Source organism: Candidatus Thorarchaeota archaeon (assembly GCA_013388835.1).
Lineage (GTDB): Archaea > Asgardarchaeota > Thorarchaeia > Thorarchaeales > Thorarchaeaceae > JACAEL01.
Map to the genome: position 1 here is coordinate 1 of JACAEL010000012.1, position 57,671 is coordinate 57,671.

60 protein-coding genes and 1 other annotated feature (1 of these 61 running past the window's edge) are annotated in these 57,671 nt (G+C 54.3%); of the genes, 29 read left to right on the forward strand and 31 right to left on the reverse strand.

The features are described 5' to 3' along the window. Positions 1-2: 2 nt before the first annotated feature. Positions 3-70: a sequence feature (possible 23S ribosomal RNA but 16S or 23S rRNA prediction is too short), on the reverse strand. 163 nt (positions 71-233) lie between these two features. Further along, positions 234-428: a hypothetical protein gene (locus tag HXY34_01595; GenBank protein ID NWF94814.1), complete on the forward strand. Its 195-nt coding sequence runs from the start codon at positions 234-236 to the stop codon at positions 426-428. A 566-nt stretch (positions 429-994) separates the two neighbouring features. On the opposite strand, the gene rph is transcribed toward HXY34_01595, so the two are convergent. Continuing rightward, complete coding sequence (rph, locus tag HXY34_01600) at positions 995-1,714, reverse strand: ribonuclease PH (protein NWF94815.1); 720 nt, start codon at positions 1,712-1,714, stop codon at positions 995-997. Between the two features lie 299 nt (positions 1,715-2,013). On the opposite strand from rph, the gene HXY34_01605 reads away from it, so the two are divergent. The 7 genes from HXY34_01605 (at position 2,014) to HXY34_01635 (ending at position 7,597) form a co-directional block, all read left to right on the forward strand. Continuing rightward, positions 2,014-2,367 (forward strand): hypothetical protein, encoded by a 354-nt coding sequence (locus tag HXY34_01605; protein NWF94816.1) that lies wholly within the window; start codon positions 2,014-2,016, stop codon positions 2,365-2,367. Between the two features lie 69 nt (positions 2,368-2,436). Continuing rightward, positions 2,437-2,952: a stage II sporulation protein M gene (locus HXY34_01610; GenBank protein ID NWF94817.1), complete on the forward strand. Its 516-nt coding sequence runs from the start codon at positions 2,437-2,439 to the stop codon at positions 2,950-2,952. Next, the gene (locus tag HXY34_01615; protein ID NWF94818.1) at positions 2,949-3,656 is read left to right on the forward strand and encodes a YIP1 family protein; all 708 of its coding nucleotides are present in this window, start codon (positions 2,949-2,951) and stop codon (positions 3,654-3,656) included. The genes HXY34_01610 and HXY34_01615 overlap by 4 nt, the downstream gene beginning before the upstream one ends. Positions 3,657-3,687: 31 nt before the next feature. Beyond that, complete coding sequence (locus HXY34_01620; GenBank protein NWF94819.1) at positions 3,688-5,166, forward strand: hypothetical protein; 1,479 nt, start codon at positions 3,688-3,690, stop codon at positions 5,164-5,166. Continuing rightward, positions 5,163-5,906 (forward strand): ABC transporter ATP-binding protein, encoded by a 744-nt coding sequence (locus HXY34_01625; GenBank protein ID NWF94820.1) that lies wholly within the window; start codon positions 5,163-5,165, stop codon positions 5,904-5,906. The genes HXY34_01620 and HXY34_01625 overlap by 4 nt, the downstream gene beginning before the upstream one ends. A 6-nt stretch (positions 5,907-5,912) precedes the next feature. Further along, positions 5,913-6,845 (forward strand): ABC transporter ATP-binding protein, encoded by a 933-nt coding sequence (locus tag HXY34_01630; GenBank protein ID NWF94821.1) that lies wholly within the window; start codon positions 5,913-5,915, stop codon positions 6,843-6,845. Next, positions 6,842-7,597 carry a hypothetical protein gene (locus tag HXY34_01635; GenBank protein NWF94822.1) on the forward strand — a complete coding sequence of 252 codons (756 nt, stop codon included), beginning with the start codon at positions 6,842-6,844 and terminating at the stop codon, positions 7,595-7,597. The genes HXY34_01630 and HXY34_01635 overlap by 4 nt, the downstream gene beginning before the upstream one ends. 82 nt (positions 7,598-7,679) lie before the next feature. On the opposite strand, the gene HXY34_01640 is transcribed toward HXY34_01635, so the two are convergent. Then, on the reverse strand, positions 7,680-7,913 hold the full coding sequence (locus HXY34_01640) for a hypothetical protein (protein ID NWF94823.1): 234 nt from the start codon (positions 7,911-7,913) through the stop codon (positions 7,680-7,682). A 406-nt stretch (positions 7,914-8,319) separates the two neighbouring features. On the opposite strand from HXY34_01640, the gene HXY34_01645 reads away from it, so the two are divergent. Both HXY34_01645 and HXY34_01650 read left to right on the forward strand, forming a co-directional pair. Next, positions 8,320-9,345 carry a nucleotidyltransferase domain-containing protein gene (locus HXY34_01645; protein ID NWF94824.1) on the forward strand — a complete coding sequence of 342 codons (1,026 nt, stop codon included), beginning with the start codon at positions 8,320-8,322 and terminating at the stop codon, positions 9,343-9,345. A 73-nt stretch (positions 9,346-9,418) separates the two neighbouring features. Next, a complete protein-coding gene (locus tag HXY34_01650; protein NWF94825.1) occupies positions 9,419-10,003 on the forward strand; it encodes a hypothetical protein in 585 nt (194 codons plus the stop codon). Here HXY34_01650 and HXY34_01655 read toward each other — a convergent pair. The 5 genes from HXY34_01655 to HXY34_01675 form a co-directional block, all read right to left on the reverse strand. Continuing rightward, complete coding sequence (locus HXY34_01655) at positions 9,978-10,889, reverse strand: hypothetical protein (GenBank protein ID NWF94826.1); 912 nt, start codon at positions 10,887-10,889, stop codon at positions 9,978-9,980. The two genes, HXY34_01650 and HXY34_01655, sit on opposite strands and share 26 nt — an antisense overlap. A 58-nt stretch (positions 10,890-10,947) precedes the next feature. Further along, positions 10,948-11,961, reverse strand: a complete 1,014-nt coding sequence (locus HXY34_01660; protein NWF94827.1) for a M28 family peptidase — start codon at positions 11,959-11,961, stop codon at positions 10,948-10,950. After that, entirely contained in the window at positions 11,958-13,196 is a 1,239-nt protein-coding gene (locus HXY34_01665; protein ID NWF94828.1) for an NAD(P)/FAD-dependent oxidoreductase, read from the reverse strand. The genes HXY34_01660 and HXY34_01665 overlap by 4 nt, the downstream gene beginning before the upstream one ends. Positions 13,197-13,318: 122 nt before the next feature. Then, the gene (locus tag HXY34_01670; protein NWF94829.1) at positions 13,319-13,948 is read right to left on the reverse strand and encodes a GNAT family N-acetyltransferase; all 630 of its coding nucleotides are present in this window, start codon (positions 13,946-13,948) and stop codon (positions 13,319-13,321) included. A gap of 43 nt (positions 13,949-13,991) precedes the next feature. Continuing rightward, positions 13,992-14,756, reverse strand: a complete 765-nt coding sequence (locus tag HXY34_01675; GenBank protein NWF94830.1) for a nucleoside phosphorylase — start codon at positions 14,754-14,756, stop codon at positions 13,992-13,994. A 135-nt stretch (positions 14,757-14,891) separates the two neighbouring features. Between HXY34_01675 and HXY34_01680 the strand changes: the two genes are divergently transcribed. Next, positions 14,892-15,266 (forward strand): hypothetical protein, encoded by a 375-nt coding sequence (locus tag HXY34_01680; GenBank protein NWF94831.1) that lies wholly within the window; start codon positions 14,892-14,894, stop codon positions 15,264-15,266. A gap of 17 nt (positions 15,267-15,283) precedes the next feature. Here HXY34_01680 and HXY34_01685 read toward each other — a convergent pair whose 3' ends face one another. Continuing rightward, a complete protein-coding gene (locus tag HXY34_01685) occupies positions 15,284-16,702 on the reverse strand; it encodes an Lrp/AsnC family transcriptional regulator (GenBank protein ID NWF94832.1) in 1,419 nt (472 codons plus the stop codon). A gap of 23 nt (positions 16,703-16,725) precedes the next feature. Next, complete coding sequence (locus tag HXY34_01690) at positions 16,726-17,799, reverse strand: winged helix-turn-helix domain-containing protein (GenBank protein NWF94833.1); 1,074 nt, start codon at positions 17,797-17,799, stop codon at positions 16,726-16,728. Between the two features lie 664 nt (positions 17,800-18,463). On the opposite strand from HXY34_01690, the gene HXY34_01695 reads away from it, so the two are divergent. From HXY34_01695 to serS, 4 genes are all read left to right on the forward strand, one after another. Further along, entirely contained in the window at positions 18,464-18,718 is a 255-nt protein-coding gene (locus tag HXY34_01695) for a hypothetical protein (GenBank protein ID NWF94834.1), read from the forward strand. A 232-nt stretch (positions 18,719-18,950) separates the two neighbouring features. Continuing rightward, on the forward strand, positions 18,951-20,300 hold the full coding sequence (locus tag HXY34_01700; protein ID NWF94835.1) for an MFS transporter: 1,350 nt from the start codon (positions 18,951-18,953) through the stop codon (positions 20,298-20,300). Positions 20,301-20,695: 395 nt separating this feature from the next. Then, a complete protein-coding gene (locus HXY34_01705) occupies positions 20,696-21,784 on the forward strand; it encodes a glycosyltransferase family 4 protein (GenBank protein NWF94836.1) in 1,089 nt (362 codons plus the stop codon). Between the two features lie 58 nt (positions 21,785-21,842). Continuing rightward, complete coding sequence (serS, locus tag HXY34_01710; GenBank protein NWF94837.1) at positions 21,843-23,156, forward strand: serine--tRNA ligase; 1,314 nt, start codon at positions 21,843-21,845, stop codon at positions 23,154-23,156. On the opposite strand, the gene HXY34_01715 is transcribed toward serS, so the two are convergent. From HXY34_01715 to HXY34_01730, 4 genes are all read right to left on the reverse strand, one after another. Next, positions 23,146-23,487, reverse strand: coding sequence for a hypothetical protein (locus tag HXY34_01715; GenBank protein ID NWF94838.1), 342 nt, complete (start codon positions 23,485-23,487; stop codon positions 23,146-23,148). The genes serS and HXY34_01715 overlap by 11 nt on opposite strands. A gap of 113 nt (positions 23,488-23,600) precedes the next feature. After that, entirely contained in the window at positions 23,601-24,830 is a 1,230-nt protein-coding gene (locus HXY34_01720; protein NWF94839.1) for a SufD family Fe-S cluster assembly protein, read from the reverse strand. Positions 24,831-24,850: 20 nt separating this feature from the next. Next, positions 24,851-25,621 carry a Fe-S cluster assembly ATPase SufC gene (sufC, locus tag HXY34_01725; GenBank protein ID NWF94840.1) on the reverse strand — a complete coding sequence of 257 codons (771 nt, stop codon included), beginning with the start codon at positions 25,619-25,621 and terminating at the stop codon, positions 24,851-24,853. Between the two features lie 63 nt (positions 25,622-25,684). Continuing rightward, positions 25,685-26,116, reverse strand: a complete 432-nt coding sequence (locus tag HXY34_01730; GenBank protein NWF94841.1) for a YbhB/YbcL family Raf kinase inhibitor-like protein — start codon at positions 26,114-26,116, stop codon at positions 25,685-25,687. Between the two features lie 69 nt (positions 26,117-26,185). Between HXY34_01730 and HXY34_01735 the strand changes: the two genes are divergently transcribed. After that, positions 26,186-26,695, forward strand: coding sequence for a ferritin family protein (locus HXY34_01735; protein ID NWF94842.1), 510 nt, complete (start codon positions 26,186-26,188; stop codon positions 26,693-26,695). A gap of 41 nt (positions 26,696-26,736) precedes the next feature. Here HXY34_01735 and HXY34_01740 read toward each other — a convergent pair whose 3' ends face one another. Both HXY34_01740 and HXY34_01745 read right to left on the reverse strand, forming a co-directional pair. Next, on the reverse strand, positions 26,737-28,005 hold the full coding sequence (locus HXY34_01740; protein NWF94843.1) for a hypothetical protein: 1,269 nt from the start codon (positions 28,003-28,005) through the stop codon (positions 26,737-26,739). Between the two features lie 129 nt (positions 28,006-28,134). Beyond that, on the reverse strand, positions 28,135-28,701 hold the full coding sequence (locus HXY34_01745) for an ECF transporter S component (GenBank protein NWF94844.1): 567 nt from the start codon (positions 28,699-28,701) through the stop codon (positions 28,135-28,137). A gap of 73 nt (positions 28,702-28,774) precedes the next feature. On the opposite strand from HXY34_01745, the gene HXY34_01750 reads away from it, so the two are divergent. Then, complete coding sequence (locus HXY34_01750; GenBank protein NWF94845.1) at positions 28,775-30,322, forward strand: threonine synthase; 1,548 nt, start codon at positions 28,775-28,777, stop codon at positions 30,320-30,322. Positions 30,323-30,364: 42 nt separating this feature from the next. Continuing rightward, positions 30,365-30,745, forward strand: coding sequence for a superoxide reductase (locus tag HXY34_01755; GenBank protein NWF94846.1), 381 nt, complete (start codon positions 30,365-30,367; stop codon positions 30,743-30,745). 91 nt (positions 30,746-30,836) lie between these two features. On the opposite strand, the gene HXY34_01760 is transcribed toward HXY34_01755, so the two are convergent. From HXY34_01760 to HXY34_01770, 3 genes are all read right to left on the reverse strand, one after another. After that, on the reverse strand, positions 30,837-31,130 hold the full coding sequence (locus HXY34_01760; protein ID NWF94847.1) for a hypothetical protein: 294 nt from the start codon (positions 31,128-31,130) through the stop codon (positions 30,837-30,839). 138 nt (positions 31,131-31,268) lie between these two features. Continuing rightward, complete coding sequence (locus HXY34_01765) at positions 31,269-31,679, reverse strand: hypothetical protein (GenBank protein NWF94848.1); 411 nt, start codon at positions 31,677-31,679, stop codon at positions 31,269-31,271. 346 nt (positions 31,680-32,025) lie between these two features. Beyond that, positions 32,026-32,397, reverse strand: a complete 372-nt coding sequence (locus tag HXY34_01770) for a hypothetical protein (GenBank protein ID NWF94849.1) — start codon at positions 32,395-32,397, stop codon at positions 32,026-32,028. Positions 32,398-32,472: 75 nt separating this feature from the next. On the opposite strand from HXY34_01770, the gene HXY34_01775 reads away from it, so the two are divergent. The 3 genes from HXY34_01775 (at position 32,473) to tkt (ending at position 35,992) form a co-directional block, all read left to right on the forward strand. Continuing rightward, complete coding sequence (locus tag HXY34_01775) at positions 32,473-32,718, forward strand: GNAT family N-acetyltransferase (GenBank protein ID NWF94850.1); 246 nt, start codon at positions 32,473-32,475, stop codon at positions 32,716-32,718. Positions 32,719-32,868: 150 nt separating this feature from the next. Beyond that, positions 32,869-33,816, forward strand: a complete 948-nt coding sequence (locus HXY34_01780; protein NWF94851.1) for a hypothetical protein — start codon at positions 32,869-32,871, stop codon at positions 33,814-33,816. A gap of 163 nt (positions 33,817-33,979) precedes the next feature. Next, positions 33,980-35,992: a transketolase gene (gene tkt / locus HXY34_01785; GenBank protein ID NWF94852.1), complete on the forward strand. Its 2,013-nt coding sequence runs from the start codon at positions 33,980-33,982 to the stop codon at positions 35,990-35,992. Here the strand turns inward: tkt and HXY34_01790 are convergent. Beyond that, positions 35,975-36,514 carry a hypothetical protein gene (locus tag HXY34_01790; GenBank protein NWF94853.1) on the reverse strand — a complete coding sequence of 180 codons (540 nt, stop codon included), beginning with the start codon at positions 36,512-36,514 and terminating at the stop codon, positions 35,975-35,977. The two genes, tkt and HXY34_01790, sit on opposite strands and share 18 nt — an antisense overlap. Positions 36,515-36,662: 148 nt before the next feature. Here HXY34_01790 and HXY34_01795 point away from each other — a divergent pair, with 148 nt between their 5' ends. The 4 genes from HXY34_01795 to HXY34_01810 all read left to right on the forward strand — a co-directional run bounded on the left by HXY34_01795 (position 36,663) and on the right by HXY34_01810 (position 40,805). Then, a complete protein-coding gene (locus tag HXY34_01795) occupies positions 36,663-37,637 on the forward strand; it encodes an EamA family transporter (protein ID NWF94854.1) in 975 nt (324 codons plus the stop codon). Between the two features lie 35 nt (positions 37,638-37,672). Next, positions 37,673-38,089, forward strand: a complete 417-nt coding sequence (locus HXY34_01800) for a ferritin (GenBank protein NWF94855.1) — start codon at positions 37,673-37,675, stop codon at positions 38,087-38,089. Positions 38,090-38,174: 85 nt separating this feature from the next. After that, positions 38,175-39,905 carry a 2-oxoacid:acceptor oxidoreductase subunit alpha gene (locus tag HXY34_01805; protein ID NWF94856.1) on the forward strand — a complete coding sequence of 577 codons (1,731 nt, stop codon included), beginning with the start codon at positions 38,175-38,177 and terminating at the stop codon, positions 39,903-39,905. Positions 39,906-39,917: 12 nt separating this feature from the next. Next, positions 39,918-40,805: a 2-oxoacid ferredoxin oxidoreductase gene (locus HXY34_01810; protein ID NWF94857.1), complete on the forward strand. Its 888-nt coding sequence runs from the start codon at positions 39,918-39,920 to the stop codon at positions 40,803-40,805. A 23-nt stretch (positions 40,806-40,828) separates the two neighbouring features. Here HXY34_01810 and HXY34_01815 read toward each other — a convergent pair whose 3' ends face one another. Beyond that, positions 40,829-41,770 (reverse strand): hypothetical protein, encoded by a 942-nt coding sequence (locus tag HXY34_01815; protein NWF94858.1) that lies wholly within the window; start codon positions 41,768-41,770, stop codon positions 40,829-40,831. A gap of 247 nt (positions 41,771-42,017) precedes the next feature. On the opposite strand from HXY34_01815, the gene HXY34_01820 reads away from it, so the two are divergent. After that, positions 42,018-42,443, forward strand: coding sequence for a 4Fe-4S dicluster domain-containing protein (locus tag HXY34_01820; GenBank protein NWF94859.1), 426 nt, complete (start codon positions 42,018-42,020; stop codon positions 42,441-42,443). Next, on the forward strand, positions 42,440-44,173 hold the full coding sequence (locus tag HXY34_01825) for an aldehyde:ferredoxin oxidoreductase (GenBank protein NWF94860.1): 1,734 nt from the start codon (positions 42,440-42,442) through the stop codon (positions 44,171-44,173). Before HXY34_01820 ends, HXY34_01825 begins: the two co-directional genes overlap by 4 nt. Positions 44,174-44,402: 229 nt before the next feature. On the opposite strand, the gene HXY34_01830 is transcribed toward HXY34_01825, so the two are convergent. The 4 genes from HXY34_01830 to HXY34_01845 all read right to left on the reverse strand — a co-directional run bounded on the left by HXY34_01830 (position 44,403) and on the right by HXY34_01845 (position 46,868). Continuing rightward, positions 44,403-45,347 carry an FTR1 family protein gene (locus tag HXY34_01830; GenBank protein NWF94861.1) on the reverse strand — a complete coding sequence of 315 codons (945 nt, stop codon included), beginning with the start codon at positions 45,345-45,347 and terminating at the stop codon, positions 44,403-44,405. Between the two features lie 281 nt (positions 45,348-45,628). Beyond that, on the reverse strand, positions 45,629-46,024 hold the full coding sequence (locus HXY34_01835; protein NWF94862.1) for a hydrogenase iron-sulfur subunit: 396 nt from the start codon (positions 46,022-46,024) through the stop codon (positions 45,629-45,631). A 47-nt stretch (positions 46,025-46,071) separates the two neighbouring features. Next, positions 46,072-46,248, reverse strand: coding sequence for a hypothetical protein (locus HXY34_01840; GenBank protein NWF94863.1), 177 nt, complete (start codon positions 46,246-46,248; stop codon positions 46,072-46,074). 362 nt (positions 46,249-46,610) lie between these two features. Beyond that, positions 46,611-46,868, reverse strand: coding sequence for a hypothetical protein (locus HXY34_01845; protein ID NWF94864.1), 258 nt, complete (start codon positions 46,866-46,868; stop codon positions 46,611-46,613). On the opposite strand from HXY34_01845, the gene HXY34_01850 reads away from it, so the two are divergent. After that, positions 46,843-47,694: an LLM class flavin-dependent oxidoreductase gene (locus HXY34_01850; GenBank protein NWF94865.1), complete on the forward strand. Its 852-nt coding sequence runs from the start codon at positions 46,843-46,845 to the stop codon at positions 47,692-47,694. The two genes, HXY34_01845 and HXY34_01850, sit on opposite strands and share 26 nt — an antisense overlap. Before the next feature lie 350 nt (positions 47,695-48,044). After that, a complete protein-coding gene (locus tag HXY34_01855; GenBank protein ID NWF94866.1) occupies positions 48,045-48,509 on the forward strand; it encodes a DUF3795 domain-containing protein in 465 nt (154 codons plus the stop codon). A 38-nt stretch (positions 48,510-48,547) separates the two neighbouring features. Here HXY34_01855 and HXY34_01860 read toward each other — a convergent pair whose 3' ends face one another. From HXY34_01860 to HXY34_01890, 7 genes are all read right to left on the reverse strand, one after another. After that, the gene (locus tag HXY34_01860) at positions 48,548-49,750 is read right to left on the reverse strand and encodes a DUF438 domain-containing protein (GenBank protein ID NWF94867.1); all 1,203 of its coding nucleotides are present in this window, start codon (positions 49,748-49,750) and stop codon (positions 48,548-48,550) included. A gap of 97 nt (positions 49,751-49,847) precedes the next feature. Continuing rightward, the gene (locus tag HXY34_01865; protein NWF94868.1) at positions 49,848-50,216 is read right to left on the reverse strand and encodes a cupin domain-containing protein; all 369 of its coding nucleotides are present in this window, start codon (positions 50,214-50,216) and stop codon (positions 49,848-49,850) included. Positions 50,217-50,277: 61 nt separating this feature from the next. Beyond that, positions 50,278-51,093 carry a bifunctional DNA-formamidopyrimidine glycosylase/DNA-(apurinic or apyrimidinic site) lyase gene (gene mutM, locus HXY34_01870; GenBank protein ID NWF94869.1) on the reverse strand — a complete coding sequence of 272 codons (816 nt, stop codon included), beginning with the start codon at positions 51,091-51,093 and terminating at the stop codon, positions 50,278-50,280. Between the two features lie 49 nt (positions 51,094-51,142). Further along, entirely contained in the window at positions 51,143-52,156 is a 1,014-nt protein-coding gene (locus HXY34_01875) for a hypothetical protein (protein NWF94870.1), read from the reverse strand. Positions 52,157-52,239: 83 nt separating this feature from the next. After that, positions 52,240-53,445, reverse strand: coding sequence for an acyl-CoA dehydrogenase family protein (locus HXY34_01880; protein ID NWF94871.1), 1,206 nt, complete (start codon positions 53,443-53,445; stop codon positions 52,240-52,242). A 79-nt stretch (positions 53,446-53,524) separates the two neighbouring features. Continuing rightward, complete coding sequence (locus tag HXY34_01885; GenBank protein NWF94872.1) at positions 53,525-55,795, reverse strand: 4Fe-4S dicluster domain-containing protein; 2,271 nt, start codon at positions 55,793-55,795, stop codon at positions 53,525-53,527. Then, positions 55,792-57,671: the 3' portion of a hydrogenase iron-sulfur subunit gene (locus HXY34_01890; protein ID NWF94873.1), read on the reverse strand. 286 nt of this gene lie beyond the right edge of the window; the window shows 1,880 of its 2,166 coding nt (coding positions 287-2,166); the start codon falls outside the window, past its right edge; it ends in the stop codon at positions 55,792-55,794. Before HXY34_01890 ends, HXY34_01885 begins: the two co-directional genes overlap by 4 nt.

Genomic DNA, 57,671 nt, shown 5'->3' on the forward strand with positions numbered 1-57,671 from the left:
CATGCGCCTACCCGGGGCCATATCGCTGCTTGTCGCGTCCTTCATCGGCTAGTCAACCGAGTCATCCTCCAACAGTCGTACAGCGAAACGCAGATCTACTCATGTGACCGGCACAGTATTACCTGCTGCGGTCAAATATGATACACCAAGGAAAGTGTGTACGTATGTTGGTCTCCATCCTCTGCAGTCGCAGCACGGACTCCTTCAAAGGTGCACAGCACCGGAGTCATGCATTGACCTGTCCTCCAATCGGGACACGCACGCATGCACGCGCAGCCCGTCCGGGCTATTCCCGATGGATTCCATCACTGGGAGTCACACTGAGCCCGGCAACGGATGGGCCGGGACAGAGCGTATACACATCGAACGACGAGGCGCTGGATGCGCCGTGGGGTTCGGTGGTCGACTCCCTCTGCGAAGCCCCCTGAAGGGGGTCTTGTGGACAATGTGCGCACTCCTACATGGAGAGCGTTTCGGCAGCCACTCGGGCTGCTGATTTAAAGCTTTTCCTGTGTCGAGGTTCACCAGAACAGCAACAACGACCTGACGGAGCCACATGACCGGAGCCAGGGGGCCGCTCACAGCCGTTGTAGAACGCCTTCTCTACTCGACAGGCAAAGCGCAAAACAATCGTATGTTGTGGGACCAAGATAAAGCTTGCGTAAAGACGAGGGGGTTCGTGGGACGACCTGCAGGCGCCCTGCTAGGCCCTGTGACACGCACCTGTGAGGATGGGCCCCCGAGTGATTGCAGAGTCTGGTCCGGGGCATCGGCAAGGTCACAGGCAAGGTCACATTCAGTTCGTGTATGGATTGGCGCCGAACAGTCGACATCAGAAAGTGACACTGTGACGGATCAGACGCTGCGGGCCAGACTGCTAATTGTTCAGATGAGACCGTGAATGCTTGAGTGTGGACGTGAGAGGCTGGACGCTGGTGGCAGGTGGTCTCACCATGAGCGCCAGTCGCAGACACGAACAGAGGGCGCCGATCTATCAGTGTCTGGACGGACGGCTTGACAGTGCATCATTCTGATGTCTCATCAGCTCGGTGATGCCCTTTGAGGCGAGGTCCAACAGCAGGTCAAGACCTCGTCTGTCGTAGGTGGAACCCTCACCAGTGCCCTGGACTTCCACAAAGTCACTTCCGCGCATCACCACGTTCATATCGACCTGGGCTGATGAGTCTTCCATGTAGCACAGGTCAAGAAGGTACTCGCCCGCGACAATTCCGACGCTGACGGCAGCGACCTGACCCACCAGGGGCGACTCGCTGATCATGTCCATGTCGGTCATGTACTTCAGAGCGTCGCAGAGTGCCACGTATGCACCGGTTATCGATGCAGTCCGTGTTCCACCGTCCGCCTGAATGACATCGCAGTCGATGGTGATGGTATGCTCTCCAATCTTGGTCAGGTCGACCGCGGACCTGAGCGAACGCCCAATCAGTCTCTGGATCTCCTGCTCGCGTCCCCCGGTACGTCCCCTTAAGGTTCGTTGAGCCGTGGCCCGGGGAAGCATGCTGTACTCGGCAGTGACCCACCCCTTCTCTGCTCCCTCAAGCCAGCTGGGCACGACTTTCTCGACCGTTGCAGTGCAGATGACCTTTGTGTCACCTGTGCGAATCAACACAGAGCCCTCGGGGTACTTCAGAAAGCCACGAGTTATCTCCACGGGGCGCAGTTCGTCATTGGCGCGGCCATCGACTCGTACCATCATGTCACCCGGATTGGCACCGCCCACCCGCTATTTAACCTCTGTCGCTAGAGGGACTCTGTTGCATACGGAGTCCTAGTCTGTCACCACGGGGCTGAAACTAAAAGAGATGAGCTTTCAGGATTTACTCGTGCGAATCGGGCAACACGGTTCCCTCTGCCGACTCCAGACATGACTTCTGCCACAGAGTCCAAGCGATAGAATAGTATATATATCCCATCTGTAATCCCTCGCTTAGGGATGGTCTAAAGGGAGGCCACCTAGGGATGGTCTAAAGGGAGGCCACCCAGGGATGCAATATGAAGAAAGACACAATTCGTGCTCTGGTCGCATTGATGCCTTTGTTTGCCACAATAGTTTCCGGATATCTTGTCCCACTTGTGGCACATGGCAGTTTCATCAATGTACTTGTGCAATTCGGCTATATAACACTCAATAGTCAGCCCCCGCTGGCGGTCTTGATTATCATCTTCGGGCCCATTGCGGGACCTTTGATGTATTATGCGGGCTGGACATGGGGACAGATACAAGCTGTCTATGGATTCTTCGGAGCCGGGGGCGGTTTAATCGCGGCTGTGCTGCTGATGTTAGGCATTCCGGGCGGGGCTCCAGTTGCAATTGCTGCAGCGGGATGTGTGACTTTAGCAGAGTGACACTGTAAGGCACGGGGAAGACCTGCGTTGTTACACGGACAGATGCAAACTGAATCAAGAGTGGCGCTCTTGTTGCTTGCAGGTGGGTTCGTCCATGGTCTGATTTCCGGTGACAAGATACTTGAATCGCCGCCACAGACCTATCCCAATGCAGCGTCTTCTCCCTGCTTCTCTTTCTCGATAGAACTACTCCTCTCAAACCTTGTCGTAATTGTAGTTCTTGTCATTGGTGGTTTTCTATTCGCGATGCCGACTATTCTGACTCTCTACACTAATGGGTACGTATGCGGCGTGCTCATGGGTGACGGTATTGCATCTGGCCGCATGTTCGCAGTCGTTATGGGGGTCTTACCTCATGGCATACTTGAGTTCACCGGAATGTTGGTTGCTGGGGCTGTAGGTCTATCACTGTGTCATGAGATGCTCCGCACCATCATACACGACCAGCAACCGAGTACAGAATCAGGGCCAATTGCAGTGCGACGTATAGTTAGACTGGTCTTGGTTTCGGTGCTGCTCATACTCATCGCCGCTGCGATAGAATGTAATATTACGCCGATGCTCCTTATGGGGGTGCCGACATGACAGAGCTCGACAACACTCAAGAAACACAGGTCAAGAACAGCACCAGACAGACTCTCAGGGGACAGTTACTCCAAGGAGTCAGAACAGTTCCAAAGGCGTCATTTCGTCCGTTTTCTGCATTCAGTGACTCCTCATGTGACGAGCTGCGCAGAGGCGTGGCACTCCCGCCTTTGGTCCTTGCTCTCTTGGCTTACTGCTTGATTACGATGTCCATATTCAATTGCGTGCTTGTTCCCCAAGTCAACTCAGGAGAGATTGAGCTGCCGCAGGGACTTACGTGGGAGTTGTATCTCGCCATCTATTCATGGATACTTCCAATGATGAGTCTGTTCTCTGTGATGTTGACATGGTTATCCACGGCTGCAGTCACCTATTTTCTCTGCAGACTATTCGGGCATGAGATTCCTTTCCCGCCTCTATTGACTCTCACTGCTTTTGTACTACTGCCGGACTTCTGGATTGTTATGCCAATTGCTGGACTGCTGTGGTATGATGCTGGTTTGGTACTGACAGTAGCGGCAAATCTCAGTCTTCCAATCTCAATTGCAGTGATTCTGTGGCGTACAACCATTCAGTCCAACGTTATTGGATGCTTCTCAGACATAGGCTTCCGGAGATCCTTCCTGATTTCCTTGTTGGGTCAGATTGCTATCCTCATGGTACTAGGGTTGCCGTTGTCCTCTCCCGGAGCCACTGGAATCTGATGGATGGAATGAGGGCTGGTGTCACATGTCATTGACACTTACAATCATGTTCGGTCGAGCACCCGATTTGAAGACGGTCGTCGTGGTCGCATGCGTCCTCTCGTTGTTAGGTACGACAGTCTTACTTTTATTCTCCACACTCATGCCACCCCTAGTGCTCAGACCACCAAGTGAGGCGCGTACAGCGCTGCTGGAGAGTGTCAATGCGTCATTCTCCTTCGCATCATCTTGGCCCGTTATACTTGGACTGGGAATTGTGTCTTACATGTTTCCTCGCAAGGAATCAGTTTTTCTCTATGCGAATCATCCGGTAAACGGAAGGAGTCTGTTTCTATCTGCTATTTACACAGTTCTCTTGTTGACCCTGCCTGCACCTATACTATATCTCGCTGCTGCAGCGGGGAATGCACATCCCCTCTTGCCAGTCGAACAGAGAGTCGTCTTTGTCTCCTTCCTTTCGCTCGAACTACTCGCGCTGACCTTGCTGATGGCATCATTGATAGTTGTCCTAATGATAGAGGTTACAAACTCAGAACAACACAGCAACCTGTGGCGGTCATTGGTGGGGTTTTCTATCCTATTTGTCGCACTGGAAGTGATGGAGCATGTGCTGTCATACGTAGGTACGCCCACTGTTTTAGCATACGGCTACACTATTGACACACTAGTGCTGGGTTCTGTGGAGGTCATGCTGGCATCATTGATGCTCGGGCGTTTCATTCCAATTCAGGCGATAGTTGGACTCATTCTACTGGTTGCGTCAACAGTCATGGTCATGATGATGGGTGCGGCCCGCGCAGATGCGGTCTTAGAGTCCGCACGAAGAAGTGATGCACCAGCAGCAGGCAAGATGAAACAAGGTAGCGCCATCCTGACAAGACGAACCCGCCTCGGTCAACCTGGTGCGGTGCTGAAGCTAATGCTACAGAACTACAGAACGTTTGGAGGACCAGTGGTAGCAGTCGTCATGCTCTGCATCCTTGTTCTATTGGGAGTCCGCTACTTGCCCAGCGGTCCCGCTGAAACCGTTGCTCTGACGCTTGGACTTGTCACTTTGACCATGGTCATTCCTCAGCATCTGGCATTCATTACAACCATGGCCGGACGGAACACGCGTCGTCTGTTCTATGAGGCTCCAAACGGCACAAGATACTACTTCTTCTTGCAGCTCGTCTGCACTGGTCTCATTTCGCTGTTGGTTGTACTCATAGGCTCATTCTTAGGCCATCTGCTCTTGAGTACAACTCTGTCTCTTGAAATGGCAGCTAGACTAGTCAATGTTTTGGTATTCACGGTGGTGCCTCTTGTAGCCATTGGAGTGATTGCAGCCACGCGCTGGCCACCTGTGTCCATGGAGGATCCACGTATACTAGTCATCACTGGATTCCTCCTGCTGCTAGGACTTCCTGTTGGAGTCTGGCTCTTTCAGACAGAACTCCTGACAAGGATAGCGGCGACATTCCTAATCTGCGCATTCTCATTTGTCATTATGGAGGTTCGAACCGAATGACGACAGAACCGGAAGTAGTAGCTGTCAGAGCGACAGGCCTGACGAAGTCGTTCTCGAATCGTGTGGTTCTCGATATTGACAGACTGCAAGTAACGCGTGGTCAAGTGGTCGGACTGCTCGGTCCAAATGGTGCAGGGAAAACGACACTGATGCGCATTCTCAAGGGTGGTCTATATCCCACCACTGGCGATGTGGTCATAATGGGGACTAGTCTGAAGAGACGAGCCGACCAGGTGCGCCAGATGACTGGATTGTCTCCTGAAGAGCCCCAATTGATAGACGCGATGACCGGCGCTGGGTTCCTGCAGCTCATTGTGCACCTCTATCATGTGAAACGCAGAGATGCAGATGAGCGCGTGAGTATGTGGGCCAGGTCACTTGGAATGGAAGACCGTCTCAGTCAGACCATCGAGACATATTCGCACGGAATGAGGAAGCGCCTTGCTCACATGGCGGCATTGGTGCACAATCCGCCTGTGTTACTGCTTGATGAACCAGCCGAGGGTCTAGATCCTGACACTGTTCACGGTGTGATCAAGTCACTTACTGCAGGTGCCAGTGAGTGGGGGCAGACAATCATCATGAGCTCGCATCGACTCGACATCGTTGAGAGACACTGTGAACGTGTAATAGTGCTTAGAGGGGGGCGCATCATAGCAGATGACTCACCAGCTGGGCTCAAGAAGGCTTACAGTACAGAGGCACTTGAGACTGCATACCTCCGAACTGGAGAGAAGTGAAGAGATATGACTGGCATTAGCATTAGTGTGGACGCGCTCTCATTCTCATATGGTCGAACAAGAGCGCTGGACAATGTTTCGTTCTCCATTGAGCCCGGGGTCACAGGAATTGTCGGTGTCAACGGCGCAGGAAAGACAACACTGCTGAAGTTGATTCTCGGACTGCTACAACCTCAGAAGGGTCGCGTTCTTCTTGATGGTTTGCCTGTACATCCTATGAGTAGCGATGTGAGGTCGAGAATTGGTTTTGTCCCTGAGGTTCCCCCTGTTGACAGAGAACTATCTGTCACCGAGTATACCCGGTTCTTCAAAGGGCTGATGGACGCGTATGGGTTTCCGACACACGACGTGATTGAAACCCTTCGAGTGGTAGGTTTTGCGTCTGTGGAGCACAGAAACACGGATAGGCTATCAAGAGGAATGATGCAGCGTCTAAGCCTTGCGCAGGCACTCCTTGCGCCGCGGGACCTCCTTGTTCTCGACGAGCCCATGGCACATCTTGATCCACTCGGGCGAATTGACTTCAGACGCCTCATGCAGACTCGAGCTGCCGAGGGCGCGACGATAGTCATCTCAACACACATACTCGCAGACTTGGAGGCATGCGACAGCATAATGGTCCTCAATCATGGACGTTTGTTATACTCGGGCCCTGTCATGGACCTACGGAGAAAGTACGCGGTATCCGAGGGGTGCTGGACAATTGAAACGGACCAGCCTGAGGAATTGGCCGCTCAACTGAAGTCTTCATTAGGTGGAGTAAGAGTGGAGCATGTATCAGACTCTGTCTTGACAGTCAGAGGAGGCAATGCAGAGATGAAGAGGACCCTCTTCCAGATTCTCTCTCAAGACCATACCATTGAGATTCACCGATTCATTGATGGACTCCCGACACTTGAAGACCTGCTGTTACGAATCCTGGAGGCGAAACGAGAGTGAACGCAAGAGCCATCAGACTGGTCATCTGGAGAGAGATCTTGATTGCCACCAGAACGATGCGGTCTGCTCTGAGCGCGTTGCTGACAGTGTTCATGGCGGCCTCAATACTGGCGAGTGTTGCCTATCTCGCGAGCCTTTTCTCCCCAAACGTGCCGTCTATCTCATTCCTGTACACGTTCATTGCAGGGTTAGCACTGTCACTTGCGCTAGTCTTCATAGCAGTGCTTCAAGTGTCAAGTGTATTCTCTCGGGAATATGAGCGCCGCGTTCACGAGCTGCTCTACATATCCCCCATTGACACACTCAGCCTCGTAGTAGGAAAGTCCATTGCCGCTTTGATTCAAGTCATGTTCTTGTATATGCCTCTCATAGGGGTCTTTGCAGTTGCACTATGGTTATACCTTGGACTGTCCATCGATGCCGTTTCAATGGTCTTACTTGTGATGGCACATCTAGCCACACTGACTTCGATAACTGTGACTGTAGTACTCTGTTCGCTGCTGTGTCGCCGTGATCTGACCTCTGTTGTATGTTCAACGGTAGCACTCTACATACTGATGGGCCTCGGCAACGTGGAGTCCGTAGGTTATCTCTCCCCATTCACATTCGTCAATCGTTTCTCTCGAGCAGTACTTGATGGCAGTATCAGCCTAGTTGATGTTGGTGCCTTCGTCTTCGTGTGTTTCTATATCATACTCCTCGTAGCTGCAATGGTGATACTCCTTGACAGAAGACGAGCATATATCCTCTGATACGCCACAGCTACGACTTGTCAAAGCGCGGCTGAGAACTGCAAGAATATGACAATCGCTCAGTGAATTGGTCGAAGTTTCTCTATGAGTGTAGGAGTGAACTAAGGGGCAGTGTGGAGTGCTCTGTGTCAAAAAGTCGCTCTATCAGCCGTCTGGACTCCTCGACTCCGTACTCACTGCTTAGCTGCTCCAGCCGTTTCACCTCGCTGTGAAGTCGCTTCCTTGTTCTCTCTATCACCTCTCGGTCATGCATGTTTCTGAGAGGCGCGCCATCCTTCAGCATCCGCCTCATAATCACTATCATCCTTCTTGCCAACGATATCGTGCCATATGATATCCCCTCCTCACTCGAACATGCCTGTGAAACTCAGTCCTTCAGAGCCTGATGACGAGCTCAGGTCGTGACGTACACACTGTAGTAGTTCATAGATAGACGACGCGGCCCGGCCGTACTATACCTCAGAGTGTTACAGTCATGGCGTTCTCAATAAGGCCATCGACTCTGATTCAGTTACATGAGTGTTCATGACCAGTTACGCATGGCTTGGGCTGACGCAGAGGGTGGCGTTCAGTGTCCGCACTCGGTGCAGATCAGACAACGCAGGCTCCTCTGACGACTCCGGACTTGAGTTCAGCAACAGAGTCAGTCACCACAGATAGTTTTAATGTACAATGCGACCCTATTCTGACTACTCATCACACGAATGACGAGGCGACCCCAGTTGATAGACGTACGGAAGAAGTTCCGCGAGGCACTTCAGGACACAGTTGACATCTGGAAGGCCAGACCACAGGTGAAGGGAGTGTTCGTGCACGGGTCTTACGCCGGAGGGACCGCTACCTTCGAGTCAGACTTGGATGTGGGTGTGATCTGGGATTCGGATGATGCACCAGTGGAACTCCTCAGTGAACACAAGGGGGTCCGCATTGATATGACCTTCCTCACACCCAAGCAGATAGACAGCGTCCTGAAGGGAGAGCAGTCGGATCCGCTTCGAGTAGCAGAGGTGATGGGGAGGCTCAAGAACGCGCAGATTGCACTGGACACGGACGGGACGCTGAGCAAGTGGAAGGAGAAGGCCGCCCAGTTCAAGTGGTCGCCCGAACACATCGCGACTGTGAAGAAGAGAGCGATGGACGCGCTTGAGCGAGCGAGCAAGTACGCCAACCGGGAAGACACGGTCAACTCGGTCCATGAGATTCGACTTGCGCTCTTTGACCTGGGCAGGGTCATCGTGATGAAGAACAACGAGCTCGGCATCATCAAGCCGTCCGAGGTGCTCAGTGGGGTGAGAATGCTGGACCCAATAGCATACCAGCTGTTCCTGCGGACATTCAAACTCAAGGGCCTGGAGGAGGAGGACCTGACTGGCATACTCGAAGACGTCAAGCACTGGTTGGGCATTGCAGAAGAGCGATGCAAGGCAATGAAGCCAGCCCCTCGAGAAGCCGTCGAGTCCCTCGCTCAGGCACAGAGAGAGTACTATGGCGCGATGATGTTGACTGTCAATGGCGACTACGAGTTGGCGGTCCTAGAGATGCGACACTCCATTCACTCTATCGGCGTGGCACTCCTTGCCATGGATGGAGTCAATGACTTGGCAGGAAGCGCCCTTGTCGACGAACTCAGGGAACGCGAGACGGAGTTCTACGACCAGATACTTGTAGAATATGGTGCCTTTGACTTCCAGCCCAAGGGAATAGAGAGGAGCATAGGTGAAGCCAAGTTCATCGCTCAGAGGCTCTGAGCTCAGACTTCGACGGCCTCATCTAGGCCAAGATTGATTAGTGGCATGGGTCTCGTGGCCGGCAGTGAACTGGATGCCGGCCAAGGATGTCCGAGTGGTCACGCTGCGGAGCGTCGTACTCACAAGAGAGAAGCGTGCTCTGGTTGCGGCAGAACTTGACAAGTATGCCACAGCCACAAACCACGTCATAAGGACCATAGTGAAACAGAGGGACATCATATCCAGTGTGAAGGCAATCAAGGCCAGTGAGGAGAAGATAATCGAGTCGCTGAAGACGTCATTCTTCAGTGAGATAGACCCCAGAGAGCATTACCTGAGGGATGTGGTCCGGACTGCAATCAGAACAATAGCTGAACACAGACGGAAGACAAGAGGTGTTGCGGGTGCGAGGAATAGACCACCGTTGTTCAACCACGGAAGGCTCGTGTTCTCGCCGCCCCTCGTGAGGGTGACTCGAATGGCCCTCGTGCTCTATCTCGGCCATGAGAATGAGCTGAGCATACCCTTCGAGAAGACGAGCAGGAGTCGGGAGAGTGCGCTCCTTGAGAGCATCGCGACAGAGACCAGGTCAGGGCCTCGCATGGGACGTGTGCGTCTCACATGGGCAAAGGAGGGTCGTTTCAGGATTGACATTAGGCTTGCTGCTCCTGCAGACTAGAACTAGCAAAGCTGATACGGCTTATGGATCCAGAGGTGTCCGCCACGTATCCAGAGTCACCAGCTGGAGACCATGTCACCGAGGACACCGCGCCGGTCGTTCTTGCTGATGTCAACTCAACCATGCCATCAAGCGACCAGATCTTGACAGCCCTGTCCAGTCCCCCAGACAGGAGGTATTTGCCGGTTGGGTCCACTGCAAGCGATGACACAGCATCGTGGTGTGCCATTGTCTCTGCGGGTCGCTCTCTGGACTCCAGGAATACCTTGAGTATAGTGCCCCCATGCAGGCCAAGGAGCGCAGTCTTGGTGTCAGGGCTGAGGGACATCGAGCGGATTCTCTCACCTGTCTCAGCGGCAATCCGGACGAGTGTATATCCACTGGTCTCCCAGACCTTGCACTGACCATCCCAAGACGCAGTCACCAGGCGAGCACCTTCGCAATCCATTCCAATAGCAGACACGTCAAGGTCATGAGCCGAGATGTTTCGAAGACACTTGAGCGAACTGAGAGAGAACACCTTTAGCTCACCATCTCGCGAGCCGGAGACACCTCTGCCAGCGGTCTTGCTTACTGCCAGTGCTTTGACCTCTGAGTGGTGACTTAAGGACGCACTGCACTTGGTTGCCTTTCTGCGCTCCCATAACCGAGTGGTTGCGTCCCAGCTGGTCGAGAGAAACGAGTTGTCGCTCCCCAAGAAGCACAGCGAGGACACCACATCTTCATGCCCAGTCACATCCTCTTCAATCCTACCGGTCATCACCTCAATGAGGAGAATCTGACCCTCCTTTGTGCCGCAGGCGAGTCTCAGCCCCTTCTGGTCCAGAGAGAGTCCCGTTGGTACCACTTCTAGACGACAGACCGGGTTTAGCTTAAGGGGACTCACGCCGAAACACGCTCATCACTCCGTATCATCTCCGATGATTAAGAGTTTGTATGATGTTTCACTTCTGCCTGCTGCGGAGGAAGAAGACAACCAAGACAAGAAGAGGGACCACTAGCAGTACGACAGGGAATAGGTCAGGGGGATTGCCACTGAATGTTGGACTCGAGGTGTGTGCATCCACAAGGAAGCTCTCGAGGACCGTCCCGACGGCCTCAAGGCTCTGCGAACTGCACTTGTCAGGCGTGTCCTCGAGTGTGTGCCAGTACCATGGGAACGGAGCATGCTGGATTATGTCAAGGGCCGGTATTCCTGCGTCCAGGAAGGGGCGATGGTCGTCGTGTATCCCACCTCCGCGCGAGTCTATGAAGACTGAGGCATAGCCCAGGTCTCTCGCAGTTGCCCACACAGCGTCTTGCAGGCTCCTTGTGGAAGACGTCTCTCTGAGAAGCCGAAGGCTTGCGTCGCCCACCATGTCGACAAGCAACATTGCGGTGGTATTGGCAATTCTCGAAGGACTGAGCATTGATACATAGTGAGTAGAACCCACGATCCAAGACCACCCGTTGATGTAGCCGCTGTCTTCTGCATCGAAGAACACGAACTCTACTGCAGGACGGACCAACTCTGGGAGCGAGGATGCCAGCTCAAGCAGGACCGCCGTACCACTCGCGCCGTCGTTTGCACCGAGGACCGGCTTGGTTCGGTTCTGTGCTCCGGGGTCACTGTCAGCGTGGGGTCGTGTGTCGTAGTGTGCACCAAGTATGTAGTTGGGCACTGTGTCGTCAGACCATCTGGCAATCACATTCGAGCAGTTGACTCCAAGGTATGTGAAGTTCTGAAGACTCACTGACCACCCCTCTTGAAGCAGGCTGTTCTTGATGTAGTCTCTGCAGACCGAGAGATTGGTCGAACCGGGGGGTCTCGGTCCAATAGCGCACTGAGCCAACAGATGGTCATACGCCTCTGTGCCGTCGAAGACGGGTGTATACGCCATGGCAGAGGCGCATCGGGGTGGATGTGGGAACACCACCACAGCCATTATGACCAACAACGCGACGAGTGAACGATTCATTTGACTGCCTGAGAAACGCTTGTGCTATGAACTTTCCCGATGTGAGCGAGCTGGTTCAGTATGGCAGGTAGCTCACGAGGCAACTGCCTTACGATGACGGCAGGAATGTCAGAGTAGCCCATCTCACCGCGAGCAAGTCCGGAGAGAATCCGACTCGAGAAACTCAGCTTTGATGCATTTGTCAGGAGAGACACAGCAAACCGACCGCTGTGAAGTCCTGCCCAAGATGCCATTGAGAAGTTGGCGCCAAAGTCGTTGACACACAGCCGCTGGTACGCGGAGAGATGCTCTCGGTCTAGATGGTCGGTTTCAAGCGCCTCGATGAGGACGGTTGCTGCGTGTTGACCGGACCTCATCGCATATGCGATGCCTTCGCCCATCAGAGGATCAACAAACCCTGCGGCATCGCCCACCAGAATCACCCTGTCGTCCACGTTCTGTCCCTTGATTCCATCAGCACCCAGGAGTCCGGTGCGTCTGAACTGGACGGACATGCTGACGCCGAACCGCTTCTCTAGCGACCTTACGAACGCATCAAAGACTGGGCGAAGTGGATGCATCATGACACCAGGACCAGCTATACCTACTGCGAGGTGGTCCCGTTTGGGGAAGACCCAACCATAGCTCATACGTCCCTCTGTGGGCAGTATGTGTAGGACATCAGGACGACCGTTGCAGACCTCGACCACACGGTCCTCACCCAAGTAGATGTCAGACTCCATGCCTAGACCATGGCGGTGAAGGTCCTTTCGCTGAGGCCTTAGACCCAAGGATCTGCTTACCACCGAGTTGACCCCATCGGCACCCACAAGGACCCGACCCTGGAAGGTCGCATCGCCGGACACCATCACCTCTGCGAACTCGTTGGTACGTCTTGCGCTGGTCACACGAGCAGCTTCTACGAGTTCGGCTCCTGCATCAGCAGCTCTATGCGCGAGAAACTCGTCGAAGACGGAGCGGTCAACAGTCACGCCCAGAAGCTTTTCGGAAACGAAAGTCGCAGTCCCACCTTGGGAGAAGCAGAAGCTCATGCCTCGGATTGGTCGTTGCACAATCCGCATGGGCAGGTGGCCACCCAGCGTGCGGATGCCACGGTACATCACAGCACCACCACAGGGCTTGTCACGGGGCAGTCTGGCCTTCTCCAACAGGAGTGTCTTCAGGCCTCTTCTTGAGAGCTCGTAAGCGGTCACGGCCCCAGCAGGGCCTGCACCCGCAATGATCACGTCATACAAGACTCTGTGGCACCTCCTTATGCCATCACTTAGGCGCGGCTGACTCTCCTCTAGACAGCGGCATCATCCCAGACTATGCCTTTCCATATAGGCTTGACGGATAGTCGAAGGACACGACCAGACTATATGTCTCTGCACTCCTCACATCCAACACGAGGACGTAGGCCAAGACGCCTCATGATCTTCCCACCAGGAAGGTCACTGTCTTGTTGAAGTCGCTCTTTCGAGTCCGATGGTATCTCTCTGCGGCCCACCTGCTCAAAACCATAAGAAGCGATTAGAAGCCGTGAAGGCATGTTCTCCTCATAGACCTCGCAATACACCTCCTTCACACCCGAAGCGAGAAAGAACTCGACTGCTCGCTGGATGAGTGCAGTGGCGACGCCCTTCCTACGTCGAGACGGGAGCACACCAAGGCCGGTGATCTCTCCGTACATGGAGTCCTCTGCCTTCTGAACAAAGCATGCAATGAAGCCCGCAAGCTCTCCCCATAGTTCTGCCACGAATATCCCATCGAGGTCAAGTTGCTTGGCCTCATCTAATGACAGGGGACAGAAGGGGTCAGGAGAGGCGAGGAAGCATCTGTTGTAGAGCGTGACGAACTCCTCCAGCTCATCCCGTTTCAGCCCGTGTACTTTGACATACTTGGGGACGCTCTTGTTGCTCCACCACGCTCTTGCAAGTTCCAACGCGACCTTGGTGTTGGCCTTCATTACCAGATACGCCCTAGTTCGTCCAACCGTGTCCGACATCGTTCGTGGACCTCCACCGCTGTCTTCAAAGTGTGGAGACGCCTCACAGGTGGTCCTCGCTGTCAATGGCGCGTATTGTTGCAGTCACTGACTTGGCTATGGCCTCATCAAAGAGGGGGTCCTGCTCCCCAGACTTCTCAGACTCATCACTCTGTTCAGCCTTCTGCCCGGTGTGCAAGTTGCCATCGCACGTCAGTATGGAGGCTGCCTCCAGACCCTTGGTACTTGCGAAAACGAAGAGAAGGGAACTCTCCATCTCAACGCACTTGACACGAGCTCGTGTCCAGAGGTCCAACTGACGGTTCTCCGGACCAACATAGTACACATCGCTCGTCCAGCACAGCCCAGTATGGACTCGAGCTGGGGGGAGGAGCTGCCGCGTCTCTCTGTGAAGAGCGGTCTGCCACCTAATCGAGGCGACTGCCGGGTATTGTGAGGGGGCATAGTTCAGACTGGCTCGTTCGTCACGTACACAGCCAGTAGGAATCACAACGTCTCCAGTCTTTACAGATGGGTCGATGCCACCGCAGGACCCTACTCTGATGAAGACCTGTGCGCCCAGTCTGGCCAGCTCCTCCACACAGATGTGCGTGGAGGCCGCGCCCATGCCGGTCCCTGAGACTGTCACGGGCACACCCTTGGGAGTAAAGGCATGATGTGTCACCAGACCCCTATATCGGGCGACCTCTTCCACGTCCCTCATCTGAGAGGTGATGAGCGGCACTCGGTCAGGGTTGCCTGTGATTAGTGTGATGCGTTCGACATCACCCTCGCCGACGCGTAGATGTGGCTGTACTCTGCGCTTCATCTTGGGTCCCAGACATTGGGGGCTGAATTCCCTTTTGTCTGTTGCTCAACGACCGCTCACTGTTGAACACGCATACTGCACGAGACCTTTTCTTGTCACATGTTCCGTGACTTGGAGGAACAGGAGCCATATGCAATGCCGAATGTCGAGTTCGAATACTACTGCTACAGGTGCGGCTCAAAGAATGCTCTGACGCTACAATGTCCAAGTGCGCCACAGTATCAGATTCAGGACCTGAGGTGCAGAGGCTGCGGTGATGCGACGAAGGTGTTATTGAGTCACTGCCCGAACTGCTCGAGGTATGTATACTGGATAACAGACTTTGACCTGCCAGCCATTGTCGGAGGTTTTGCCAGATACATGGTACAGAATATGCAGGCAATGATTGACCGCGCCGCTCAGCAGGGCGCAACCATCGGAGTCGACACTCCGGACAGATATCCCATAAGGTCCAGCTGCGCATGCGGTGCCAAGTTCGCTGTGGAGATACGGATACCTGACCTTGACTGAACCAATACTGCGACGGTTCAGAGGAGATACTTGGTCAGGTCGAGGGCATCTGGTTCAACGTACCACCCTCTGGGGCCACTGGACCAGCTCTTCGTCGAGTCAAGTATGCTTCTGGAACTGGCGGGATACATGGACAACAGGGCGCTGACAGAGTCGACATGATCCATGTCCTCTAGACTTCGGAGCGCCTGATAGTAGTCCTTCTGATGTGCGCTCGGTATGTGTATCCAGAGAAGTATCCCCTTCTCCGAGACATGATAGTACGACTGAGGAATGAACCTTGTGGCCGCAAGTATGTGGTTAACCCAGTCCCTGTTGCACACTATCTCAAAGCAGAAGCTTGCGTCGAGCCCCATGCCATTGAGAGCCACGAAGGGAATGACAATCCTACGCTTCTTGAGCCTCCGAATGGTCTGCGACACATGTTCGGTGTCCACGCGTATGCCTCTGGAACGAAGCCTCTGCACCACTGATGCAGGGCTTATTCGGGCATCCATTACGAACTGAGAAGCTATGATGAAGTCCATCTTGGTCAGTCTTCTCTGGGGCCCGCTTGGTTCCATGAGCAGCAGCGACTCAAGGACGTCCGAATCGACAGCACCGACGAGCTGATCTCTGAAGGCGACTGGTCGGACCCATGTGCCATTGTCATACAGGTCCATGGAGACTTGCATTCCATTGGCAATTCGGGAGTGCAGGCACGCACTCTTGAAGACGGGCCCTGTCAGACTGCGGATGCTTCTCCGCAGGATGCTTGTGCCCTCCGCTGTCATGGGGTAGAGAAGACTCACGTAGCCAAGCTCAGAGGTCGCGGTGATTGCCATACTCCGTGTGAAGGGAAACTCGGCGAAACCAGACTCTATCACGGGGGACGGAATATCACTCCGGCGTTGGAAGAAGAGGACAGTCGACTCAAGACCGAATGCGGAGTTGTCGAGAAGGGAACTGAAACGAATACCATTCCTTGTCTGTAGTCGCTGTATTGCTCGATGAACTGTCTTTGGTCCGAGACCCAAGTCCCTTGATGCAGTGACAAGTGGGGCTGTTGGATGGTGCACCAGATACCGTAGGACTTGTAGGTCGAGAGGCGAGGGAGACGCAGGGCTATCTACAAAGGCAAGCCTATAGGCGGACCGTAGCGAGTCAGCGTTGTAAGTGTTGTACTTTGATAGAGTCTTGAGATGTTCTATGAGCTGTTCCTTTACAGTCTCATTGACGGGCAAGACTGTCGGATCGGTCGGGTGTTTCACGAACTCAGGGTTCTCCTTCAGAGACTCCACAATCCTAATTGCCTCTTCAAGACCAAGTGTACCGGAACAGAGGCCCAGGTACACTCGGATGGTGTCTACATAGAACCTTGCAGACGGTTCGTCGACACAAGGAATGAGGTCGTCATATGGAGTCGCGATATCGATGGACGTATTCGGGTCAGACACCAACGTAGATGACCTCCCATGGCTCAGGACTGTCTGGTGTGCGCATAAGGGGACTGTGATGAAGAGGGGTGTTGTAGGACGTGATGAAGCACGGGCTCTAATCCTTTTCTTTTCACACAGGGGTCAGCAAGAAACGCAAATAACTGAATCGATGATGTAGACAGACTTGTCAAGAAGGAGAGAATATGAATCCAAGGTACACCAACAGGCAGACGTATGTCGAATACTGCCAGACGTGCACCATCCGTGATGTGCACTCTGGGGAAGGTGGTTGACTGAGCGCGCAGTGTCCGCAACAGATCCTGTTCTTCCGAGACACCTTTCATGCATACAATGAGACGCTGGTCAAGCCCTATTCCTTCTACTTCTACATACGGTACTGACACCTGTGGTCGAATACGAGCCAACCGCCGTCGAACCACTCCTTCTACCGGGCACGGAAGACCGAGATGTTCAAGTCGCGAGAGAGCATACTTTGCAGAGCAATGGTGATACTCCTCCAGACAGGAGGCCAGAGCAAGGTCTTCGATGGGGACAGACCCATGGAACTCCTGATTCACGGCAGTCCCTGTTGGAAGCACATCCGCGTAGTGTCGCACTGCATGAAGCGAGGCGCCGAGTCTGAACGTGTCCTGAAAACTCCAGTCCTGTCCATCGAATGAGCCCAAGTTCATCTGGTCCGACGTTCTGGTGGCAATGTCGTACTCCACCTCCAAGTCATAGGGGGGCTTTGCGAAGAGACCCATGTTATTGCACAGTTGCCTTAGTGGGGCGCCCGGGGGCGACAGAGTTTCAAAGTAGAGGCTGTGATTCCCCCTCGAGCATATGATGGAACGGAGCTGAATCTGGACGCGGGGGTTCGCCGACAGCCAAGACGAGAACTTGTCCAGCGAAGACGGTGAGGAGGATACAGCCCACCCGAAGACAAGCTGATGACCCAGCTGCCCGTATCTCAGCAACCCAGAGACCCGCAGACCGTTGAACTGTTCAAGCTTCCGCCAGAGCTGGTTGACGGCAGACCGGGACACCCCGGTCTCAACCGCAATCTCATTCTGCCTCAAGAAGGGGTTCAGGGTCAGACTAGTCAGCAGTCTCATTTCGGCGGGCCACAACTTGCGGGGCATCATCTATCGCCTATGAAGCCACGACCGAATGTTAAGATGTTTGTGGGTGCTTCTGCACGCTTTTGTGGACCGGAGCGAGTACCCAAGACCGCCGACATGAAGGCTGGCCGTACGAGGCCTTCTGAGGCCGTCTTGAGGCTTGGAAACACTGTCCCTCGTTTATTTTCTCCCAAGTTCACATCTTCACTCATGGCAGCCTTTCACTGGCCTGATTCCTAGTCCATGAAGACAGGGCCTGTCAGAATGGCAGACGAAGAATGTCTCTGTCGTTCCGACCAGGCGCGGCTGCACAGATGTTGACGGAGGCCGATAGCAGACAGAAATCACCTGCGGATGCACGGAACCCGATGAGCGTGTGCCAGGCCCGTTCTCAGGAGAGACCAGCAGTCCCGAGGCATACTGCGAACCCTGCGACAACTGCCACACATCACAGTGGGTCGGCAATGACCAACTGATTCCTGTCAGAGAATCTGGGCCCCGCGGCAGTACATGCCAGCAACTGATGAACAGACCCAATGACACAACAACGGAGGTGAAACAACAGTGACAGTACATCCACCTACTGACCCAGAACCCGAACCATGGTAGAGAATGTGAAATGATGATCTCTGATATGCAAGAACAGAGGAGGTATTGAATGATAGGAACACAACGAACAGACATGACTCAAGACATAGAGAACATACTTGAGGAAGGAAGAGCCATTGATGTGTATAATGACCCAGATTCGGTGCGGCTCACTGCAGCAAACATGGAGATGATGATGAGGAATCTGCTCAACTCCAAGTGTATGCAGGAGTGCATCACCCTCATGGCGGACATTTGCACACATAGGCTTGTCGCGCTGCACACAGCCGACGGATCCATCAAGGTCATCGTCACCGAGACCTGATGACATGACGTGGGAAGAGCTGACCGCGGATGGACAGCACGATGCTGTATCTCTGAAGCGGTCAGTTGTCCCAGTAACGAAGTGCTTCATCTGCCTCCGCAGAGAGTCAGAACAGAGGCGGTCTGTGGATGGTGTTCCTGCCAACAGCCCACTTCCGAGGACCATGCGCACACCTGGACAACGGAGTGAGCGGAATGGTCAAGAATGAGGGTGGGTCATACGAGGGGATAATGTGACTCCAGACTCGAGATATCACGAGCTCGGTACAGATAGAGGGCTGAGAGAGTCCATAAAGGCCATCTTCGCGTGGCGAAACTACTCGGTCTATCTGGCCACATCATGGGCCTTCAGTGCCTTTGGTGTTCTGTTATGGTTGTTGAACCTTTATCTTTACCACATCGGCTGGAGCTACATGACGATTGGAGCAGTTCTCACTATCATGTCAGTTGTGTCCGCGCTCGCACGGCTTGTGGGGGGATACTTGGGCGACATAGCGGACAGAAAGAAACTGTCTGTACTAGCGATGCTTTTGGCGAGCGCATACATGGTCACTCTCGGTGTCTCAGTTGAGCTCAACATGATTGTTATAGGGCTCATGATGCTCTCACTGATGGATGTGGTCAAGGGGGGCTCGTCAGCGTACATCCTTGACAATGTGCCAAAAGACGACAGTGGCCTTGCCCTTGCGCTCTTCACTGCAGGCAGTGCACTGGGTGTCTTGACACTCTCGGCGCTCTGGTACGCAGTACCGATCATGGGCTTCGCCACTGCAATGCGCTTGCTGTTTCTTGTCGGCGGTGTTGTGCTTCTGTTCTGCACAGTCATTCGGGCCAGATTCCTGACCTCAAGCAAGTCCTCTAGGGACACTGACACGCCACATGACCTTCGCGACTTCATTGTGGCTAATGTGAGAGCTGCTCAATCAGTCCTTGCTATCATCCCCGGGGCCTTTCTGGTGGCATTCCTAGACAGCTTTAGTGACAGCCTCTTCCACTTTGGAGCATACATATACACCAATGAGGTGCTGGGGGTCTCAGTCCTAGGCATCATCATCATGGTGGCAACCATGTTACTGGTGTCAGTACCACTGATGCTCAAGGTTGGTCGAATATCGGACAGACACAACACAAGAAGAGCCGGACTGATTGTATACTCGCTCATGCCGTTCTCTGCAGTCGTACTCATCATGGCGCCATACGTGCCGTTGTGGGCAACACCTGAGATGCAGGCTGCTACAGATGCAATGCTACCAGGCCTAGGAGCAGTCTTCACAACACCGTTCGTTGCAATAACGCTGAAGCACGTCAGTGATCTGCTCTGGAGCTTGGTCCTGGTCACAATGATACAGAAGAGTCTTCCAAGCCACGACACCTCAAAGGTGCTGGCAGTATTCTGGTCTGTGGTCTACCTGTCTTCATCCTTTGCCCCCGCAATCGCCGGAGTGGTCTTCTCGCTACAGCCCTCACTAGTCTTTGCTATGGTGCTCGTTCTCAACATGACCATCATCATGCTTGTGTACAGATATGGTCTCACAGGTCTTGAACGGAACGGCAAGAGACTCCAACTAGATGGCCAGTCCTAGTGCGCCTCACAAGCAGACCTGAATAGTGGGTCCGGGAGCAGTTGCCCAGAAGTTGGACATTCTTGTACTGGTCGTGTACCAGTTGGCTGAGCCGAGCTTGATAGGTCCCGACGTCCTTGCCCACGCTCATGTTCACAGTGTCTCATGCTGTCACTGTGCTCGGTGTCTGTACCACGACGACTTGACGCTGGGAGGCCGCCGGGCTCCTGACGTGTCTGCGGACGCCGGGAGGCCACAGACGGGTCCCACTCGAAGAGGTCGCGCGACTGTCTGCCGTCCGGTGCTCTACCGGGCCTCTAGATCCGCTTCATCCTCATCCTCCCGACGGACCACAGGAAGAACATAAAAGTGGTACAAGGTCGGGACATCTAGAGTCCCACGGACGGTGATTCGAGATGATAATAGGCATGGTGAGCAAGTTCCATGCAGCGGATGGGCTGTGTGTCCGTGCCAACGCGGAACTTCGGGGACTTGTAAGAAGGAACCACGAGGTACATGTCTTCACGCGTTCGAACACCGTGCATTCACTCCCACCGGACAGAGTCCACAGGTTCAAAGCTCTGCCACTGAACCCCCATCTGTCTCTCGACCCACCAACTGTGATTGGAATGATTGCTCGCGAGTCAAGAAGATTGGGCGTGGAAGTGTTGAATGTCCAGATGAACTCGGGAACCACGGAGTTCGTGCTGCCGCACTTCAAGTCCAGTCTGCCCCCGTTGGTGGCCACATTCCATCTTGCCTACACCCGTGGCGTCGCGCTCCTCATGGCCAGCTACGCGATGGCGTGGGAAGCCAGCATTCGGGCTTGCCGACACTACGACCATGTGATTCTTGTCGACCCGGCGCAGAAGCCCTATTTTCTTAGAGGAGGTGTTCCAGAGGACTCGATATCGGTCATCAAGAATGGGGTCGATACTGACTTGTTCTCACCAGCGGCGAAGAAGAAAGAGGATGAAATCGTTGACTTCGCCTTTGTCGGACGACTCAATCACGACAAGGGCGCAGGCACTCTGCTGGATGCCTTTGCTGAGTATCACTCTGAGAACCCGCGTACCCGACTGACACTGGTAGGGGATGGCATACTCAAGACGCGCGTGGCGACCTGTGCTCGGGACGGGGCGGTCCGGTGGCTCGGTGTCGTTCCTCATGAGGAGATACCGAGACTGCTTCGGAAGGCGGACGTGTTCGTCATGCCTCAGCTGAACGGCGGCCTCAGCCTCAGCGTGATGGAGGCGATGAGCTGTGGGCTCCCGGTGATAACCACCGCAATCGGGGAGACCAAGAGACTCCTTAACGAGAGGGAGGGGGTCTTGATTGAACCGAACAACCGCAGTGAACTGATAGACGCGATGCGTATGCTGGCAGAGGACGAGAAACGTCGGTCATCGATGGGACGCGAGTGTAGAGAGAAGGTGCTCAGAGAGTACTCGTGGTACTCACAGGTCGAACGTATAGAGCGCGTCTATCAACAGGTGGTGTCCTAAGCGTGATGCTCAAGAGGAGAAACAGACAGTCAACGGCGCCAGAAGAAAGGTGAGCGAAGTGCTTGACCTGAAGTTCATTAGAGAAAACGTGGAGCTAGTCCGCGAAAACCTGCTCAGAAGGAGAGACGAAGCAAAGCTCAGGGAGTTTGAGCAGTTGTTGATACTCGACCAGCAGCTCAGAGACATCAACAAGAGAATACAGGACCTCAGGACTGATCGCAATCGACTGTCCAAGGAGGTGGGACAGAGAAAACAGAGAGGCGAGGATGCGTCAGAGATAGTCGAACAGGTCGGCAGGATAAATGACGACATTGCATCGTGCGAAGCAGAGGCCGACCGGATGGCCACTGAGATGCGTAGAATACAGATGAGCATCCCAAACATACTTCACGAGTCTGTCCCCTACGGGGCCAGCGAGGAGGACAACCTGGTCGTGAGCGAGTGGGGAGGCAAGCCAACACTGGACTTTGAATTCAAGAGCCATGTTGACCTGTTGGAGACGCTTCAGCTGGGGGACATCCCTAGGGCCGCCAAGATAGCGGGTGCACGGTTCTTCTTCCTCAAGAATGAGCTGGTACTTCTAGACTTGGCAATGCAGCTGCTGGCGCTTGAGATGCTCGCAAAGAAGGGGTTCACGCCAACATACCCACCGTTCATGATGCGACGTGAGGCCTACGAGGGCGTCACAGACCTGAGTGACTTTGAGAGTGTCATGTACAAGATTGAAGGAGAGGACCTGTATCTCATCGCCACATCAGAGCATCCAATGGCTTCAATGTATATGGGGGAGATCTTCGAGCCCACAGACCTACCAATCAGACTTGCAGGAGTGAGCACCAACTTCAGGAGGGAGGCAGGAGCTCATGGGAAGGACACCAAGGGCATCTTCAGAGTGCATCAGTTCACCAAGGTCGAGCAGTTCGTATTTAGTCACCCAGACGAGTCGTGGCAGATTCATGAGGAACTCAGGAAGAACATTGAGGAGTACTTCAGAAGACTGAGGCTGCCGTATCGGGTCGTAAATGTGTGTACTGGTGACATAGGTACGGTTGCAGCAAAGAAGTACGACCTTGAGGTCTGGATGCCGGGCCAGGGCAAGTACAGAGAGGCCGGCTCGTGCAGCAACTGTACTGCGTATCAGGCGACCAGACTGGGAATCAAGTACCGTATCAAGAAGGGCGGGACAGAGAAAGCGTACTTACATACGCTCAACAGTACAATGGTGGCCAATCCCAGGGCCATTGTGGCCATAATGGAGAACTTCCAGAGAGAAGATGGAAGCATAGAGGTACCTCAACCACTGCACAGATACTTGCCACGCTCCATGAGAGAGATTGTGCCGCGGAAGGGAGATGTGCAAGTCACGAGTTGACAGCGGTCTCGGTGGGGGAGCCTTCTTCAGACGCCTCCATGAGCCCTGGAAGGTAGTCCTCGGAGCCTTCGTGAACACGAATCATCGAAATCCATCCGAGCGGGATCATTGACGAGTAGACCGGTCTTCCAGGACCAACAGCTATGTAGTCCTCTCCAACAGAGATCACACGTACACCATGAGTCTCCTTGACCATTGCGCTGCGGTCCTCGGGATTACCATAGGCATTTGAACACAGAAAGATGTCAACCAGCACTTCTGAGTTGGCAACAGAACGCAGCAAATCTCTCCAAGTTCCGTTGAAGTCTAGTCCGGCCACGACCCGGTCCATTTCGAGACACCTCGAGCCTATTCTCAACAATCTATAGGTCGGAGACTTATAAAGGGGACTCTATGCAGGCCGCATCTTGCCTTCATCTGCGACAGAGTGGCAAGAGACGCCGGTCAAAGCCCGCTCTCAAGAGCCATGCGGACCGCATCATCAATGGTCCTCTGCAGCGCCTGCGGGAGGTCCGGTGTCTTGAGGTGCATGAAACCCCGCACAATCAGGGATGTGGCTTCATCCTCAGTGAGTCCACGAGACATCAGATAGTTCAGCTGGTCCGCACCAAGTTTTCCCACAGTGGCTTCATGGCTTAGCTCGACACCCTCGGCAGACGCCTCAAGTTGCGGTATGGCCATTATGCGGGCGGTTCCGCTCAGCAAGAGACCATTGCACTCAAGCCGGGCCTTGACCCCGTTGACGCGACCAACGAGGTCACCCCGTGCGACTATGTCAGAGGAGTCCGTCGCAATCGTTCTGGAGACCACCTTTCCTCTCGTTCCGGGAGCATCTAGGACCAGAGACCCACCAATGTCATACTTTGAGCTCTTGGAACCATAGACGACAGAGTACAGCTCAGCCCTTGCCCCGAGACCTACAAGACGGACCTTTGGGTATGTCTGAATCGAGTGGAGTGGACTCAGTACTGCATAGCTTGAAATGAAGGCGCCGCCCTCTTCAACAAGTGTTGCGGACCGGGGGCGGACATCCACCCGCTCACTCCAACGGTGTACCATGGTGAAGGTGAGCTTTGCATTCCTCTTGACATAGAACTCCGAGATACCCAGATGCAGCGACCGCTCGACCTCCCCAGGCGTCGCACAGCCGGTGATCACATGCAGTTCAGAGCCTTCTTCCGCAATGACGATGTTATGGACGTTCTGTGCAAGTCTGTCTTTCTTGATTATGAGACAACTCTGAACTGGCATCTGAATCTTGGCACCCGGCCCCGCGCGAATGAAGTACCCGTTATACTCGTTCAACCCACTTGCGGCTGTGTACTTGTCCGAGTCGACTGATACTGCCCTCCAGAAATAGTCGGAGAGCCACTCATACTTCTTGACCGCATCTCGGATTGACATTACCTCAATACCGGGCTCAAGCGTCATTACGCTCGCCAAGAAGCTCTCATTGTCGAACTGGGCGAATGCCCCGGCAGCATGAGATGCCTCCGGGTCGAAGCCCACCTGCGACACAAGCGCACGATCAGAGTCTGTCAGCGAGTCAACTTCCAGCGGGTTGCTTCCGGAGCCGCCAAACTCATACTGGTCAAGATCCAAGTCTGTACCATACTGGGCGGGTCGGTCCTTTGCAGCAGCGGCCTTCTTCTTGGATTGCTCATGGTCTCTCAAACTGCCTCATACCCCCTTTGTCAAGATGCCTCCATCAAGAACCGCTCGTAGCCCTTCGCCTCAATCTGTGGAATTATGCTCATGTCGCCAACGAAGGCCAGTCTTCCGTTCTGCAGGATGTACACCGTGTCCACCTCTACGAACTCAAGGATGTATCGGTGGTGGCTGATGATTACCATGGTAGTACCACCCTTCTCACGGATGGCTCTCAGCTCACGACCAACAGTCTTCAGCGAGTCGTAGTCCAGTCCGCTGTCTGGTTCATCGAGGAACATTATCTTCGGACGCATCGACAGCACTTGGAACAGCTCACTCCGCTTCGACTCACCGCCTGAGAAACCGTCGTTCAAGTCACGCCCTGCCAGATTCGCGATTCCAAGCCTGCTGAAGTCTTCAAAGAGTTCGGGCCTGCATCCACATGAGTCGCCCATCAGACCCGCTCGCGGCTCCACACATGCATAGTCCGGACATATCTTGCAGATGAACTCCTGAAGCTGTACGCCTGGGATTACGGGCGGCGTCTGGAATGCATAGGAGACCCCCATCCTCGCTCGCTCAGTTATGCTCTTCCTCAGGATAGACTCCCCATTCATGAGGATGTCTCCGCTCTTCACCTCGTACTCAGGGAGACCCATGACTGCCTTTGCCAGGGTTGACTTTCCAGATGCGTTTGGACCAAGAATCGCGTATACCTTTCCTCTCTCAAACTTCAGGTCCACTCCCCGTAGGATTGGGATGCCAGCTACTTCTACGCGCAGGCCACAGGTCTCCAACAGAGGCTTTTCAGACATCGATCACACTTGGTAGATACTGCTAGGCGTTGCGCACTTATGCGTATTGTCTAGACCATGGACTCACTTCTTTGTGTAAGTCCCCATGATCTTCGCCTTGGAGAGCGCGTTGGCTTCGCAGAGTTCTCTGAAGTTCTTCTTGCTGACAGACTCCAGCTTCGGAACCTTGAGGGCGTACAGCGTAAAGAAGTATCTGTGAGTACCGGAAGGTGGTGCAGGACCGCCCCACTCCGTGATGCCGAAGTCATTCTTGACAAGATGACCGGGGACGGGACCTCCGCTTGGTATGGAAGTCACATCGGGAGGTATACCGTGGACCAGCCAGTGAATCCAGTCACCGACAGGTGCATCTGGGTCGTTGCATAGCAGGGCAAGGCTCTTCGTTCCCTCCGGGACTCCATCCCATGCCAGATGTGGACTACGGTTGTCCCTGCGATAGGCACACTTGTCGGGAATAGGTTGCCCATCCTTGAAGTCGTCGCTCCATATGCGCATGACTAGACCTCCACTGAATAATAGACACGGAGGAGGTACTTATGTCTTCCACCAAGGAGACGAATCACCATGCTTATAGGCCGCGGGCAAGTAGTTCTGAGCGGGATGCCATTGACGACAGTACAGGAATCGTTTGAGAAGCTGATCTCTCTTGCAATAGAGAGAGAAGAAGAGGCATACGAGTTCTACACCGAGGCTGCCAAGAAGGCAGAACTGACCTCATCCGCAAAGCTGCTGAAGGAACTGGCGAAGCAAGAGGTCAAACACAAGGAGAAGCTAATGAAGGCTCTCAAAGGCGATGTGTGCGACACTTTTGGTTGTACAATGGAAGAGCTGGAGAGAAGAGACCTGAACAAGTACCTTCTTGACATTCCGTTGGCGCCCTCGGCCACTCCTCAGGAGCTGCTCATCATAGCCATGAAGCGAGAGGAGGCTTCTTTCAACTTCTATAAGTCGTTGTCAGAGCTCACTGGAAACGCCTCTCACAGGGGAGTCTTTGAGACCCTCGCGAAGGAAGAGAACCAGCACAAGGACCGTCTACAGGAGCTGTACGACAAGCACTTCCAACCCTGGATGTAAGACGAGCACGAGGGAGGGAGTACCCCCGCAAGTGTCTACTGTCAGGTCCTGTGCAATAGGGGCGCCGCAATGAATGTGAGACCGTGCTTGGTGAGCTCTCTAGCGGTCCGGTTAACTGCTGCATGCTTATCGAGGTAGTTCTGCAGTAGCAGAGGCATGTGTCCAGCAGCCTCGATCTCGGACTTCGCTCTGAAGTAGTCCAAGATGTCGCTCCTGTGCTCCCGCGTGACTTCCACATCAGGAGGACCGCCCTCGTGTTTCGCGCTGACGTTTCGGACATGGTCGGCCAGTTTGATTAGTTCCGGCAGTCGGTCGTAGGGCTGCCGTACTATGCTCTTGTATGTCTCAGTTATGTGGTGTTCCAGACGCACAACATCCTCAAAGCCAAACCACTTTCGCACCTGAGCGGCTAGCTCTATTGTCTCATTGTTTACGCTGTTGGACAGATTGAAGCCAATGAGAGGGGTTGTGCCGTCCGGACGACTGAATAGCTTCGCGGTCATGAGAGTCCACAGACAGGCGAAGGGATTGTCATTTCCCATGTAGACAGAGATCTTGAACTCCATGTCGATGCCCAGTTTGTGCATCATGTAACCTATTAGGACGCTCCCTGGGTTGACATTCAGAACCTGCTTGACTCCGTATGTTGTGTAGTAATGCAGGTATTCGTCCGCCCACTTCAGTGGGAAGTCATTTGGCATTCCAACACCACCAAAGTAGCCCGTTATGGTCTCTGGACCACCGAGATGTACGTTGGCCGGTGCACCGTCAGGACCGGGCTTGGTTCCCCTAGTGTCGAGTGTCTCAACATAGGAGGAGCCGACAATCTGCATGCCCGCAGCAAATGCAAGCACATGGTCATCGGCAGTCTGTTCAGCCATGTTGCGTACACGGATGAACCGTCCAGGCATCAAGTCTTGATTCGCTATCGAGGTCTTGGCCTCCTCAATCAACCATGGGAAGTACTGACAGGCGCTAATCTCAAGGGTCACGGCAAACGAGTCATCAGACTTGAAACTCTCAGCACGTTCACCGAGCACCTTGCGTCGGTACTCAGGGACTGATATGAAGGCGTCATTATCTCGCTGCTCCTGAAGCCATGTCAGGTCGCGCACGAACGGCGACTTCTTTGCCTCCAACTTCTTCATCAACACGTCAAGTCGTCGGGCTTCGGTCGCGCGCCTGTTGATCTCTTCAACACCGCCATACTTGTCAATGATTCCAAGCAGGCCATTCACAAGTGGGTTGTCCGCACTAGTCAGGAATGCATTGAGCTCGTCGAGTATGTGACGGTCAATTGTTAAACTCATTCGGTCGGTCATGGCTAGGTCATCCCGTATCTTGTTGGCGTGGAGTACCAGTTGATGAGTAGAGGAGAATGGTAACAAGCCACAGATAAACAATTCTGACCAACCGGACACCAGACACTTCAGAAGGGCTCACTGCGAGCTGTCTGGCATGTCTTCCTCAGGCGGTCCATGTAGAGAATCAGTGACGAGTGAACGAATCCTGGGACCGAAGGCAGCGGTGAAGGTGCCACCTACTGTCACCTGAATACTGTTGACAAGGACGAGTTCCGCCACTGCAGGCTCAATTCCGAGAAGGAACACCTCGGCGACAAAGTACCCTGTGAGCATAGCACACGCTCCAAGAACGATACCTAGCAGATCCCACTTGGTGAGCCGGCTAGGGGTACTAGACTTGAGACTGAAGTAGCCCACGACTAGGCCTTCTGTCCCCTTAGAAACTAGAGTCACTGGTGCAAACATATGGTAGCCCAGAGCAATGTCGGCCATTGCAGACCCCACCCCACCGGCAAACAACCCGCCCACGGGTCCAAGGACCATGCCTGAAAGCATGACCAGCACATCACCAAAGTTCAGGTACCCGCCCCAAGGAAATGGAATGGCAATCACAACAGTCGCAACTGTTGTCAGACCGGTCATGATTGCGACTAGTACAATTCCGGTGGTGTAACTCAGCGGACCAAGTGCCCTTAGGCTCATCCATATCACTCTTCCATGTGCGGCGACTGGGCCCTTGTATATATAAGTTCGAGCCTATATATAGGCTGCACAAATGTCGCTTGCAGAAGGGCTCCAGTGTAGCACTTGTGGGCGATTCCCGAGTTCCCCAAGAGCACGCCGCTGCGACAGATGCGGCAGCAGTCTCAATGTGAGATATGACCTTGAAACAGCCAAGGAGTATCTGACTCGAGATGTTCTGGAACGAAGGAGACCCGGACTGTGGAAGTACGAAGAGATTCTACCTCTCAGAAACCCGGAGATGAGAGTTTCTCTGGGAGAGGGAGGGACATTTCTTCACAGGTGCATACGACTCGCAGACGAGTTCGGTTTGAGTCAGCTTAGCCTCAAGGACGAGACCATGAATCCGACGGGGGCGTTTCTCGACAGGGGGATGTCTGTCGAGGTCTCTGTGGCTCGGGAGAACGGAGTGGGCGGACTGAGCTGTGGTTCGACAGGTAACTTGGCGGTCTCACTGGTTGCGTACGCAGCAAGAGCCGGCATCAGGACCAAGGTGTTCTTCGCTCATGGCGACAGCGTTGATGTGGGAAAGTTCTACCAGATACTGGCATACGGTCCGGAACTCGAGATTGTGGGAGAACGTGAGGATGGCGAGAAGAGAGCCGAGAGCCTTGGGGACGGATGGCATCCGGTTCTCCCTGTCAATCCCAACTTCCTTGAGGGAGTACGCACAACCGCGTTCGAGATCTCTGAACAGTGCGGCTGGGAATTACCCGACTGGCTTGTCGTCCCGATGGGCAGCGGGGGACACATCTCCAGAATCTGGAAGGCTCTGCGTGAACTCACCGAACTGGGTCTGATTGGCGGCCATCTACCAAGGCTTGTTGGCGTCCAGACGAAGGGCTGTCAGCCGATAGTACAGTCGTTTGTGGCTGGCTCGAGAGAGGTGATGACGTGCGATGCTGGCTCCACGATAGCCCTAGACATTGCCGTTGGAGAACCTCTGTGTGGCACTGATGCACTCAAGGCAATAAGAGAGTCAGGTGGGCTCGCCCTGAGCGTGTCGGACAGAGACACTCTTGCTTCAATCGGGCTGCTTGCGAAGCGTGAGGGCGTCTTTGTCGAGCCTGCATCCGCAACCACTATCGCGGCACTCAGTGATATGCTGGCCAGCGGCCAGATAGACCGGTCTGACAGTGTGGTTTGCGTGGTCACCGGGATGGGGCTGAAGTACCCGGAGATTGCACGAAGCCTCGTCAAGGGCAGGCCACAGCTTGAAGACCTGCTGGGCAGATACGAGGGACGAAGTTACACAACCGAGATTGGTAGGACCAAGCAGGTCATACTCCAGATCCTGATGGCTGGCGAGTCATATGGCTACGAGCTTTGGAAGAGAATGAGCAGGGAGCGTGGAATCGCTGTGCGAATACCAAGTGTCTACCAGCACCTCTCGGAACTCAGAAGGGGCGGACTGGTACATGTTGTCCGTACTGAGAGAAGCTATGACAAGAGGACTCGGCACTACTACGGGCTTACCGACACGGGATGGTCAGTTGCGAGGCAGTTGTCGGAACTCTCAAGAGAGGGCACTGCAGCCCATAGGCGAAGTGTTTTATCAGACCATGAACAATGTCAGGACTAGGCAGATGATGTCTGCCTAAGAGCGAGAAGAGGCCGAAGATAGATGTCAAAGAACTGGATGCAGACAGACGACTTCAAGAAGGAGAAGCATGTACCGGTCATCAGTGTCGAGAAGAAGGGGCAGGATCTCTATCATATCACTATCACTGTGGGAAAGGAGATTCCACACCCCAACACTACTGCACATCACATCAAGTGGTGCGACCTGTTCTTCTGGGCAGAGGGAGAGAAGTTCCCGGTCGAAGTCGGGTACTGTACATTCGACCACCACGGGGAGTCGGTACAGGGAGCGGACACCAGCAAGATGTATTCGGAGCCCCATACCGTCTTCGCGTTCAAGACTCAGAAGTCAGGTACATTGATGGCCACAGCCTACTGCAACATACATGGGCTATGGAAGAGCGAGATGGAACTCAAGGCATAGACACCTCTCTCACGGGACTGCACGACGTGCTGCAGTCCCCGTATTCAGTTCCGGTGCTCAGAGAACAAGTGTTCGCCAATCACTGCGCAGCTCAGACCGCCTCAAGATGCGCATTCCACAGTGTGCTTCCATCGAGTAGTCGGGAGGCGCGCACTCGTTTCCCCACGAAGACCGCATACTTTCCCGAGTCATGGTCGGGAGAAACTGCAGCGTAGGGCATTATCGCGGACAGTGTGTATTGATGTCTATCATCCGTCCATACGACATACCGATTGATGTGTTTCCGAACAATGCCTGTGACCGTGACTTCCTTCAAGGGGGTGTCAGGCATACTATACGCGATTGGCACAGTTAATCTTTCCGCCAAGTGTGACATTGACGGCAACTGTGAACCACCCATCGCAGAGTCGATTCGTATCAGAACAGAGCAGCCGGTGGATTGGGACTCTCATTGCCATGCATTGCGAGACTGACAGAGGGAATCGCATCTCTCGAAGGACACCTTCGCAGCACAGAACGCAGTCTAGGAGAGGGGGTCTTCGTCTGTGGGGGGTACTCGTTCCGGTCGGACCTTGGCATACAGGAAGCCGCCCTCAACAAGACGACAGACCAGACTTCTGAATCCTGGACACTTGCTCCATCGCATCTTGTAGTCACAGGCCTCGCATTCACGAGTCATCTCTAAGAGACGTTTCCCATTGAGTAGAGTCACCGCGACAAGGTAGAGTGTGAAGATGGCTAGGACCTTTACATCGATGGCGTACCAGATGTCACCACCACGAAGCAGCAACGAGAAGGAAACACCTGCAAATCCCGAACCGAGTAGCAGTTTGGCTCCGACCTTGATTCGATGTCTGTCAGTGAGATGGGTCATACTCAGAACAAAGGACAGAGCGACTGCAGACAGGCCAACCCAGAAGAGAGGGAGAGACATGGCTAGCTTCGGGCATACAAGCCAAGTGAGGAGAATCAACACAGAAGTAGAAACGAAAGAAATGGTGTTGAAAAAGCAACCTGTGCACCAAGTCCTTCCTCTGAATTGGAAGGTGTGTTCAGAAAAGTTCGTGCAAAAAGGATGATGGGCAGTTAGGAATGGACCGACCTGCTTGAGGAAACTCACGGGATGGCGAACGAGCGCCGTGCTATTGAATACGAGGCGACCTCTTGTCGGGTCGTCCAGGACTTCAGCACATGACCGTGCGTCTGCCGCCGCAGAACCGCCTTCCTTCACTGCCACTTGTTGAGTTACTCCGTTCTAACTCGAGTGCTGGAACCAACTATCACGGGAATGTGAACGTAGTTGGCATCAGAGCTCCAAACAGAATTGCAAGGCCACCGGGTATGAGGAGAAGAATAACGAAGAATGCTATCGCTGAGATGATCATACACAGAAGCCATGCGACAATTGCACCGCCCCAACCAACACCATGACGGGTCTTTATCAGGTACCACGATATGACACAGCCAAGTAGTGGAATCCATCCAAGGAGTGCCATCCCAAGCGCCGTGACAAAGGTGGTTCCAAGTTCTCGGTTTGTGCCGTTGACAAAACCGAGTGCGATGCCGAGGAAGATTGCATAGATGATTATGGAGATTATGATGAAAATCGCCACAATCATCAGCAGTCCACCAAGGAGTAGTTCTAGTTGCATATCTCCAGTCTCCTGTCCATTTTCATGGACTTGGGGTTTGGTAGGAGTCACGCTGACATAAAAGCATGACGACTCTTGGTATTCGGTTGCGGAAGTCACGTCCAGAGTCTGAAGAACCTGAACTCCGGGTACCTGTTAACACTGGCAACGAATGCTCGTGCTCAGAAAGCATACGAGAGGGCTGGATTCAAGAGGGCTGGCATCTTCAGGCAGGCAATGTTCACAGAGGGTCGTTTTGTCGACTTTGTCGCGATGGACATTCTCAAGGAGGAGTTCTTGGAGAAGTATCCACCTGGGGCGCGTGTTGGAGAAGCACCATAGTGGTGGATACGGAGCTGCTTAATCTTTTGAAGGGTTCATAAACCGTTTCTGGCGAAAGTGGACAGTCCCGGCACTCGGAATAATCCACTGCGTGGTTCTGTGTCTAAGAGTGGCTATTAAGACTCAGGCAGTGGGTTTGTCGGTGATCACATGGACAACACAACCAGAATCACACTCGCACTCTTCGCGCTGATGATTATCGGGGCTGCTATCCCGATGGTCGCAGCGGATGGGAACAGAATCCAGTACAAGCACACTGCAGGTGTAGTGACGCTTGAGACTGACGACCTGTCAATCCGGATTACCGGTGTAGGAGAGGTCCCGCACTTTCACTGGTGGGACCCCAATGCCACGAACACTGACTACCATGTCATGTTCGTCAAGCTCTTCGAGGCCAACGACACCAATGGGGATGGTGCATTCACCAAGGACACCGATAGGATGATTGGCCCACCGTTCGTGCTTCCCACTGCCGACTGGGAGTTCAGTGGCTTCAAGGTGGACGAGATAGACGGCAATGCAACAGCCGTGCACTTCAACTTCACAAGGACTGAGAACTACATTCCAAGACCGGGTGGAGCTGGCGGCGCGTACGGCAGCCTGCCTCATCTTGACCCCTTTGATGTGACTGTCCAGATACGTGTCCACATCGACTTGACCAAGGCCAATGAGATGAAGTTCGACCTGATCATATCTGGGTGGGACTGGACATACGACACCTCACTGCTCGTCTTCCAGTTCACAGTTACTCAGAGTGACCATGGTCAGAACCAGGGCACTCAGAAACCGGGTGGCTTCTACCAGGAGTCGACCAAGTTCAAGTTCGGCAATGGCTACATGGAATATGAGCCCGTAGCTCTGGCAGCCCAGAACCAGATAGAAGTCAAGGCTTCACATGGAGAGGGAACAGGTGCTGAGGCGGGCGAATCAGTCTACCTTGCCTTCGAGAACTTCGGTAACGAGACACTCGTCTACGACCCGACTCTTGGGATCGAGAGCACGGGGAGTGCACTCCCACTTGACGCAAACACGCTCATGGTTGTGGGCGGCGTTGCAGTAGTGATTGCTGTGATAGCCATTGTAAAGCACAGGAGATAGATCACTAGACGGGAGCAGAGGTGTCTTCACCTCCGCTCCTCCTCTCTTTTTCTGTTTCTTTGAGGCACTGTCCGTCCCACCTCAGGACGAGCGGTCTGGAGAAGCGACGAGTTTAAGCGGGGCAACTGCACCCGCCGGAGTAGCACTCCAGGAGCGCAGACAGATGTCAGGACCCGACGAGCTGCAGGACCGCACTATCAACACAATCAGGTTTCTCTCAGCTGATGCCGTCCAGAAGGCGAACTCAGGCCATCCGGGAATGCCCATGGGGGCAGCTGCTATGGCATACGCGCTGTGGACCAGGCATCTTAGGTTCAATCCCAGAGACCCGCTGTGGCCAGACCGGGATAGGTTCATTCTCTCGGGTGGACACGGTTCTATGCTGTTGTACGCTCTTCTCTACCTCACAGGATACGATATCACTCTCGACGACATAGTCAACTTCCGCCAGTGGAACAGCATCACGCCAGGGCACCCGGAGTTCGGCAAGACTCCCGGAGTAGAGGTGACTACAGGACCACTAGGACAGGGACTGGGCAACGCAGTCGGCATGGCAATTGCGGAAGCCCATCTCGCCGCGGTCTTCAACAGAGAAGGTCATCGAGTGGTAGACCACTGTACATACGCCATGGTCACGGACGGGGACCTCATGGAAGGGATATCTTCAGAGGCCGCATCTTTGGCGGGGCATCTCAGACTGGGAAAGCTGATACTGCTCTATGATGACAACAGGATCTCCATTGACGGCAGTACGGAATTGACCTTTACCGAGTCTGTCGCCACACGCTTCGCTGCATTCGGCTGGCATACGGTCACGGTCCCTGACGGAAATGATGTCGATGCGGTTGACGCGGCAATCACGCAGGCCAAGAACGACCCGCGACCTTCGCTCATACTCTGCAGGACACACATAGGATACGGTCTGCCAACGAAACAGGACACGGCAGCCTGTCACGGCGCACCCGCTGGAGAAGAAGAACTGAAAGGCGCCAAACAGCGTCTTGGTTGGCCTACTGACAGACCATTCCATGTGCCGGAGGAAGTCCTGAAGCACATGAGAGAGGTGGGAAAGAAGGGACAAGAGCTGGAGAGAAGATGGAGGGCAATGCTGGACGCCTATAGACGGGACTATCCAGACCTGGCAAGGGAACTTGAGCGAAGACTCTCCGCGACGCTTCCAGAGGGCTGGCAAGCCGACATCCCGGTGTTTCCGACGGATGCGAAGGGACTGGCCACAAGAACGGCGTCAGGCAAGGTAATCAATGCCCTTGCACAGAGGCTCACAGAGTTGATTGGAGGGTCGGCGGACCTCACCGAGTCGAACCAGACATGGATCAAGACAAGTCGCGCCTTCGGTAGGGACTCGTACGATGGACGAAACATCCACTTTGGAGTACGAGAGCATGCAATGGCAGCGATTGTCAATGGCTTGGCGGTCCATGGCGGACTCAGACCTTATTGCGCGACGTTCCTGGTCTTTTCCGACTACATGAGACCGTCCATTCGATTGTCTGCACTCTCGGGCTATCCGTCCATCTGGATATTCACGCATGACAGCATCGGTCTGGGAGAAGACGGTCCCACACACCAGCCCATTGAACATCTGTCATCCCTCCGTGCGATACCCAACCTAGTGGTGATTCGACCAGCGGATGCAAATGAGGTGGCATGGTCATGGAGGGTAGCAATCGAGAGGCGGGATGGTCCCACGCTCATAGCCCTGACACGTCAGAACGTACCCACGCTTGATAGGTCTCTGTACAACGATGCAAAGGGGCTGGTAAGAGGCGCATACATACTCAGGGACTTCGGAAATGGAGAGCCAAGTCTGATCCTGATTGCGTCTGGCTCAGAAGTCGCATTAGTCGTGAAAGCAGCGGAGCAGCTCTATAAGGAGGGAGTCAACACCAGAGTGGTGTCCATGCCCAGCTGGGAGCTGTTTGAGAGACAGGAAGAGGAATACCAAGACAGCGTTCTGCTTCCTCAGGTCACAGCCCGGCTCGCTGTGGAGGCAGGTGTCTCCCAGGGATGGGAGCGATGGACAGGTGAGCTAGGAGATATCATATCGATAGAGAAGTTCGGCAGCTCGGCACCATTCAATGTGCTGTTTGAGAAGTACGGCTACAGCGTGGACAGCATAGTACAGCGCGCCCGGGTGCTACTGGACCGCACCTGAGGACATTGGATTGGTGTCTCCGGGCTTGTGCCAAGGCCCCATTTCACGAACTCGGAACACAAGATACAGCACAGAGCCGGCGGCTCCGGACCAGAGACATATGGCAGATACAGTCTGCGAACTGATGAGCCCAAGGAACGGATTGCCGAGGATTGGAAAGAGAGGATTCATCTCCGGGTATAGGAGGGAGTCCAAGAACACATGCATATAGGCTCCAAGCAGCACTGAGAAGAACAGTCTATGGAAGGATGACACTGAGTGCGGGAGGAGCGTGGATGTTATTGAACTGAGAGGACGCTGCATGAGATAGAGGACCACCGTGGTGACTGTACCAACTGCAGTTGCACCTAGATATGTGTGAGCGAGTCCGTGAAGTGGAAGTGGCCAGTTGAGAGTTATCACCAGGAGTGGCTCTACATCGAGAATCACACTGCCAATGAGGAGTCCGGTCAGGTCAAGCACTGAGAAGAGACAGAGACCAACAAGGAGTCCAGGGCCGAGGTGATATGGAGTGAATGGCATTCGAGGATTCCTCAGGCAATTGTGATGAGCTGGATCAATCTATGCTATTCGGTCGAAGGATTCTTCAACAGCTCGTCACCATGCACCGCTCAAGCGTGTGGAGCGCAGACCGTAATGAATCGAGGCGACCTATCGGGATGAGAAGACCATGAATACTGAGAGTACTCAGGAGGCAGGAACAGCTGTGAGACATCATTTGCAGGCAGTCCTAATGGCAGTCTTTGTCACAGTCCTCTGGTCCTCCTCTTGGGTGATAATCAAGTTCGGTCTGACTGTGATGCCACCGATGGTCTTCTCTGGTCTACGATATACGATTGCATCCATCATACTGATGCTGTGGATTGTGAACAACGAGAGTCTGCGTGTTCAAGTCACTGCCAGCAAAGGTAGTCGTTTCTGGGCGATGGTGGTTCTATATGGCATCGTGTTCGTCGGAGTCACACAGGGCGCTCAATATGTGGGACTCAGGTATCTTCAGGCAGTGACAGTATCAATGCTTCTCAACATGACACCGGTTGTAGTTCTTGTCATGGGGGCGGTGAAGCTTGGCGAACGGCCATCCGCGCTGCAGATATTGACTGTCCTAATCGCAGTCCTTGGAGTACTAGTCTACTTCTACCCGGTGGAGATAGACTTCACTGAGACACTAGCAATCGTCGTGGTGGTCATGGGGGTGTTGGCCAACGCAATGTCGTCCGTAATGGGGCGGAAGATTAACGAGAAGCGCACCGTATCGCCCACTGTCGTGACAGGAGTCAGCATGCTTGTGGGAGGACCGTTGTTGCTCCTAGTAGGGCTTGCGACTGAAGGAACTATCACGCTGAGTCCGTATTCATGGACTGCCGTGCTCTGGCTGGCGGTTGCCAATACTGCAATTGCATTTAGTATATGGAACCGGGCGATGCAAGCTCTGAGGGCCGTAGACATCGCAATGATAAACAGCATGATGCTCCCACAGATTGCCGTTCTCTCAGTGATATTCCTAGGAGAGTGGCCTGACGTGGCTGAGTGGATAGGGCTTGGCGTCTTGGCAATAAGTGTCCTTGTGCTTCAACTCAGTCAAGCAAGGAAACTCAGTAGTTCACTCACAGATGGCACGATTCATAAGGAGGATATACACTAGGACACACACCACATAGAGGAGAAGTGATACGACACATGGCGTCACAGGAACTCATAGAGATGCTCAACAGAGCGGTGTCCATGGAACTTCAGGTCAGCATTCAGTACATGTGGCAGCATGTCAAGGTGTACGGCTTCAATCACATTCCGATTGCAGAAGAGCTCAGAAAGATTGCAATCGAGGAGATGAAACACGCAGAGAGCATATCCGAGCGCATCGACTACCTTGGAGGAGACCCCACAACCAAGCCCGCCGAGATAACTCTGGGAAAGAAACCCCGTGAGATGATAGAGATTGACATGAAGGCGGAAGAGGGAGCGATTGCATTCTACAAGCAGATCATAGAGAAGGCAATGCATGAGAAGGACTATGTGACTTGGGAGCTGTTCCAAGACATACTGAGCGACGAAGAAGACCACCACTATGTCTTTCGCACGCTTCTTGAAGACTGACACTTCCACCGCCCCACAAGAGATGAAGACGAGACCAGCGAATAGATGACAGACCACTCGCCAATGCTTAAGTGTCACGGGACCGATGCGGCCTGTGGTGCTGGCACGAATGAGACGAGATGTGTCTGTGGTCCTAGCAGGAGCAGCAGGACAGGGTATCGAGACTGTGGGTGGCATGTTGTCCACAGTCCTCAAGGACTCTGGGAACAATGTCTTCACGACCAGAGAGTTCATGTCGCGCATCAGGGGCGGTACAAACACGCTGCAGGTAAGAGTGTCGTCACACAGGGTTGCAGCGTATTGCCTCAGGACAGACATTGCAGTGCCGCTTGACAGGACGGCCATCCCGCATCTGGCAAAGTACTCACGGCTTCAGGAATCAACTGCAATAGTCGGAGAAGCGGAGGCGGTTCCGGAGGAGTACCAGAGGCGTGACAGAGTCCACTTGGTCGAGTTCACACAGATGGCGAGGGAGCTTGGGAGCAAGGTCTACTCCAATACGATAGCTGCAGGAGTCATCCTGACACTGTTCAATGCCGATAGAGATGCGGGAAGAGCATACTTGACGGAGCGGTTTGCAGCCAAGGGCCCAGAGGTGGTTCAGAAGAATCTGGAGGCCTATGAGAGAGGAGTCATGGTTGGAAAGCGACTGACAAGTGAAGGCCTCATTTTTCAGATCGACAGGGAGGAGTCGGTCAAGGAAGAACTGATACTGAGTGGTACCGACGCGGTATCATTGGGCGCGATTGCAGGCGGATGCAACTTTGTGTCCTCATATCCGATGTCACCATCAACTGGTGTGCTGACATTCTTGGCACAACGGTCGCAGGAGTTCGGGATAGTGGTAGACCAAGCTGAGGATGAGATAGCTGCAATCAACAAGGGCATTGGGGCATGGTATGCTGGCGCCAGAGCGATAGTCACAACATCTGGAGGTGGATTTGCCCTGATGAACGAAGGACTCAGTCTCGCAGGTATGACCGAGACGCCCATTGTGATACATCTTGCGCAGCGACCCGGACCCGCGACCGGACTGCCCACTAGGACCGAGCAGGGAGACTTGAAACACTTTCTCAATGCAGGCCATGGGGAGTTTGCCAGAGCCGCCTTTGCACCGGGCACTCTTCATGATGCGTTTCATCTGACGCGTCGCGCCTTTGATCTCGCGGACAGGTATCAAGTCCCAGTGGCCATCCTCACAGACCAGTTCCTGCTTGACTCCTCATGGAATGTGCCGATGATTGACCTCTCCGATATGAGTACGGAGAAGCACTTGGTTGAGACCGATGATGCATATCGGAGGTACAGACTGACCCACGACGGGGTGTCTCCCAGAGGGGTGCCAGGCCACGGGGCTGGGCTGGTCGTCGTTGACAGTGACGAGCACGATGAGGACGGACACATCACAGAAGACCTTCGTGTCAGGTCAGAGATGGTCAGGAAGAGACTGCACAGGAAGATGGAACTCCTACGCCGGGACTCGCTACCGCCGGAGGTCTCTGGAGCGAAGAAACCAGATAGACTGATCATAGCATGGGGATCCAACTATCACGTCATGCGTGAGGCGCTTGAGATCTCAGGGAGGACAGACACGGGACTGCTACACTTCAGACAGGTCTACCCTCTCCACGAGAGCGTGGCGGGGATGCTTGGTGATGCAGACGAAGTGATGATAGCAGAGAACAATGCGACCTCGCAGTTCGCGGCGGTCATACATCTTGAGACCGGCGTCAGAGTTCCTGACAGCAACAGACTACTGAAGTACGACGGCATGCCATTCTCAGTGGAGGAGGTAGTGGGCTTTCTCAACAGATAGGAGTTGACCGGAATGGAGTCGAAGGAATTTGACATAATGGACCGCGTGAACTACGACATTGCTTGGTGTCCGGGCTGTGGTAACTATCAGATACGTACAGTCATGATGCAGGCACTTGCAGAGCTGGGCCTGAGACCGCAGGAAGTCGTACTAGTGTCAGGTATTGGTCAGGCTGCAAAGATGCCCCACTACATCAGAGTCAATGTCTTCAATGGCCTTCACGGGAGGTCGTTGCCACCCGCAGCAGCGATTAAGGCATCCAATCCGCATCTGACCGTGATAGCCGAGAGTGGAGACGGCTGTATGTACGGTGAAGGAGGAAACCATCTGGTTCACACAATACTGCGTAATCCGGACATAACTGCCATCGTCCACGACAACATGGTCTACGGCCTCACGAAGGGACAGGCGTCTCCTACGAGCAGGAGGGGCACACCATCACCCCTCCATCCCGCGGACCGTCAGGGCGTCACAAGCGAGCCCCTCAATCCTCTTGCGCTGGCGATATCGCTCAATGCCTCATTTGTTGCTAGGGCCTTCATCGGCGACCAAGAACAGACGAAGGACATCCTCAAGAAGGCGATACGGCACCGGGGCTTCGCGCTAGTTGATGTGTTTCAGCCCTGTGTCACCTACAACAAGGTCAACACCTTCCGATGGTTCAAGGACAACACTTACTATCTGCCCGACTCCTACGACCCCACAGACCGCGTTTCTGCATTCCAGAAGGCGATTGAGAGAGAGAGACTGCCACTCGGTGTTCTGTATGTCAGTCCTGACCGACCGACTTTCGAGGAGGAGTCGGGAGTGTATGACACGGACAGGAGGCCTCTGTTTCAGAGAGAGGTGGACTGGAAGAAGCTGGAAGCCCTGATTTGCTCCATGAAGAGTGCCACATAGAAGACTCGTATGGTCCACCGAGGTCAACGACGGAGAGCCAGCAGACCAGACCAGTTCCCCAGTGCTTGGACTGCCTGTTCTCTAATGTGTCCGACTACTCTGCGAGTCCTGTCATCGGTACAGGTGTTGAGTTCCATGTCACACCTGCGAATGAGGTCACGGAGGTGCTTCGTCGGCTGCTTGGCTCGCTCTCCCCAGTCCCACACACTGCACCAGCGTCTTCCCAGATCTGAACCGTAACTTGAAACCGCCTTAGCCCTGTTCTCAGGAGTGACAATCGTTGCAGGATGCAACCAGGGCATGTCGGTCCCGTTGGAGTCGACGCCGAACACCGCATTTGAGAGAAAGACGCAGATGGGCACCCCGGTCCGCTCCCTGACGCGTCTCAGTCTAATGACTCCAGTGACACCACCGGCAATCGAGTATACTAGGATGGCTCTAGTGTCAGGAGCCCGTTCCAGCGTGACACTGATTATCTTCTCAATTGTGCCGCCCGTGGCAATAGTGTCGCCTATGAGGACCAGTGGGCTAGATGGCATCGCTTCGAAGTTCTTGTACGCCAGTTCTGTCGCCCAGCCGGTGGGAGTGTGCCTCCTTCTGGCGCCGACGAAGCATCTGTTGGGGGTCTCCCCGAACACGCTCTCGAATGCCTCAGCAAGTCCGTAGTAGAGCGCCCCTGCCATAGGCACGACTTCTGTGATGGTCTCGACTTTCGAGTCGCGAAAGACCTCGCAGGTCTCGTAGGCAACACGAAGAAAGTCCACACTGCTCTGGCGAGCTAGCACAGCCAATGAACCTCCAACCAACCAGGGCTCCAATAGAATTCGAAGCGCGCTCTGCGACTCCAGAATGTAAGTATCAGTTGGAAAGAGACTGCAGTCCACTCTCAGGACACGACATGGCAGGGCCTTGCGGAAGACCATCTCATGAAGCGTGACTGGTGCACCTATCGGCGACTCGTTCATGTGACGGAGTCTGCCGCCGTGAGACCTTATCTACTTACTCTACATTACAGTCGCACCACATACAAGTCTGACATCACTGCATGACTCCGGATGCTGCAGACTGAGAATGAGCACTGAATGAGAGGTAATGAGTATAGAGGCACATATTCTCCCTCTGTATAGTCCCAGCAGGTCACGCCTACACCTGGATACAGTGAGAGTCAATCTGTTAGTCAACGAGTTGCGCGGTCAATAGGAGCGTAGTATAGTGACATTCATCGTGAGGCCTGTCCACGTCGAGAGATGCATCTCATGCTTCTCGTGCGTCTTTGCCTGTTCTCGTCGCACAGGGCACGTCGACTTGGGTCATGCAGCTCTGCGTATCAAGACGACACCGCCGCCCATAGCGGGAGGGTCGGGCGGCAACTTTGTCATAGTGATGTGTAGGGCGTGTAAGGAGCCAGTCTGCCTTGGGGCGTGCGAATACGATGCGATGAAACCGAGGCCAGGGGGAGGAGTGATCATTAACAGCCAGAAGTGCGTTGGCTGTGGCAAGTGCGCAGATGCATGCCCACTCAGCGCGATATTCATCGACTCGGCAAGGCAGAAGGCGGTGGTGTGCGTTCACTGCGGCGAGTGCGTCGAATGGTGCCCACATAAGATTCTGGTCAAGGAGGAGGTGGGCAAGCAGTGACGGGACGGGTACTCCACATCGACCTCTCGGCTCGGACGAGTCATGTGCAGGACCGAGAGGAGCTGTTCCAGAAGTGGATTGGAGGCGTAGGCGTGGCCAGCCAGCTCCTACTCGAGAACTGCCCCCCGGGGACCGCATATGCAGACTCCCCAATCATCCTTGCCACAGGGCCATTCAACATGTACTACCCCTGCTGTGCGAAGACCGTGGCCATGTTCAAGTCACCGCTCACAGGCGACTTGGGAGAGAGCTACGCTGGGGGAAAGCTGAGCATGGGAATGCGGTTGGCAGGACATGACGCAGTGATAATCACAGGGAGACTCAGCCAGCCGCACTACCTACTCATTCAAGATGACCATGTCGAGTTTAGAGATGCTCATGCGCTCTGGGGGCTGTCAGCTCGTGCTACGGGACGCATACTGAAGGAGAAGGCACCGGGAGAGGGAAGACGCAGCATACTCCGCATCGGTGTCGCGGGAGAGAACCAAGTACGGTATGCCATGGTAGTAGTGGACACAGTGCGTCACTTTGGGCGACTCGGACTTGGTTGTGTCATGGGCGCCAAGATGCTGAAGGGGATTGTGATCACTGGCACGCACAGCTATGTGGTCCCATCGGTAAAGGACTACAGAGAGATGTACAGGCGCGTGTACGACCTTGTACTCAAGACGGGGCGTATGGACAAGTACGACATCCTCGGCACTTCTAAGAACGTCCTCGCACTGAATGAGCTCCGTGGGCTTCCCACCCGCAACTTCAGCTCTTCTCACTTCGAGGGGGCAGAAGGCATATCCGGAGAGCGCTTTGCAGACGAGGTGCTGGTCGGCAAGCACTCGTGTGTGCCGTGCCCGATTGGCTGTATCCACATCGGAATGCTTCGAGTCCAGTTTGACCCGCAGCGTCGTGACTATGGGACCGTCTATGTGCCCTACGACTACGAACCCATCTTCGCACTCGGCTCGAATCTGGGCATAGGTAACACTTCGGACTTGCTCCAGCTCATCGAGAGAGCTGACATGCTTGGACTCGATGCCATGAGTGTCGGGGGCGTATTGGGCTGGGCGACGGAGGCCTTCAACAAGGGCGTGATCACAGCAAGAGACCTTGCGGGACTATCACCACGCTGGGGAGATGTAGAGGACTTCCTCAAAATGATGGACTATATCGCTTCACCGCCTAACGAGTTCTACACGGTCGCTGGTCGAGGTGTGAAGGCACTCGGAGATAGATACGGAGGCAGCGAGTTTGCAGTGCATTTCAATGGCAACGAAGCGGCTGGCTATCACACAGGTCCTGCCAGTCTGGTTGGGCAACTTGCCGGACTCCGCCACAGTCACCTAGACAATGCAGGCTACAGTCTAGATGAGAAGGCTCTGGCCAGTCCCATGACGCCCACACAGATTGGGCAGGCAATTGCAAAGGAGGACAACTGGCGCGCCATACTCAACTCGCTGGTCATATGTCTCTTCGCTCGGCCGGTCTTCACACCGGATGTCGTGATTGATTCCTTCAGGGCTATTGGCCAAGAGCGGACTCTTGAGGAGCTGAGCAGAGTGGCAGAGTTGACCTTCGAGGCAAGGATGCGGTTCAAGGTGCAGCAGGGCTTCGACATCAGCAGACTTGAGCCCCCACCACGGCTTCTGGAACGACTGTCACCTCACGGACACATAGACAAGAAGGATGTGACAGAGGCCATAGGCGCATGGCAGAAGGCACACAAGATGGCGTAGGTGTAACCGAGGTCAGCCTGGGCGTAATGGTCCCGTCAGTGCTGCTCATTCAAGAGGAGAGGAGAACAGAATGCGCTCAGAGAGTCCTAAACCACAGCAGGCCACTCGATGTGAGCAGGACTCCGCAGTGAAGCAGTAACGCTAGTGACTGTTTCCTGTGACGGAGGGGCCCGTCTACGACACACATGACAATGCTGGAGCCGGTTGTTAGTGGTGTATGTGCAGTTGCTCATGGCTTAAGAACTGACCACTTCACTGTGTCGATGACTGAGGTTGACTGCCGGGGTTGACTAACGCCATACACAGACTCTACGAAGGGACCAGTCGTACTTGATGCGTCACGGGAATCTCGCCTCTGTAGGCGGAAGTACAGCAGGGATATGGTCAGCAAGTACGACACGTAAGTCACTACCTCGAGCGCAGATGGATTCCCATTGTAGCCGAAGAGGGCCTTTAGGAAGAGCCCAATCATGCCATTTTCATGTAGTGGGTGATAGCTGCCGTCCGGCAGTGCTGGCGGATTGATGTCCCATATCTCGACAGGCCCAATCAATAGCAGACCAGCCTCCTGTAGCTCGTGGACCCCATAGGCAATCATACCTGAAGCAAACAGGACCAGAAACAGCGAGGTCCACCTGAAGAAGGCCTGTATGTCTATTCGCAATGAGCCATGGTACAGACCAATCCCAACTGCTCCAGCAACCGTGAGCCCGATTGCAGAGCCACTTACCGCTTGCAGAGGGTCTTGAATGAGCAATGCCATTATGAATAGCACAAGTTCGACACCTTCTCTGAATACAAGTGTGAATGCCAGAAGAGTGAGCCCAATCACATTCCGACGGCTCACCTGCACTCCCAGAGACCTCTGAATCTCAAACGACATCCTGGGACCAGACAACCACATCCACGCTATCATCGTGGTGAGAAGTATAGCGGCGACGAGTAGCGCGAGTCCCTCAAATATGTTCAGAGATAGTCCCTCAAGGGATCCCCAGACGAACACAAGAACAAGAGCAACTCCGAGACTCGATAGTACTGCAGTGCCTGTACCAAGAAACACGTATCGGGCAAGATCAAGCTTTCCAGTTCTCCGTAGATACGAGAACATGATGGCCAGAATCAGGGCCGCCTCAATGCCCTCTCGAACGGAGATTATTGCCGGACCAATGAACAAGCTGATCTACCTCCATCATTCTCATACTGTCATGCACTATGGTTAACTCCATTTGGCCTAATAACGCTGCAGATATGGCAACCTGCTTACTGCCGGGCGCGGTCCTCAGAGCAGATGCTTAGTTCATCACTGGGTGCACAGAGGGGACGGCTCTAGTACCGCTCCAAGTGACCGGGACGCCCTGAAGAGACCATGAGAGGCTCAACGGATAGCTGAACACAGTCTGACTCGATTCCAATCGAGTGAGTCTTCGAGATAGGCGACCTGCCAGCGTATCAGCATCAGAGCCGGATTGGGTTGGGTCCGATCTTTCGGATCTCTGCAGCAAACTTGGTGACTTCAGATGCGAACTTGTCCCCTTCGGCTGCGGAAACGAAGACCATCTTCACTCGGTCCTCGTTCATCCCAAGTTGTCCAATGAGTTTTCGTGCAAACCTTACTCGACGTTCTGCACCCAGGTTCCCCGTCTTGTATGCACAGTCGCCCGGGTGGCAACCTACGACCAGGACCCCGTCTGCCCCCTCTTGCAACGCCTTCAGGATGAAGTTGATGTCTAGACGAGCGGTGCAAGGCATGCGTATTATCCGGCTACTCACATCGTACTGCAGTTTCATTGTGCCAGCTAGATCGGAGGCAGCGTACATACATTGCATGCAGCCCAGTACTATGATGTTCATATCCTTAGGGGGCATTTCCTTCGTTACCTCGTTCTCAAACGGGAGTGTCAGGTCGGATAGGTCGATATATCCTTTGGGAAAGTGGAACGGGCCATGAAACCAATGTCGCGTACTGCAAGAGCTGCTGAGGACTTGAACACTTCTATGCTGCTCAACCACGGCTTCAGTTCATCAGGATTCGCTTCGTGAATGGCCCAGTTGACATCCTCTTGTACAAGAGACATGAGTACAGATGTGCATAGTTGGTGTTCAGCGACATGATAAGTCGAGATAACAACATGGTCACTCATGTGATGGTATCCGGAGTGACTGAGGACAATCCGGCAGACTGGTCTTCTTGCGTTCCGAGCATGTATTGAAGAGTGTCTATCCCCGTCGTCCCATGTCCTATGCATCCGAGGATGAGTGCCCGATGAAACGTAGCACAGGACACACATAGCGGATGCAATCCTAGCGTGTAATGACATCGACACGAGCAAGTTGGCAATGTATGCGCGGCCATTGGATGCCGAGATGAGCATGATCATCGCCTCCTCCTAGTCAGACCAGTGACATCGTGGGGGGATGAGCCTGTGGGCAAGCGGTCCTACTCCAGCCCGTAGAATAGACGGAGAGAGAGATAGTAGTATGGACGGAGGGCAATCTCCGCGTGGCAGTAGAGTCCGTCAAGGTCTACTGGTATGCTGCCTGTGCAGCACTCGAGCGGTCCGAGATAGGTTGTTGTGTCAACAGCCAATACCAAGAGTAGTCCGCTCCAATCATCATGCTCGGAAACTCCGAGCGACACCAATAATGCTAGCCAGACGGACCATTTGTCCATGAGACTGAAGTATGGGATAGACATGCCAATCCCACCTGTAGAGGGCAGAGTGGACGCTCGGAAGGTTGTGGACTGGATGGTGTTGGCTGAGGAGGCGGGATGGGACGGTTTTTCAGTCTGGGACCATCTGGTACTTGACTTTGGAGGGCCCCTTGAAACATACGACCCGTGGATTATCAGGTCTGCTGCAGCCGCGGTCACGAAGAGAATCAGGATTGTCGCCAACGTCACCCCTCTGCCTCGTAGACGACCTTGGAAGGTGGCCCGGGAAGCGGTCACGCTGGACCATCTGTCACAAGGACGCTTCACTTTGGGCGTCGGTCTCGGTAATCCTCCTTCCGAGTATGAGGCATTTGGGGAGGTCTCTGACGCCCGGGTGCGCGCAAAGAAGCTTGATGAGAGTCTGGACATAATAACAGGCCTCTGGAAAGGAGAGGCCTTCTCTTACGAAGGAGAGCATTTCAGGTTGAAAGATGTGACGTTTGTTCCTCGTCCGATTCAACAACCAAGGATACCAATATGGGTTGGGGGTATGTGGCCTAATAGGGCCCCCTTCATCCGAGCAGCAAAATACGATGGTGTCGTGCCCGGAAGAAACTGGCCCGATGTGCTGACACCTTCAGATCTGAAGACAATCCTCGAACTGATTGAGGCTCGCAGAACCACTCTCAGTGGCTTTGATGTTGCGGTGGGGGGGATTACTTCGGGAGAGAATAGAGGACGGGACGAGAACACTCTGAGCCCTTGGATAGAGGCGGGAGCGACTTGGTGGTTCGAGGAGATCAATGCAGTCCGCGACAAGACTGAGGAACTGGAGGAGAGAATACGACATGGCCCTCCTGATGTCTGACCCGGAAGCCGTATTGCACTATGGGCTCAGATGGAGTGCCGGCGCAGTCATGCAGCAGCCAACCTCGGAACCATGATCAGGAAGACTGCAGTCGCAGTCCGGTCTTCTGCTGGGCCGTCAAGTGATGAAGCGCGGTTCGGAGTCGGTCTTCGCTTACCTCGCCGTATCGTCGACTGCACCGAGATTTTAACGGGATGACTTGAAACCAAGATTGAGCTACCAGCTAGGAGCAGATATCTGAGGTCGCCTTGGACTTCATTGGGATGTAGTATACCGATTCCGACTGCACTTCTCGTCTAATCCGAGTAGTACACTCATATATCGGCCTTGAAGTGAGTGATTGAACGCTCATGACTGAAGACACAAGTGAGATTGCCTATTGTGGTATCTATTGCGCAGAGTGTCCGTCCAAGACGGGAGTCATTGCGGACCTTGCAAGAGACCTGCGGAAGGCTCTGAGGGACTACCGCTATGACAGGATTGCCGAGTCAGTCAAATCAATCCCGTTCTTTGAGTCGTTCAAGCACTACTCCGAGGCCTACGAGTTCCTAGGTGGTCTGGTCAAGATGCGGTGCAAGAACGGTTGCAAGGGGGGAGGCGGACCACCATTCTGTAAGATGCGGAAGTGCTGCATCGAGAAGGAAATCTCTGGTTGCTGGGAGTGCGAGGACTCCCAGACATGTGACAAGCTGGACTTCCTGAAGCCATCACACGGTGACGCTCACAGGAAGAACCTCAGAACACTACGGAGAAGCGGAGTGAGCGCATTTCTGGAGGGACCAAGACACTGGTACGTGAAGTCCAAGGATGAGTGACAACGACCGCACTCACTGCTTCACGTACCAAGACGGACCTATGTCGGCACGTCATCCAAGAGACGCTTTTCGCCCTCAATCTTCTTGATTGGAGCGATGTCCTGTGATACTTCAAGGCAACCGAGGTACTTGCCCGCCTTATCACGAACCGCAAAGTACCGGATGTGGATGAACCGCTCCTGAAGATGAATCCAGAACTCGGCAACATTCCTCTTCCCCTCTCGGAAGTCTTGCAGTATCCTGTTGACCACATGTACGCTCTTCTGAGGATGACAGGCCTGGACGCTACGTCCAATCACTGCTCTCGAACGCACGAATACTCGTTCCGGGGACTCGCTGAAGTATCGGACTTTGTCTTCATGGTCTACGAACGTGATGTCCACGGGCAACGTGTTGAGCATGGCTTGAAGAACCTGGACCGGCAGACTCCCGCTCTCAAAGACCACTGTGCCCTCGGAGACTGCAGCCATTGCGTCACCCGGTCTGGCTGACTGACCACGCTTGGGTGAGAAGAAGGAGTAGCCGACATCCTCGAACTCTCTGCTGACCAGAGTCCACTCTTCTGCGGTGAACAGCTTCAGAGAGGTTGGAAAGAGGATGTTGTTCTCCTTGTAGAAGTGACTATTGAGGAGGTCATACAGTGCGGAGGCAGCAGCGGACATGGACCCGGCCCGGGCAGGTATTTCTGCATCAACCTCTGGTACGGTCTCATAGAGAGACTTCTCGGTCGCTCGGATCTGGTCGTGTTCCATCCACATCACCTTGGGAGGCTCTGTGATCCCATGTTTCTCCAGTAATGGAAAGAGGACATTCTCCTCACGCAGGTAGTGGGAAGCAGACTCCTTGAAGTGCCGAATCAGTAGACGAATCCTCGCGGTAATCTCAGCGCTAGGCTTCAGGTCACCATTGCTGATAGCTCCGGTCAGCGACTTCAGGTCCGCAGCGGCGCCCAGCAGAATGCTGTGTTCATCCATGAGCGTCCGAATCGGGTGGCCCTCAGGTGCGACTTGCCGCTGACTGTCCAGTGACTGGCGTAGCACAGAGAGGTGTACCTCACACAGTCGCTGGACCTCCTCTCTCGGCATCCCGTCTCGAATCAGCTCCTCTTCGGCCTGTGCAACCTCCACTGCGCTGACTCCTCTAATCACCTCGGCGAACTGCTTCTTGACCTCGTCCGGATGCGCACCTTCATGCAGTCTCATTATGACCTTCTTGATCTCAGTCTTCTTGTCTGGTGTCATGTCAATCACTCTACTTAACGTGCGTTAGCTACCGACCAGTGCCAACCAATCGTACTAATTACCTTTTGGGAGCGTTCACTTGCGCCGTGCCTGTCAGTCAGGCCAGCTCCTCGTCATCGGCCTTCCAAGCGGGACTGACGATGCAGAGAAAGACAAGAGGGACCGTGTCGGTGTTCTCGATGAATTGTCTTGCGCCGGGAGGAATGTAGACACAGTCATTTGCTGTCACAGATGCGGTCTCTTCGTCGATGTGCATGATTCCAGAGCCCCTGATGATGTAGTAGACCTCCGAAGAGGTCTTGATCCTGTGAGGGAATGTGGCCCTTCCGGGTTCCACTACCGCATGTGCAAGACTGTAGTCAAGGTGAAGAACAGCGCATTCATGTCGCGGATTGAGTAGCTCACGCAACTTGGTGTTGTCAATGGCCGTTATCTCTCGCTGTTCTGCGAAGCGCTTCAGCAGCAAGTCAGTTGTCTCCGTGGCTTGGCTGGACTGCAATAGACTGAGTAGACCATGCTTATGAGTCCTACTTCTGGCAGTTCGGACAGATGTAGCTGGTTGTGCTCCCTATTCGTATCTCCTCAATGAGTGTGCCGCATGCGGGACAGGGCTTCCCGGTCCTGTAGCCAACCTGGAGATGCTCGGCATACCTGCCGGGGTTCCCCCACACATCCTGTTCCCCGGGTCCGCCTCCGTATCTTACGCCTTCGCCAAGCACGAACCGAATTGCCCGGTGTAGTCGCGACACTTCCTCGTCGGTCAGTGTATATGCTGGCCGGTCAGGGCGAAGTCGAGCGTACCACAGTATGTCTTGAACGTATACATTGCCTATCCCTGCAATGAATCTCTGGTCAAGGAGGTAGGACTTGACACGCCCCCTCTTGCGCTTGAGCATCGTGGCAAGTCGTTCGACGGTAAAGGCGTCATCCAGCGGCTCCGGTCCGAGTTCGGAGATCTGCGGATGTTGACCTAGTTGTTCGGTCTTCATCGCATGCACATGACCAAACCACCAGAAGTGTATCCAGACTTGGCGTCCATCATCCAACCGGAACACAACCTTCTCGCGACGGGAGTCTGGCACATCCAGTTCCGCATGAACCCGGACCTCACCGCCCATTCCAAGGTTAATGGCCAACACGCGGTCGCCTCTCAAGTCACAGATCAACCACTTCCCACGTTGGTACACGTGTTCCACGCAGGTCCCTTCTATGAGGTGGCGGAATCGCTGAGGAGTGGTGTTGAGGACTCTTGGTTGGTTGACACTGACCTGTACGATGGTCCTGCCGACAAGCGCCTCATTCATACTCCGTGCCAAGATGAGGATGTCTGGAAGTTCGGGCATTCGACACAGGGAAAGAAGTCAGGCACATTAGTCTCACCAATGGCGCAGTCTACTGCGGCTCCGCCTTCCTCGCTCGCCACATCCAGACTGCGGGTGCCAACAGCCCGATGATGGCAAGATTGAGGATGGTGAAGCTGGTTATCCCGACCTGGACTATGTCACCCCAACCTGTTGCAGCAGCCAACAACCGATTGACATACGCACCAACTCGACTCAGGATGACAAACAATACGAGTGTTATTGACACGATTGGGGTCACGTTCACTCTCTCCGCATTCTTCGCCACCGTCGTGGAGAGACCGTAGACCATCAGGAGGAGCTGAAGGACCAGGTCTGCGATAGTGAATCGTGAATCGGTGATGTTGGTCAGACGAAAGGTGTAGTAAAGCCCTATGAGGAACAGAACGAGTGTCATCATGGTTGTCTGCTCGGGGCCCGTCCCCTTCTTGCGGAGGAGCACTGTGAAGATCGGTAGTATCACTATGCCAAGAGGAAACATGAGTAGCACGATTTGCTGGCTGATGTCGAGTTGTCCCAGCCCTAGAAGCATGTAGACTCCGCCAAAGGTGAGGATAGCAAACAGCCAGAACAACAGAAACAACAACCAGTTTGGCTGATGTCTCGGTCCGAGCTTGTCATGAGTGCTCCGTCCGATGTTCCATCCCAACAGGACGGTGAAGTAGGCTGTGATTGTAGCATCACAGAAGGTCAGAGCAGCGCCGACAGGTGGTCCGACCAACGCGGACAGCGGGCCCAATACCATGAACAGCACCACTAGGACGACTGCAAGCAGAACCTGAAGCGTGGTGCGTCGCGGCCCTTCGAGAAACAGCAAGCGGGTGCTGGGAACGAGCGATATCACAACAAGCGAGACCATGAAGTATTGAAATGACACAACAACTGATACTCCAACGCCCTCAATGGGGTCTGTGATGTTAGGGTCAAGTTCCCCGCGTATCGCAATCCATGCCGTGATGATGAAGATGGCAAGCAGTGATAGGACGAAGCTAAGGTTGTACCGGCGGTCGGTGATGAGTGTTTTCAGACCATTCACGAACAGCATTTGTGAGACCCCGTCTAGTCTAGTCTAGTCTGGACGCACTGACATCACACCAATATGACTCTGATTTGGGCAGACTGTGGATGTCAGAAGTCAGGTGGCTTCTCGCTATACCACTTGGGAGTCTTCTCCATTGCAGGATGATATCCGTCGAGTACATGCCTTCCAAGAATCAGCCGCTGGATCTCACTCGTCCCCTCGTATATCTGATACAGCTTGGCATCCCTGAAGAGTTTCTCCAAGGGATACTGGTCTATGTAGCCGTAACCACCATGAATCTGGACTGCCTCACTGGTAATCCACATGGCTGCATCAGTTGCATACGCCTTTGCTACGCTGGCTGGCACAGTAGAGTCATCGGTGTTGTCAGCAGCCCATGCGGCCTTCAGGTACAGAGCGCGGGCAGCTTCAAGGCGGATGTACATGTCTGCAAGCTTGAACTGGATGACCTCAAATGACCGCAGCTTGCTTCCAAAGGCCTCCCTCTTGTTCACGTAGTCCCGCGCATACTCCATTGCGGCCCGACCAAGACCAGTGGCAAAGGCTGCGATTGCAGGGCGGGTCTTCGCGAACGTCGACATCGCAATCGGGAATCCCATGCGCTCGGAGCCGAGCAGATTCTCCTCCGGGACTCTCGCATCCCGAAACATGACCGAAGATGTCACAGAGGCACGGTGTCCCATCTTTTCCACAGGTCGACCCGTCTTCACCCCGGGGGTGTCAGCATCAACAATGAACGCGCATAACGCCTTGTGTCGCTGACTCGGGTCAAGACTTGCAAACACCGTGAAGTAGTCCGCATGAGGCGCGTTTGTAATCCAGAACTTGCTTCCATTCAAGACATAGTGGCTGCCGTCCTTCTTCACCCGAGTCTGAATCCCTGCCACATCGCTCCCCATTCCCGGTTCAGAACACGCGAACGAAGCGAACTTCAGCTCCTCGGTCAGGGGTCGCAGGTACTTCTCCTTCTGCTCACTGTTTCCAGCAAGAAGGATTGGCTCAATGCCCAGACTATTGACGTAGATACTCGTAGTCATGCCAGCACACCCGGCAGCCAGCTCCTCTACAACGATACACTGCTCCATGGTACCGAGTCCGGCACCCCCGTACTCTTTGGGAATGGCCAGATTCATCAGACCTTGTGCCCAGCATTCTCGTATGATGGGGAGCGGAAACTCGCCCGTCTTATCGTAGTAGTGGGCGAATGGAATCATGTATTGCTGCGCGAATTCTCTTGCCTTCTTCTGAAGCGCAAGCTGTTCATCGGTCAGAGTGAAGTCGATCACTGTCATGCCTCGAGGAATCGGTAGAGAATACAGCACACTTCGACGCTATATCACCGTTGTGAGCTGGCAAGCACAACAGTTCCAATCATCTTGTCTCAGCGGTCATGTGCCGCACTACCTCAGGCAGACTCCACTTCAACTCGAGTGTGAGAGCTCCATTCTCCGGTCCGGGGCATCTCCTCACACAGGTCCGGCAAGCAACACAGAGCCACAGGTCAACCTCCACCCGACCGAAGCCCGGTGAGTCCTTCTTCAGTACAATCTGCCCCACAGGACGACTGACTGCCAGACCACGGAGTGTATTGTAGAGGAGTGCACGATTTGTGGGCAGCTTCTGGACTGAACTCTCTGGAATTCTGAAGATCTCCTCCAAGTCAATCTTCGGTCGGAGGAAGATGGCGTCCTCCGGACAGGACAGCTCACAGGACTTGCAACCAAGACACTTCGACTGGTCCCAGTTGATTGTGCCAAAGCCTAGGAGAGGTGCATAGCCCATCATGTCTCGGTACTCGTCAAGCACGGACGGTACGTCGATGTCAATCAGGTCATCGATTGTCACTTTTGGTCGCGTGCTTGGGATTCGTGCCCGAGTCCGATAGGCCATTGCCACAGCAGTCTTCGCCTTGTCCTCCACTTCCTGCAGGATGGCCTCAGCGACTGGCGAGCCACCGACTCTCACACGGGCCAGTTTGTCGCGGGCTCTTGAGAAGACCTCTAGAGAGTTTGCAAGTCTGCCGATGTCCTGCGGCTTCAGGTCCTGGAGGATTCTACTCAGTTCACTCTTGGCCTCCGCCAGCTGTAGAGCAATCTCTGATACCACCTTGAGTGTCACTTCGGACTCCGAGGGTACGCGAGGCACATCGTACAGCACATAGCCATGCGTCTCGCCCACAGTGGTGAGGAGCTCGTCGCGTTTCATCCTCAGAAGATGACTGAGGACACGGTTCTGGGGTATCCTTGACTTCTCAGCCAAGTCCTTCGCGGACATGGCACCATGTTCCCGTATTAGCAGGAGTATGATGCCGCGCTCGATCTCATTGTCGAGATAAGTGTCCATGATGCGCTTGTACACGTCAGGGTCCAGCTTCTCACCGTAGGCATTAGTTCCCGTCACAAGATGGGGGCCCTTCTCAAGGGCAATCTTCAGCCTGAAGCGAGCAAAGGCCTCAAGACCAGCTGACACGAGAAGACGAAGCTCTTCCGACTTGTCTGATGTCTTGGCTTTCAGGAGCGACTCCGTGACTGAGCCCACCAGTTCCCTGAGCCTGTTCACCGGCTCGGACAGCTTCGTCTCGTCGTACTCGCTGAGCAGCTGAAGTCGTCCGTGGACACGCTCTAGTCGTTCCAGCACCACCTTGACCGTATTCGATGACTCTCCCTCAAGAGAACGAACCATTCCCCTCAACTGCTGCAGGATTCCTTTTACGACCATTGTGGTCTGGGGAGGTGTCGCAAGCACCGCAGCAAAGACCGGTGCACCACCATTAAGACCGACCATTTCCACCTCGCTTCTCTGAATCATGCTCACTATTGCCGACTGTATCTCCTTTGGTGTGGTCTCAATCAGACTGGCAAGCTGCGGCACCGTCTTCGAGCCAGTACTACCTAGAGTGAGCAGAATCATACCACGGTACAGCTCTTGCAGGAGGTTCCTTGTCACCAGCCGTTTGAACTCGGCCTCATCGATTCGTCCCTCTCTCTTCCCACGCTTCAGCTGGGCTGCGACCCTGAGGAATGGTCCATATCGAGTCTTGTTGCCAATCTTCTGCAGAGACTCCAAGGCCTCGTCAGGGTCCCCTTCCAGTGTTGAGAGCATCTGGGCGACAGAACTCGCCATCTGCTTGACATCTGAGAGAGCCGCCTCCGACGCGGACCTTGCGTTCTCCTCGTAGGCTGATACAGTTGCCTCGATCTGTTGGACGAGAGCAGGTAGCTGTTGCAACACCTCGGTCACATCGATACGCGACTCCGACGTGCTCGGGCCTTCACCCTGGGCCATCGCCTCCAGAGTGGAGGCTAGAAGCGCCCGCAGACCAGAGACTCCGCTGAGTCTCGACACCTCGTCGGCTCTCTGAAGCTTCAGTACTGCCTCTCTGATGAGTGCTCTATCGGAAATGCCATTGACTAGTCCTGTCCGCTGAACAGCATTGAGCAAGTCCTCAAAGTACGCGTCAGGAAACGACAGTATGCTCTCGACAATCGGAGAGATACTGGCCTTCAGCGAGGCTATCTCCTCGTTGACTCTACTGAGTGGTATGGCGGCCTCTTCTTTCAGTCCCCCGAGAGAGAGAATCATGTCCAGCATGCGCCGCCTCTTCGGGGCCATCTCCCGGTCATCGTACATCTCTGCGATCAATTTGATGCCTCCATCCACTTCCCTGCAGTGCCTCTGTGCACAGGTGTAGGACCTAGCTCCTTCGCCCGTCTGGTCATCTCCTGAACCGCGCGTATGAATCGTTCGGGCTCTGCACTGAACATCCGGAACATCTCCACTCGCAGACCCTCCCAACCTATCGCATTCAAGATGTCCTTTGCAACATCCACCTGTGCTTGAGCTATCTCATTGCCGGTCCCTCCGATGTGACACCGGTCGGTTTCACAGGCGGCAATCATTACGGTGCTCGCACCATATTCGAACGCCTTCAATATGTCAATGATGCTGACGCGTCCCGCACAAGGCACAGGGATTAGGCGAGTACTGGCGGGATACTTCATACGCCGAGTGCCAACAATGTCAATTGTCGAGACCGAACACTCTTCACAGTGGAAGCACAAAGTGATGGGGTTCTCTGCGCCAGCGCCATCCAAGGTGGACTGAATCTGGGACCACAGCTGCTCGTTCGTCAGGAAGTTCAGTTGCGTGGCACCAGACGGACAGAGGCTCTGACAGACCCCACACGCGTGGCAGTTGAGCGTGTCAATTGAGGCCTTGAACAGCAACTTCTGTTCTGCGCTTGCCTCTTCCGCCTCCTTCTGCTCGATCATCAGTGGTACGCCGCGCGGACACTGTTGTGCGCACAGACTGCAGCCCACACACTCGTCGACGTTGAGTACCGCGCCCCTAGCTAACCGCTCAATCGCGCCATCCTGCAGCTCGTTGTGAATCATGAGAGCGCCTGCTTGTGCATCGGTCACCGCCTCAAAGACAAACTGTGGCCTGGTCACCGCGCCCACTGCAACAACACCCCTTCTGCGGGTCTCAGTCCGCCTCAGCTTACCGTAGAGCTCCTTCACATGGCCGTCATACTCGACTGCAAAGCCCAGGGTCTCTGAGAGCTCGGACACCCCGTCAGGAGGTAGAATGGCTGAAGACAGCACCACGAGGTCTGGTGAGACCTCGAAGTACTTGTTCAAGAGTGAGTCATAGAAACGGACGCGAGTTCGACCTCCGGCCTCCCACACCGCACCAACTCGGCCCCGGATGTAGTCCACTCCTTTCTCGCGTGACTCCTTGTATATCATCTCGTTCTCAAATGGAACGCGGATGTCCATGTAGATGACTCGGACATGAACGCTTGGGTCCGCCTTGACTATCTCAAGGGCGTTGTCAATGGCGAATGTGCAGCAGAGCTTGCTACAGTCCCGTTTGTGATCCTCGGACCTGCTACCCACACACTGGACCATTACGACCTCCTTTACGGGTCCGCCGTCCGACCTGCGTGACAGATGCCCCTCTGAGAGCATTGTCGAGAGCTCAAACTGCGTCACCACATCGGGATTCACGCCATACCGGTACTCGTCCATCCCCTCAGGTTTGAACTCCTTGAAGCCCATTGCGAGGACTATGGCAGATGTGTCGATATCATACTCCTCGCCCGACTCGGAGACACAGTGTACAGTGAATGCCCCCATCTCACCCTTCACGAACTTGACCTGTGTCTTCGTCTTGATGGTGATGTTCTCTGAGGACTTGAGCCGCTCCATTCTGCTCTTCAGCAGTTCTTGTCCGGGTATTCCCGTTGGTGCAACCACAGGAAGACGTACGACGTGCCCACCGAGATGTCCCTCCTTTTCAATCAAGGTCACCTTGTACCCCAGTCCGGACAGACAGAGCGCAGACTCGATTCCAGCGATGCCGCCACCAATCACAGTCACATGTTTCGGGACGGTCTTGTGTTCTTTCGTCAGTGGTTTTGAACGCACCGAGAGAGCAAGCGTGCCTCGAATCATGTCAAGGGACTTGCTAGTGGCCTCATTGGGATCTGGGTGTACCCATGCAGAGTGCTCTCGGA

Coding starts and splice junctions, on each gene's coding strand:
- HXY34_01675 (NWF94830.1), bottom strand. CDS start 14,756: ATGAAGCGCAGAGTACAGCCACATCTACGCGTCGGCGAGGGTGATGTC.
- HXY34_01650 (NWF94825.1), top strand. CDS start 9,419: ATGCCGGCCAAGGATGTCCGAGTGGTCACGCTGCGGAGCGTCGTACTC.
- HXY34_01605 (NWF94816.1), top strand. CDS start 2,014: ATGAAGAAAGACACAATTCGTGCTCTGGTCGCATTGATGCCTTTGTTT.
- HXY34_01845 (NWF94864.1), bottom strand. CDS start 46,868: ATGTCTATCCCATACTTCAGTCTCATGGACAAATGGTCCGTCTGGCTA.
- HXY34_01615 (NWF94818.1), top strand. CDS start 2,949: ATGACAGAGCTCGACAACACTCAAGAAACACAGGTCAAGAACAGCACC.
- tkt (NWF94852.1), top strand. CDS start 33,980: ATGTCAGGACCCGACGAGCTGCAGGACCGCACTATCAACACAATCAGG.
- HXY34_01715 (NWF94838.1), bottom strand. CDS start 23,487: ATGGACCGGGTCGTGGCCGGACTAGACTTCAACGGAACTTGGAGAGAT.
- HXY34_01835 (NWF94862.1), bottom strand. CDS start 46,024: ATGAACATCATAGTACTGGGCTGCATGCAATGTATGTACGCTGCCTCC.
- HXY34_01880 (NWF94871.1), bottom strand. CDS start 53,445: ATGACAGTGATCGACTTCACTCTGACCGATGAACAGCTTGCGCTTCAG.
- HXY34_01795 (NWF94854.1), top strand. CDS start 36,663: ATGAATACTGAGAGTACTCAGGAGGCAGGAACAGCTGTGAGACATCAT.
- sufC (NWF94840.1), bottom strand. CDS start 25,621: ATGTCTGAAAAGCCTCTGTTGGAGACCTGTGGCCTGCGCGTAGAAGTA.
- HXY34_01790 (NWF94853.1), bottom strand. CDS start 36,514: ATGCCATTCACTCCATATCACCTCGGCCCTGGACTCCTTGTTGGTCTC.
- HXY34_01630 (NWF94821.1), top strand. CDS start 5,913: ATGACTGGCATTAGCATTAGTGTGGACGCGCTCTCATTCTCATATGGT.
- HXY34_01730 (NWF94841.1), bottom strand. CDS start 26,116: ATGCGCATATGGAGCGACGACTTCAAGGATGGGCAACCTATTCCCGAC.
- HXY34_01770 (NWF94849.1), bottom strand. CDS start 32,397: ATGCAACTAGAACTACTCCTTGGTGGACTGCTGATGATTGTGGCGATT.
- HXY34_01660 (NWF94827.1), bottom strand. CDS start 11,961: ATGAATCGTTCACTCGTCGCGTTGTTGGTCATAATGGCTGTGGTGGTG.
- HXY34_01690 (NWF94833.1), bottom strand. CDS start 17,799: ATGAGACTGCTGACTAGTCTGACCCTGAACCCCTTCTTGAGGCAGAAT.
- HXY34_01680 (NWF94831.1), top strand. CDS start 14,892: ATGCCGAATGTCGAGTTCGAATACTACTGCTACAGGTGCGGCTCAAAG.
- mutM (NWF94869.1), bottom strand. CDS start 51,093: ATGCCCGAACTTCCAGACATCCTCATCTTGGCACGGAGTATGAATGAG.
- HXY34_01705 (NWF94836.1), top strand. CDS start 20,696: ATGATAATAGGCATGGTGAGCAAGTTCCATGCAGCGGATGGGCTGTGT.
- HXY34_01850 (NWF94865.1), top strand. CDS start 46,843: ATGAGACTGAAGTATGGGATAGACATGCCAATCCCACCTGTAGAGGGC.
- HXY34_01745 (NWF94844.1), bottom strand. CDS start 28,701: ATGAGCCTAAGGGCACTTGGTCCGCTGAGTTACACCACCGGAATTGTA.
- HXY34_01840 (NWF94863.1), bottom strand. CDS start 46,248: ATGTCTCTTGTACAAGAGGATGTCAACTGGGCCATTCACGAAGCGAAT.
- HXY34_01860 (NWF94867.1), bottom strand. CDS start 49,750: ATGACACCAGACAAGAAGACTGAGATCAAGAAGGTCATAATGAGACTG.
- HXY34_01800 (NWF94855.1), top strand. CDS start 37,673: ATGGCGTCACAGGAACTCATAGAGATGCTCAACAGAGCGGTGTCCATG.
- rph (NWF94815.1), bottom strand. CDS start 1,714: ATGGTACGAGTCGATGGCCGCGCCAATGACGAACTGCGCCCCGTGGAG.
- HXY34_01740 (NWF94843.1), bottom strand. CDS start 28,005: ATGAGTTTAACAATTGACCGTCACATACTCGACGAGCTCAATGCATTC.
- HXY34_01670 (NWF94829.1), bottom strand. CDS start 13,948: ATGTCGGACACGGTTGGACGAACTAGGGCGTATCTGGTAATGAAGGCC.
- HXY34_01765 (NWF94848.1), bottom strand. CDS start 31,679: ATGTCTCTCCCTCTCTTCTGGGTTGGCCTGTCTGCAGTCGCTCTGTCC.
- HXY34_01625 (NWF94820.1), top strand. CDS start 5,163: ATGACGACAGAACCGGAAGTAGTAGCTGTCAGAGCGACAGGCCTGACG.
- HXY34_01810 (NWF94857.1), top strand. CDS start 39,918: ATGGAGTCGAAGGAATTTGACATAATGGACCGCGTGAACTACGACATT.
- HXY34_01750 (NWF94845.1), top strand. CDS start 28,775: ATGTCGCTTGCAGAAGGGCTCCAGTGTAGCACTTGTGGGCGATTCCCG.
- HXY34_01695 (NWF94834.1), top strand. CDS start 18,464: ATGATAGGAACACAACGAACAGACATGACTCAAGACATAGAGAACATA.
- HXY34_01780 (NWF94851.1), top strand. CDS start 32,869: ATGGACAACACAACCAGAATCACACTCGCACTCTTCGCGCTGATGATT.
- HXY34_01875 (NWF94870.1), bottom strand. CDS start 52,156: ATGCTGTTCGTGAATGGTCTGAAAACACTCATCACCGACCGCCGGTAC.
- HXY34_01805 (NWF94856.1), top strand. CDS start 38,175: ATGCGGCCTGTGGTGCTGGCACGAATGAGACGAGATGTGTCTGTGGTC.
- HXY34_01755 (NWF94846.1), top strand. CDS start 30,365: ATGTCAAAGAACTGGATGCAGACAGACGACTTCAAGAAGGAGAAGCAT.
- HXY34_01855 (NWF94866.1), top strand. CDS start 48,045: ATGACTGAAGACACAAGTGAGATTGCCTATTGTGGTATCTATTGCGCA.
- HXY34_01815 (NWF94858.1), bottom strand. CDS start 41,770: ATGAACGAGTCGCCGATAGGTGCACCAGTCACGCTTCATGAGATGGTC.
- HXY34_01735 (NWF94842.1), top strand. CDS start 26,186: ATGCTTATAGGCCGCGGGCAAGTAGTTCTGAGCGGGATGCCATTGACG.